Here is a 55,440-nt window from a genome sequence, read left to right on the forward strand (position 1 = left end):
CTCCAGCACGCGGTTCAGCAGGTTTTCCACCGACCACGCCAGCTCGCCCAGAATCAGCGCACGGACCATCCGGCCGCTGCCCTTGAGCGTGTGAAACGCCCGACGAATTTCGCCCAGCGCCGAGAGATTGCCAGGATCGGCAAGCCAGCGCGGCACGTACTCGCGCAGGGCTTCGAGCATCTCGTCGGTTTCTTCGAGGAAGACTTCGCGCAGCTCGTCATCGATTGCCTGCTCACCCTTCGGCGGCGGCAACAGGCTGGCCGGCATATCGCGCGCCGGCGGGTTGACCGCCGACAACGGGCTGGCCAGCACTTCGGCGAGGGTCCGGCTCGGGCTGACCAAGGCCTGGCGTTCGTGCAGGTCTTGCAGCTCTTCTTCGCTGATGATTTCTTCGAGCACCGGCACATCCAGTGCTTCCGGGACCGGTGAATAACCGAGCCGGGCGAGACTCTCCTGGGCCAGATCCAGCACGTGCTCACCTGGCGCTTCCGGGTCCTCGGCCATGCGTTCGAGGTAATACTCGACGCCGATGATCACGTCCGCCAAGTGATCGAGCTGCGAGGCCGCCGGGCTTTCGGTGTCGACCAGCAGGTGCTCGGTGATGTAATCGTTGCACGCCGCCAGCAGTCCGGATGCCCGCGCCAGCGGGATCATCGCCAATGCGCCGCGCACCTGAACCAGTTGCTCGGACAGCGGCAGCAGACGTGCCCGGTCCAGCTCGCCGTCGACGTAATCGTCGATCACATCCTTGGCCTGCTGCAGGACGATGCGCGCTTCCTTGATGACCAGTTGGTGAATCTGACTGAGGTCTGTGGTGGGCAGACGGCTCTCCTCGGGGCTGCTCTGGTTGACCGTTCCGGCCATGCCCGCGAGGGTGGATTCGACGTACAGCAACGCACCGGCGACGTCCATCAACGTGGCATCGTCGGGCGCGCGTTGTCCTTGGGCCATGCCCTGCACCACGGTCATCTGATCGATGATGACTTTGCGCGGCTGCCCAAATCCCAGCACCGCCAGGGTGTCGGCGATCTGCCGTAGCGGCGGCAGCAACGCGCTCAGCTCACTGACGTGTTGACGGTCCCCGCGCACAAAAACGTCGAGCCGCTCCTTGGTGCGCACCAGCTCATCGCACAGGGCAATGATCACCGAGCGCATGGCGTCGCGATCCGGCCCGGCCATGCGCGCACGTTCTTCAGCAACCAAGGCACTGTGGGGCAGGGCATCGGCAAGGGCGTACTGATCCTTCAAGTCCGTCATCTTCTGCGCCTCGCTGTCGGACTTGGCGATGTAAAACAACAGGCTTTTCAGAAGTTCGTCGGGCGCAGGCTGATTGATGCCTTCAATGCCCTGATCCAGCAGACGTTTGAGTTCTTTGTCAGCGTCCTTGAACAGACTGCGCAGCGCCGGGCTGTTGGTGAAGTTGCCGCTGAGCATGGTTTCGACCAGCGCGGAAGCGATGCGCCACAGCGGTTCGAGGGGCGCGTCCTCGCACAACACCTCAAGCCGCGCGAACACCTTGCCCATGTAACCGAGCTGAGTCTGAACATCCTGATCGCGAAGCAGCCCGACCAGTGCCGTTTGCAGCGTTTGCCGCAGCTTGCGCAGTTTCGCGGGCAGTTCCGGGCTGTCGCGCTCGGCCAACGCGTCGGCATCAAGGGCGGGAATGGACAGCAATTGCGGCGAGAACAGGCTGGTCTCGGACAGCAGGCTTTCGCCCCTGGCGCTGCGTAAATCGTTGAGCAGCGGCAGCACCACCAACGGCAGATCACGGCGAGCGGAGTGCACACGCTCCAGATAGACCGGCAGCTGGGTCATCGCCAGATTCAGCAGTTGAATCGCTTCGTTTTCCTGGGCGACATGGCCTTGTTTCAGTGCCAGCGCCAGCTGTTCGATTTCCTCGGCGAACAGCGCGGCGCCGTAGAACTCGATCATCTGCAGGCTGCCGTGAACCTGATGGATGAGCTCGAGGCACTCGTCCATCGCCGCTGCGTCGTGAGGCCGGGCGACGAAGGTGTCCAGCGCCTGTCGGGCGTGGGTGAGGGTTTCGGCTATTTCGCCTTTGACCCACTCCAGGGCCACGTAATCGTGACGGTCAGCCATGGTGACTCCGGTTGCCTGTGCCTTGACGCTGCTTAATGTGCAGTAACGGGTGCATTAGCGGGGCTATCAAACACGCCTTCACAACGGCCATCACTGCCGCGATGTCGGCAGCGTGAAGCCGGACACCGAGCGGCGCATCTCGCTGGCCATCTTCGCCAGATTGCCCATGCTCCGAGCGGTGGCCGCCGTGCCTGAGGTGGTCTGCGTGGTGGTCTGCTGAATCACCAGCATGGTCGAGGATATCTGCTGACCCAATGCCGCTTGCTGCTGCGCTGCATTGGTGATGCTTTCGACCAGCGCGGCGAGGATCTTCGACACGCCTTCGATCTCTTCGAGCGCGACACCGGCATCCTGCGCCAGCCGCGCACCGCGCACCACTTCCGCGGTGGTCTGCTCCATGGAGATCACCGCTTCGTTGGTGTCGTTCTGAATCGCACGCACCAGCGTCTCGATCTGCTTGGTGGCTGACGACGAGCGCTCGGCCAGCCGCTGGACTTCATCGGCCACCACCGCAAACCCGCGCCCTGCATCACCGGCCATGGAGGCCTGGATCGCGGCGTTGAGCGCGAGGATGTTGGTCTGGTCGGCGATGTCATCAATCAGGCTGACGATATCGCCGATCTCCTGGGAAGACTCGCCCAACCGCTTGATGCGCTTGGACGTGTCCTGAATCTGCTCGCGAATGTTATCCATGCCGGTGATGGTGTTGTGCACCACCTCGTTGCCCTTGTTGGCGATGGTCACGGACCGCTCGGCCACCGCGACGGACTCGGACGCATTGGCCGAGACCTGATCGATGGAAGTCGCCATGTCATGGATGGCGTTGGACGCCGCTGCGATCTGCAACGCCTGATGCTCGGACGCCGCGGCCAGTTGCGTGGCGGTGGTCTGCGTGTCTTTCACGGCGCCGAACACTTGCTCGGCGGTGAGGTTGATGGTCGACACCAGCTCGCGTAGTTGGTCGATGGAGTAGTTGATCGAATCAGCAATCGCACCGGTGAAATCCTCGGTGACCGAAGCGGCCACGGTCAGATTACCGTCCGCCAGGTCTTCGATCTCGTCGAGCAGGCGCATGATCGCGTTCTGATTGCGCTCGTTCTTCTCGGCGGTTTCGCGCAGCTGCCGATTGGTTTCGCGCACCATCACCAGGCCTATCAGGATGATCGACGCGAGGGCCAGCAGGCCCAGCATGTAGCCGGCATAGCTGTACACCGCGCGGCCACCGGCCATGTGCTCGAAGCTGTTAGCGAGCACCGAGGCTTCGTCGAGGAGCGTTTGCGACAGATTAAAGATGCTGCCTGCCGCTTCCCGGACTTCCAGCAGCTCCGGCGAGGTTTCGAGAATCTCGTCCACCGACCCCGAGACGAACTGGAACAACTCGGCGATCTCGGCCAGCCGCGCCCGCGCATCCCGGTCTTCGACCTGGGCGATCTTCAGGGTGGCATTGCCTTCGAGCATGCCGTTGAGCACGCGCCCGAACTGGCTGGCATCGCGACCGAAAGCATCCGCTGCCTGAACCGCGGTTTCGTCACCGGACAACACCGTGTTCACCGCGCCCAGTATCCGCTCGGCCAGCAGCGACTGCCGCTGGGCGAGGGCCACCTGGCTGGCGGGCGCACGGGTTTGCAGGAGAATGTCGACGACCTTTTCCGATTCGATCTGCAACTGCGGGATGGTCTCGGCCAGCGTCGCCGCGACCTGATGCAGCGAGAGCACGGTTTGCTCGCGGGCAAGAATCACGTCAGTGCTTTTGCGCAGGTTTTCCCAGTCGGTCTGCACCGCTTTCAGCTCATCGCTCACCGCGTCGGGCGCAGCAGGCAGGCCGGTGTTTTTGTCGCCTTTCTTCAGATACTGCCAGCGCGTGTCGAAGTCGTTGCGCGCGTCGGCCAGCAGCTTGAACGCCGCCGCCTTGCCCGCCGCCGCTTCCGTGGCGTTTTTGGCGATGCGCTGGGACAGCACCCGCAGCTCGCCGGCGTGGCCGATGTATTGTTTGTCGTAGTTGGACTGCGTGCTGAGGTACGCGAAGTTGACGAACAGCAGCATGATGAAAACGATGAGGCAGATGAACAGCACGACGATCTGTGATCGACTGCGCGCGCCTTCCAGTGACTTGCCGGTATTACTCATTGCTCAGGGCTCCGCCTGATGTTCGATTTAGGGGGCGTCGGCACAGTGGCGCAACGCTGCCGTTCTGTATCAAACCGCTACGTCCATGAAATCCGGCGACTGAACCAGCGCTCTCGGGCTGAACACCTGCCAGACCTGCTCGCGCACGAAACGCCCCTGTATATAAGGCGCGACGCGGGCTTCGCTGTCGTGCCCCGGTTCCGGCATCAGACTGCGCTCGCTGAAATGCTGCATGCCCAGCACCTCGTCAATGAGCAAGCCGACAAAAACCCCCTGAAAATCGATTACCAGCACGCGACGCTGTTTGCGCAAGGGCGAGAGCTCGTGGCCGAAGAATGCGCACAGATCCATGATCGGCAACAAGCGGCCGCGCAGATTGGCAATGCCGCAGACCCATGCCTTGGCGCCCGGCAACACCGCGCAGCGCGGCTCGTGGAGGATTTCGTCGACCTCGCCCATGGGCGCCACGTAATGGCGCTCGCCCATGCGAAAGCCAATGCCGCCCCAACCCTGCTGTCGGGTTTCCTGCAGCGGAAGGCCGGCAGCGAGGGAGCGGCAGCGCTGGTCGATATCGAGCAGCAGCTGGAAGGCGGTTCGTGACTGGGCCATGAGCGTCAGCCGGGGGTCAGCCCGCGAGCACCGCGTTCAGGGTTTTCATGAGGGTTTCTTCGTCCACCGGCTTGGTCAGGTAATCCCGCGCGCCCTGGCGCTTGCCCCAGACCTTGTCGGTTTCCTGATCCTTGGTGGTGATCATGATCACGGGGATCATGCTGGTGTCAGCGTCTTTGGTCAGCTGACGGGTCGCCTGAAAACCGTTCAGGCCCGGCATGACGATGTCCATCAATACGGCATCGGGCTTTTCCTGACGGGCCAGCGCCACGCCGTCGGCACCGTTTTCGGCCTTGAGGACCTGATGGCCGTGCTTCTCCAGCATGCCGGTCAGCTTGTACATTTCGGTCGGCGAGTCATCGACGATCAGAATTCGAGCCATGGTGCTTCCCCATAGAAACAGCCGTCCCGCACGAGGGGGACAGCATCAAGATAGTTGTTGTTCGACTGCAACGAACCCGGGCACATGGGCCTTGATCGCACTGAGCAGTTCTTCCTTGCTGAACGGTTTGGTCAAAAACTGATCGGAACCGACGATGCGCCCCTTGGCCTTGTCGAACAGGCCGTCCCTTGAGGACAGCATGATCACCGGCGTGGATTTGAACGCCCGATTGTTCTTGATCAACGCGCACGTCTGATACCCGTCGAGCCTGGGCATCATGATGTCGACGAAAATGATTCTGGGATGATTGTCGGCAATCTTGGCCAATGCATCGAAGCCGTCGATGGCGGTGATCACTTCACAGCCGACGTTTTTCAGCAGGGTCTCGGCGGTGCGACGAATCGTTCGGGAGTCGTCGATGACCATCACTTTCAATGGGGCTGAATGCTGTTCCATATCTGCTCTACCATCGCCGCGGCGAATCAGATGGGTTGCCTTCTGCCGGGCATCTGGTTTTGGGTCGGGGGCATCGGGAAGCGGCAAGGCAAGGCTGGCGCGACACCGGATGCCGAGCCTTTTTAGCACACTCTCCACGGTCAATCCATAAAGCCTTGCCCCTTGACCCAAAGCCGGCGCGGCGCCACCCTGACGCCTATTTTCGGCCTGTCGTGGCCTTTACCGATCAGAGGATATTACCCATGAGCATTCGCCTGGGAATCGTCATGGACCCCATCGAGCGCATCTCCTATAAAAAGGACAGCTCGCTGGCCATGCTCCTGGCAGCGCAAGCCCGCGGCTGGTCATTGTTCTATATGGAGCAGCACGACCTGTATCAGGACGCCGGCCAGGCCCGCGCCCGCATGAAACCACTGAAAGTCTTCGCCGACCCGGCCCACTGGTTCGAGCTGGAAGCTGAAGTCGACAGCGGTCTGGACGACCTCGACGTGATCCTGATGCGCAAGGATCCGCCGTTCGACATGGAGTTCGTCTACTCCACCTATCTGCTCGAACAAGCCGAGCGGGCCGGCGTGCTGGTGGTCAACAAGCCGCAAAGCCTGCGTGACTGCAACGAGAAGCTGTTCGCCACGCTGTTCCCGCAATGCACCCCGCCGACGCTGGTCAGCCGCCGTGCGGACATCATTCGTGAGTTCGCCGCGAAGCATGGCGACGTCATTCTCAAGCCGCTGGACGGGATGGGCGGCGCGTCGATCTTCCGCCACCGCGTTGGCGATCCGAACCTCTCGGTGATTCTGGAAACCCTGACCAAGCACGGCCAGGAGCAAATCATGGCCCAGGCGTATCTGCCGGCGATCAAGGACGGTGACAAGCGCATCCTGATGGTCGACGGCGAACCTGTGCCCTATTGCCTGGCGCGCATCCCCGCCGACGGCGAAACCCGTGGCAACCTGGCGGCCGGTGGCCGGGGCGAAGCACGCCCCCTGACGGACCGCGATCGCTGGATCGCCGCCGAAATCGGCCCGACGCTGCGGGAAAAAGGCCTGCTGTTCGTAGGCCTGGACGTGATTGGCGAGCACCTGACCGAAATCAACGTCACCAGCCCGACCTGCATCCGCGAGATCGACAACGCGTTCGGGACGGACATCGGCGGCATGTTGATGGATGTGATCGAGAAGAAGCTGCAGAAGGTCTAGCCGCGACGTTGTAGGAGCGTGGCTTGTCCCGCGATCTGCCGGGAACCGGCAGCAAATCTGGCGAATACGGCATATCGGGTGTACCCCATTTGCCGGTTTTGCGACGGGTGCCCCGCCGTTCGCGGGACAAGCCACGCTCCTAAAAGGGACCGCACCTCCCACTAATCGGCCCGGTGACATCAAACGCCAAGCCAGTCCTGACATTGCGTTATCATGCGCGGCCTGAATTTTTGCGCTAGGTGAGTAGTAATGCTGGCACATGTGCTGCCGGAGCGTGGATGAACGCTGCGGTCGACGATGATCTCCCCCTGTCCCTGACCCGCACCGGCGTGCGCCCTGCCGATCGCCTCGGGTTTACCCTGATGATCGCGGCACTGGTGCATCTGGCGGTGATCCTTGGCGTCGGTTTCACTTACGTCAAACCGGAAAAGATCAGCCAGACCCTGGAGATCACTCTCGCCCCTTTCAGAAGTGACACCAAGCCCAAGGACGCAGACTTCCTCGCCCAGGAAAACCAGCAGGGCAGCGGCACCCTCGACAAGAAAGCGGTGCCCAAGACCACCGAAATCGCCCCGTTCCAAGACAATCAGATCAACAAGGTCACGCCACCGCCTGCCGCCAAACCGGTGATCAAGCAGGACGCGGCGAAGACAGCTGTCGCCACGAAAGCCCAGTCCACGCAAAAGACCGTCGCCAGGCGCGATGAGGTTAAGCCGGAAGAACAGAAGAAAGTCGCGCCAACCATCGACAGCACGCAGCTGAACAGCGAAATCGCCAGCCTTGAAGCCGAACTGGCGGATGAGCAGCAGGCCTACGCCAAGCGTCCGAAGATCCACCGCCTGAGCGCGGCCTCGACCATGCGCGACAAGGGCGCCTGGTACAAAGAGGACTGGCGCAAGAAGATCGAGCGCATCGGCAACTTGAACTACCCGGATGAGGCGCGCCGCAAGCAGATCTACGGCAGCCTGCGGATGATGGTGTCGATCAATCGCGACGGCTCGTTGTACGAAGTGCTGATTCTCGAATCATCGGGCCAGCCACTGCTGGATCAGGCGGCGCAGAAGATCGTCCGGCTGGCCGCACCCTTTGCGCCGTTCAGTGGCGATCTGGCCGACATCGACCGGCTTGAAATCATCCGCACCTGGAAATTCGCGCGCGGGGACAAGCTGTCGAGTAATTGATCAGCCAATGCCGCGCACTATGAAACCTGACCTGCGTCGCGATTTATCCGCCCGCGAGTCAGTTCTGCCAGTTGTCACAACAGCCCCGCAACGCCACACTAGGGCTCATGAAAAACGTCTCTCCGTCGTACCTCAAACATCAGTTTCTGATCGCCATGCCCCACATGCACGATGAGAACTTCGCTCAGACCTTGACCTACATCGTCGAGCACAACGCCAATGGCGCCATGGGTCTGATCATCAACCGACCGCAAAGCCTGTCGCTGGCAGACGTCCTCGAACAGCTGCGCCCCGAATTGCCGCCCCCTGCGCGGTGCAAGGACATAGCCATTCACCTCGGCGGGCCGGTGCAGACCGACCGCGGCTTTGTCCTGCACCCTTCCGGCCAGGTGTTCCAGGCGACCGTGGACCTGGGCGGTATTTCGCTCTCGACCTCCCAAGACATCCTCTTCTCTATCGCAGACGGCTACGGTCCTGATCAGAATCTGATCACTCTCGGTTATGCCGGCTGGGACGCGGGCCAGCTTGACGCCGAGTTTGCCGCCAATGCGTGGCTCAACTGCGCGTTCGACCCGGCGATCCTGTTCGAGGTTGAAAGCGAAGACCGGCTCAACGCCGCCGCCGCCAAACTGGGCGTCAACCTGAGCTTGCTGACCAGCCAGGCGGGTCACGCCTGATGGCCGGACTGCGCCTGCTGCTGGGATTCGACTACGGCACCAAGCAGATCGGCGTGGCCGTCGGGCAAGTGATCACCGGACAGGCCCGCGAGCTCTGCACACTGAAAGCGCAGAACGGCGTGCCGGACTGGGACAAGGTTCAGGCGCTGATCAGCGAGTGGAAACCGGACGCCATCGTCGTAGGCCTGCCGCTGAACATGGACGGCACGCCCAGCGAGATGAGCGCACGCGCCGAGAAGTTTTCGCGCAAGCTCAATGGCCGCTTCAACCTGCCGGTCTACACCCACGACGAGCGCCTGACCACGTTCGAAGCCAAAGGCGAACGTGCCTCTCGCGGCGGCCAGAACGGCAGCTACCGGGATAATCCCGTGGATGCCATCGCCGCAGCGCTTCTGCTGCAAAGCTGGCTGGAAGCCAACGCCGCGCTGTTTGAAACCTGATCCATCTACGCTGAACCGAATTCGATTTACCCCGGACGTTCGTGCAGCGCACCCCGGGGCACCTGAAGGAGCAACCATGAGCCTGCCAAATCCCGCCGAACTGATCAGCCAGATGGCCATTGATCTCGACGCGCACCTGAACAAACGCGGCATAAAAGAGCCTCGTTTCATTGGCATTCGCACCGGTGGTGTGTGGGTCGCGCAGGCGCTCCTCGAAGCCCTCAACATTGAGTCCCCGCTGGGTACGCTGGACGTCTCCTTTTATCGGGACGACTTCAGCCAGAACGGCCTGCACCCGCAGGTGCGCCCTTCGGAGCTGCCGTTCGAAATCGAAGGCCAGCACTTGGTGCTGATCGACGACGTGCTGATGAGCGGGCGCACCATTCGTGCGGCGCTCAACGAACTGTTCGATTACGGCCGCCCGGCCAGCGTGACCCTGGTGTCGCTGCTGGATCTGGACGCCGCCGACCTGCCGATTCGACCAAACGTGACGGGCGCGACCCTGTCACTCGCGCCCAATGAGCGGGTGAAGCTGTCCGGGCCAACGCCGCTGACGCTTGAACTGCAAGACCTTTCCACCGATTCCGCCGCCCTCTAAGAGTCCTTTGCGATGACGCCTCTCGACGCCAAGCGCCCGCTGCAACTGAACCATCAGGGCCAGTTGCAGCATTTTCTCTCCCTCGACGGTTTGCCCCGCGAACTGCTCACCGAAATCCTCGACACCGCCGACTCCTTCCTCGAAGTCGGCGCCCGGGCGGTGAAGAAGGTCCCGTTGCTGCGCGGCAAGACCGTGTGCAACGTGTTCTTCGAAAACTCGACCCGCACCCGCACCACGTTCGAGCTGGCGGCGCAAAGGTTGTCGGCGGACGTCATCACGTTGAATGTCTCGACCTCCTCCACCAGCAAGGGCGAGACGCTGTTCGATACGCTGCGCAATCTGGAGGCCATGGCCGCCGACATGTTCGTCGTGCGCCACGGTGACTCCGGCGCGGCGCACTTCATCGCCGAACATGTCAGCCCGCAGGTCGCGATCATCAACGGCGGCGACGGCCGTCATGCACACCCGACCCAAGGCATGCTGGACATGCTGACCATCCGCCGCCACAAGGGCAATTTCGAGAACCTCTCGGTGGCGATCGTCGGCGATATCCTGCATTCCCGTGTCGCGCGCTCGAACATGATCGCGCTCAAAGCGCTGGGCTGCCCGGACATCCGCGTGGTCGCGCCGAAAACCCTGCTGCCGGTGGGCGTCGAGCAATACGGCGTGAAGGTCTACACTGACCTGACCGAAGGCCTGAAGGACGTCGACGTGGTGATCATGCTGCGCCTGCAGCGTGAGCGCATGTCGGGCGGTCTGCTGCCGAGCGAGGGTGAGTTCTACCGATTGTTCGGCCTGACCACTGCGCGTCTGGCCGGCGCCAAGCCCGATGCCATCGTGATGCACCCGGGCCCGATCAACCGTGGCGTGGAAATCGAATCAGCGGTGGCCGACGGAGCGCATTCGGTCATTCTCAATCAGGTGACTTACGGCATTGCGGTGCGCATGGCCGTTCTGTCCATGGCCATGAGTGGCCAAACCGCACAACGTCAGTTCGAGCAGGAGATCGCCCAGTGAAGTTCAGCATCCTCGGCGCTCGCGTCATCGACCCTGTCAGCGGTCTGGATCAAGTCACCGACATCCATCTTGAAGCGGGCAAAGTTCTCGCCCTCGGCGCGGCCCCTGCCGGCTTCAGCCCTACGGAAACCATCGACGCCGCCGGCCTGATCGCCGCCCCCGGGCTGGTTGACCTGAACGTGTCGTTGCGCGAGCCGGGTTACAGCCGCAAAGGCAACATCGCCAGCGAAACCCGCGCCGCAGCAGCAGGCGGCGTCACCAGCCTGTGCTGTCCGCCGCGTACCAAACCGGTGCTCGACACCTCCGCGGTCGCCGAACTGATTCTGGACCGCGCGCGCGAAGCCGGCCACAGCAAGGTCTTCCCCATCGGTGCGTTGAGCAAGGGCCTGGAAGGCGAGCAACTGGCCGAGCTGATCGCCCTGCGCGACGCGGGCTGCGTCGCGTTCACCAACGGCATGGTCAATTTCCGCAGCAATCGCACGCTCTGCCGTGCCCTCGAATACGCGGCGACGTTCGATCTGACGGTGATTTTCAACTCCCAGGACCACGATCTCGCTGAAGGCGGTCTGGCCCACGACGGCCCGACGGCGGCGTTTCTTGGCCTGCCGGGCATTCCGGAAACGGCTGAAACGGTGGCCTTGGCGCGGGACCTGTTGCTGGTCGAGCAAAGCGGTGTGCGTGCGCATTTCACGCAGCTGACCAGTGCGCGCGGTGTGGCGTTGATTGCCCAGGCCCAGGCGCGAGGCCTGCCGGTGACGGCGGACGTGGCGCTGTATCAGTTGATCCTGACCGATGAGGCACTGACCGGCTTCTCGAGCCTGTACCACGTGCAGCCGCCGCTGCGCACACGTGCCGACCGCGACGCATTGCGTGAAGCAGTGAAGTCGGGCGTGGTGCAGGCGATCTCCAGTCATCACCAGCCCCATGAGCGTGATGCGAAACTGGCTCCGTTCGGCGCGACCGAGCCGGGCATCAGCAGCGTGGAGTTGTTGCTCCCACTGGCGATGACGCTGGTTGAAGACGGTCTGCTGGACCTGCAGACGCTGCTGGCCCGCCTCAGCTCAGGCCCTGCCGCTGCACTGCGCCTGCCCGCCGGAACGCTGATCGCCGGCTCGCCTGCGGATCTGGTGCTGTTCGACCCCGCCGCGTCGACGGTGGCGGGCGAAAAGTGGCTGTCGAAAGGCGAGAACTGCCCGTTCCTCGGCCATTGCCTGCCGAGTGCGGTGAAGTACACGTTTGTGGATGGGCGGGTCAGCTATAACGGGTGAGATTCACCCGCTTTGTCCAGCGTCCGCGCAGTCGCGCGGCAGGCACTGTTTATGTGGGAGCAAGCTTGCTCGCTAAGGCTTACTTTCAGCCCCAGAGCAAATGGCTGAATGCACCGGCCCTTCGTGAGCAAGCTCACTCCCACAATTCCGGCGTCATCAGTCGATGACCCTGCAGGAGTGAGCCGTATTTCGCAGCGCTCCTGCTATCTACGAGCGTTCTTCACCGAGATCTGGTCATTCAGCGTCCAGAAGTCGTACAGCACGCCCAGCAGCGCCAAACCTCCCGTGAACAGGTAAATGATCCCGGTGATCCATTTGCCCTGATACATCCGGTGCACACCGAACACGCCCAGAAAGGTCAGCAAAATCCAGGCGAGGCTGTAATCGGTCGACCCCGCGTTGAATCGCAGGTCCGCTTCCCGATCCATCGCCGGAATCAGGAACAGGTCGATCAGCCAGCCAATGCCAAACAGACCGAGCGTGAAAAACCAGAGCGTACCGGTCACCGGCTTGCCGTAATAAAAACGGTGAGCGCCGGTGAATCCCACAATCCAGAGCAAATAGCCCATGACCTTACTGTGGGTATCAGGACGTTGAACGTCCGCTTGATAGGTGTTCATTGTTGACCTCGCCTTCTGCAATAGAAAAAAATATGCGTAAGTTTTGTGACTTTCGTGACGCCGTCCGACGTATGGCTTGAACCTCTTTTCAATCGTGCAAACCCTTGTTCTGCAAGGTGATCAGCACAGCAAGATGACGATTTTGCCGCCAAAACTGACTCCAAGGGCAGTAAATTGTTCGACAAGGGGGCTCAGAATTTCGCCAAAAGCTGTTATAAAGTTGCGCGCTGACCAACATGAGCCCTGCCTAATGCGTCCATTTTTCAAGACATGGCTGACTATTTGTCTATTTATGCCACTGGCCGCCCACGCCACCAATCGTGAGCAAAGCCTTCCACCGAGCTTCACCGGTTTCACCGCCAGGTCCGAGTCGCCGGAATCCGTTTCACGCAACATTGCCGCTCAACGCGCTGCAATGGCTGCATTGGAACAGACGGCTACTCCACTCGAGTCCTCCGGCAAGCGAGCCAAAGCTGTTAAGGGGAAACCATCCCGCAGCACTCGCAAGATTTCGCAGAACACTGTCGCCTTGGCCAACACGGCGCAGATGGGTACCAAACAGAGCAGCACCGTGGTCAACCGGGCCGTTAACGCCATCGGTACACCTTATCGTTGGGGCGGCACCAGCCCGACAAAAGGGTTCGACTGCAGCGGACTGGTGAAATATGCCTTCAACGACGTGAGCGAAGTCGATTTGCCGCGCACCTCCAACGCCATGGCCGAAGGCCACGGGCAGAAGGTTGACCGCAAGGACTTGAAGCCGGGCGACTTGCTGTTTTTCAACATCAAGAGCCGCAAGGTGAATCACGTGGCGATCTACCTCGGCAACGACCGGTTCGTTCACGCGCCACGCCGCGGCAAATCCGTGACGATCGATACGCTGAAGAAGCCGTATTGGGACAGCCATTACGTCGTCGCCAAGCGTGTGCTGCCAAAGCAGCCGCCGAGTCAGAAAGGCACTGTGCGCATCGCCCAGCGTTGATCGCACACGCCGCCTGACAAACAACACGGTGGGGAGCGGAGTCATTCGCTCCCCACCGTCGTTTGCCCTCCCGATCAAAAATTGTCCGGCGTCTTCGCCTTCTCCCGCGCACTCTCCCGCGTGATCAGCCCCTTGCTGATCAGATCCTTCAGGCACATATCCAGCGTCTGCATCCCCAGCGATCCCCCGGTCTGAATCGACGAATACATCTGCGCCACCTTGTCCTCGCGGATCAGGTTACGGATCGCCGACGTGCCGATCATGATCTCGTGGGCCGCGACACGGCCTCCGCCGACCTTCTTCAACAGCGCCTGAGACACGATGGCGTGGAGCGACTCGGAGAGCATCGAGCGGATCATCGACTTCTCCTGCGCCGGAAACACATCGACGATACGGTCGATGCTCTTGGCAGCGGACGTGGTGTGCAGCGTGCCGAACACAAGGTGGCCGGTTTCGGCTGCCGTCAGCGCCAGTCGAATGGTCTCCAGGTCGCGCAGCTCGCCCACCAGAATCACGTCAGGGTCTTCACGCAGGGCCGAACGCAGCGCTTCGGCGAAACCGTGGGTGTCGCGATGGACCTCGCGCTGGTTGATCAGGCTTTTCTTGGACTCGTGAACGAACTCGATCGGGTCTTCGATGGTGAGGATGTGGTGATGTTTGTTGCTGTTCAGGTAATCGACCATCGCCGCAAGGGTGGTCGACTTGCCCGAGCCGGTCGGACCGGTCACCAGCACCAGGCCGCGGGGCACGTCGGTAATCTTGCGAAACACTTCGCCCATGCCCAGCTCTTCCATGCTCAGGACCTTCGACGGAATAGTCCGGAACACCGCGCCAGCGCCGCGATTCTGGTTGAACGCGTTGACCCGGAAGCGCGCCACGCCCGGCACTTCGAAGGAAAAGTCTGTCTCCAGATCCTCCTCGAAGTCCTTGCGCTGCCTGTCGTTCATGATGTCGTAGATCAGCGCCTGGACCTCTTTCTGGTCCAATGCGGGCAGGTTGATCCGCCGCACATCGCCATCGACGCGAATCATCGGTGGCAGGCCGGCAGAGAGATGCAAGTCCGACGCGCCTTGCTTGGCACTGAAGGCCAGCAGCTCGGTAATATCCATACAGCTCCTCATCACATAGAATGCCGCAGACTTTAGCCCTGCTGGCGCAAATCAATGTCCACGATAGCAGAGAACATTTCAACGCTCGCCGAGCGAATTCGTAGCGCGGCGCAAGCGGTGCAGCGCGACCCGGCCTCTGTCGGCCTGTTGGCGGTGAGCAAGACCAAACCGGCGAGCGACCTGCGGGAAGCCTACGACGCCGGCCTCCGCGATTTCGGCGAGAACTACCTTCAGGAAGCCCTCGGCAAACAGGCCGAATTGACCGACCTGCCCTTGATCTGGCATTTCATCGGCCCCATCCAGTCCAACAAGACTCGCGCCATCGCCGAGAATTTTGCCTGGGTGCATTCCGTGGACCGTCTGAAAATCGCACAACGGCTGTCCGAGCAGCGGCCGCCAGCACTGCCGCCGCTGAACATCTGCATTCAGGTCAACGTCAGCGGCGAGGCCAGCAAGTCAGGCTGCAGCCCTGAAGACCTGCCCGCACTGGCCCAGGCCATCAGCGCGCTGCCGAATCTGAAACTGCGCGGCCTCATGGCCATTCCCGAACCTACCGACGACCGCGACGAACAGAACGCTTCGTTCGCCGCCGTCAGCACGCTGCAGGCACAACTTGGCCTGCCGCTGGACACGCTTTCCATGGGCATGAGCCACGACCTCGAAGCCGCCATCGCACAAGGTGCGACCTGGGTGCGGATCGGCACTGCCCTCTTCGGCGCCCGCGATTATGGGCAGCCTTAACCTTTGCCCCACAGGAAACCGTTCATGAGCAAAACCCGTATCGCGTTCATCGGCGCCGGCAACATGGCCGCCAGCCTGATTGGCGGCATGCGCGCCCAAGGCGTCGACGCTGAGCTGATTCGTGCCAGCGATCCTGGCGCAGAAACCCGCGAGCGCGTGGCACAAGAGCACGGCATCAAGGTGGTCGCCGACAACGCCGAAGCCATCGAAGGCGCCGATGTGGTGCTGCTGGCGGTCAAGCCGCAAATGATGAAGTCCGTGTGCGAAGCGCTGAAACCGGCGCTCAAGCCTCATCAATTGATCGTGTCGATCGCCGCCGGGATTACCTGCGCCAGCATGCGAGCCTGGCTGGGCGAGCAACCCCTCGTACGCTGCATGCCAAACACGCCCGCACTGCTGCGCCAGGGTGTCAGCGGCCTGTACGCCACCGCCGATGTCACTCCGGCACAGCGCGAGCAGGCCGAGATGTTGCTGTCGGCGGTCGGGATTGCCCTGTGGGTCGATGAAGAAGCACAGATCGACGCGGTGACTGCGGTATCAGGCAGCGGCCCGGCGTATTTCTTCCTGCTGATCGAGGCGATGACCGCAACAGGCGTCAAGCTCGGGCTGCCGGCTGACGTTGCCAGCAAGCTCACCCTGCAAACCGCGCTGGGCGCCGCACTGATGGCCACCGGCAGCGACGTCGATGCGGCAGAGCTGCGTCGCCGAGTGACATCGCCTGCGGGCACCACCGAAGCGGCCATCAAATCGTTCCAGGCCGATGGCTTCGAAGCCATTGTGGAGAAGGCGCTGGGCGCTGCCGCACATCGCTCCGCCGAACTCGCCGAACAGCTGGGTAAATAAGGAGCAACACATGAATGCACTCACCGGCGCCACGATTTTCGTCATCCAGACGCTCATCAGCCTGTACCTGACCATCGTTCTGCTGCGCTTCGTGCTGCAGCTGGTCAAAGCGAACTTCTATAACCCGCTGTGCCAGTTCGCCGTTCGTGCGACCCAGCCGCTGCTCAAGCCTATCCGGCGCATCGTGCCGAGCGTTTTCGGGCTCGACACGTCCTCGCTGCTGCTGGCGATCGTCATTCAGGCGCTGTTGATGGCCTTCGTGCTGATGATGACCTACGGCACCATCGGCGATATCCCGCACCTGTTGATGTGGTCGATCATCGGCATCACGTCGCTGCTGCTGAAGATCTTCTGGGTGGCGATGATCATCATGGTCATCGTGTCGTGGATTGCTCCGGGCAGCCACAACCCGGCGGCCGAGCTGGCCTATCAGATCAGCGAGCCGATTCTGGCGCCGTTCCGCCGAATCATCCCCAACCTGGGCGGCATGGACATCTCGCCGATCTTCGCCTTTATCGCGATTCAGGTGCTGCAGTCCTACGTCATGCCTGCGCTGGCGGCCTATGCCGGCATGCCGCAAGAGCTGTGGCGTTTGATCTGACAGCCGCCGCATGCAGCCAATGGGAATGCGGTAACTCTGACCGTAGGACCGGCTTCAACCGGGAAGCTTTTGATCTTGGGGCGACGGCACCAGCAGCCGTCGCCCTTTTCCCCGCCTAATGAATGTCGCGCGGGCAAAAATACAAAGCGTCACCCTCCGCGCATTCAGCCATTTAGTTTGTTGCCGCACCCCGGCGCGATCTTTAGACTTACGCCTCATTTCAGCGAGAGCAGGTCGATGTCCACGGTCTTTCCCAAAGATTCTGTCGGTCTAGTCACGCCGCAAACGGCGCATTTCAATGAGCCGCTGGCCTTGGCCTGCGGGCGTTCGTTGCCAGCCTACGATCTCATCTACGAAACCTACGGTCAGCTCAACGCCGCCAAGAGCAACGCGGTGCTGATTTGCCACGCGCTTTCGGGTCATCACCACGCGGCGGGCTATCACAGCGCCGAAGATCGCAAGCCGGGCTGGTGGGACAGCTGCATCGGGCCCGGCAAGCCGATCGACACCGATAAGTTCTTCGTCGTCAGCCTGAACAACCTCGGCGGCTGCAACGGCTCCACCGGCCCCAGCAGCCTCAACCCGGAAACCGGCAGACCTTTTGGTGCCGACTTCCCGGTGTTGACGGTCGAAGACTGGGTGCACAGCCAGGCGCGTCTGGCCGACCGGCTGGGCGTCGATCAATGGGCGGCCATCGTCGGCGGCAGTCTGGGCGGCATGCAGGCGCTGCAATGGACGATCACCTACCCCGAGCGCGTGCGTCATTGCCTGGCGATTGCTTCCGCGCCCAAGCTGTCGGCGCAGAACATCGCGTTCAACGAAGTCGCGCGGCAGGCGATCCTGACGGACCCGGAATTCCACGGCGGCTCGTTTCAGGAGCACGGCGTGATCCCCAAACGCGGCCTGATGCTGGCGCGCATGGTCGGGCACATCACGTACCTGTCCGATGATTCGATGGGTGAGAAATTCGGCCGGGGCCTGAAGAACGAAAACCTCAACTACGACTTCCACAGCGTGGAATTCCAGGTCGAAAGCTACCTGCGGTACCAGGGCGAGGAGTTTTCCGGGCGCTTCGACGCTAACACCTATCTGCTGATGACCAAGGCGCTGGACTACTTTGATCCGGCCGCCAACTTCAACGACAACCTCGCCGCCACCTTCGCCAATGCCAGCGCCAGGTTCTGCGTGATGTCGTTTACCACTGACTGGCGCTTCTCCCCGGCCCGCTCGAGGGAACTGGTCGACGCGCTGATGGCGGCGAAAAAGGATGTCTGTTATCTGGAGATCGATGCGCCCCAGGGACACGACGCCTTCCTGATCCCGATCCCGCGCTACTTGCAGGCCTTCTCCAGCTACATGAACCGAATTGCACTCTGAGGACACCATGAGAGCCGACCTGGAAATCATCCAAGACTGGATACCGGCAGGCAGCCGTGTGCTCGACCTCGGCTGCGGCGACGGCGAATTGCTCGCCTGGCTGCAGGAGCACAAGCAAGTGACGGGCTATGGCCTGGAAAACGACGCCGACAACATTGCGCGTTGCGTGGCGCGAGGCGTCAATGTCATCGAACAGGATCTGGACAAGGGGCTGGGCAACTTCGCCAGCAACAGTTTCGATGTGGTGGTCATGACCCAGGCGCTTCAGGCCGTGCACTACCCGGATCGCATCCTCGACGAAATGCTGCGCGTCGGCCGCCAGTGCATCATCACCTTCCCCAACTTCGGGCACTGGCGCTGCCGCTGGTACCTGGCGAGCAAAGGGCGGATGCCGGTTTCCGAATTCCTGCCGTACACGTGGTACAACACCCCGAACATCCACTTCTGCACCTTCGAAGATTTCGAAGAGCTGTGCCGGGGTCGCTCGGCGAAGGTCATTGATCGGCTCGCGGTCGATCAACAGCATCGGCACGGCTGGGCCAGCAAGCGTTGGCCTAATCTGTTGGGTGAAATCGGCATCTACCGCGTCAGCAGCCCAGGCTTGCAGGACCATCAGATTGCCGTGTGACCTGCGCCGCAGGGCGTTAATGCCCTGTCGGCCAGCGCCAGCACTCAGGTAAAAGCGGGCAACAGCCACACACTGCCCCAGCTTCAATCAGCAGATTTTCACGGACTCATCATGAATCTCACCCAGCTTGTACTGGCCAGCCATAATGCCGGCAAACTCAAAGAACTTCAGGCCATGCTCGGCGCCAGCGTTCAGCTGCGATCGATCGGCGAGTTCAGCACCGTGGAGCCCGACGAAACCGGGCTGTCGTTCGTCGAGAACGCCATCCTCAAGGCGCGCAATGCCGCACGTATTTCCGGACTGCCGGCGCTGGCCGATGATTCGGGGCTGGCGGTGGATTATCTGGGCGGTGCGCCGGGCATCTATTCCGCGCGGTACGCCGACGGCCAGGGCGATGCGGCGAACAACGCCAAATTGCTGGACACCCTCAACGACGTCCCTGCCGAACAACGCGGCGCCCAGTTCGTCTGCGTTCTGGCCCTGGTGCGCCACGCCGACGACCCGCTGCCGATCCTCTGCGAAGGCCTGTGGCACGGCCGCATCCTCACCGCCGCCAGCGGCGAGCACGGCTTTGGTTATGACCCATTGTTCTGGGTGCCGGAGCGCAACTGCTCAAGCGCCGAACTCACCCCGGCCGACAAGAACCAGATCAGCCACCGCGCCCGCGCCATGGCCATCCTGCGTCAGCGTCTGGGGCTGAGCCCTGATCAGCAATGACTCAGGATTCCACCACCCGGCCGCTGATTCTCGGCGCGGCCGGCTTCACGACAGAGCCGTCGCGGGCGCCCCTTGCCGAGCTGCCGCCGCTGTCGCTGTACATCCATATCCCATGGTGCGTACGCAAATGCCCGTACTGCGATTTCAACTCCCACACGGCGAGCCCGGTGTTGCCGGAGCAGGAATACGTCGACGCGCTGCTGGCCGATCTCGACCAGGACCTGCCCCACGTCTACGGCCGCGAGCTGAGCACGATCTTTTTCGGTGGCGGCACGCCCAGCCTGTTCAGCGCCGATGCGCTGGGCCGCCTGCTGAGCGGCGTTGAACAACGCATTCGCTTCGCCCCAGACATCGAGATCACGCTGGAAGCCAACCCCGGCACCTTCGAGCAGGTGAAATTCAGCGCCTATCGCGGTCTAGGCATCAATCGTCTGTCCATCGGCATCCAGAGTTTTCAGGAGGCCAAGCTCAAAGCGCTGGGGCGTATCCATAACGGCGATGAGGCCGTGCGGGCTGCCGACATGGCGCGTCGGGCGGGTTTTGATAATTTCAACCTGGACCTTATGCACGGTCTCCCGGACCAGTCCCAGGAAGACGCCCTCGGCGACCTGCGTCAGGCGATCGCCCTCGCCCCGACCCACCTGTCCTGGTATCAGCTGACCCTTGAGCCGAACACGGTGTTCTGGAATCAGCCGCCCACGCTGCCGGAAGATGACATCCTTTGGGATATTCAAGAGGCCGGTCAGACGCTGCTTCGGGAAAACGGCTACGGCCAATACGAAGTGTCGGCCTACGCCCAGCCGGGACGCGAAGCACGGCATAACCTGAATTACTGGAGCTTCGGGGACTTTATCGGGATCGGCGCAGGCGCCCATGGCAAGCTCAGCCATCCGGACGGGCGCATCATCCGCACCTGGAAAACCCGATTGCCCAAGGATTACCTCAACCCGGCCAAGGCTTATCAGGCTGGCGAAAAGCTGCTGCCACTGGATGAGATGCCCTTTGAATTCCTGATGAACGCCCTGCGCCTGACAAAGGGCGTGGACGCTGCATTATTTCAGCGCCGCACCGGTCTAAGCGTCGATTCGCTGGCCAGCGCCCGTCTTGAGGCCGAACAACGCGGCTTGCTGGAGACCGATCCGTCACGGCTGGTGGCGACCGCTCGCGGCCAGCTATTCCTAAACGACCTGCTGCAGCACTTTCTTCTGTAAGGCTCAACACTAAGGACACTGAATGGAATTCGTACTCGACTTGCTGGCCACCGTCTCGCGCTGGAGTCGCAGCAATCTGTCGGAAATCGCCTTGGCATTGGTCGGCTGCCTGCTGATTCTGTTCGGGACCGACATCAAGGGCTGGATCGAAGGCCGCCTCGGCAGCTTTGCCGGCGCGTTGCGCATTCCGATCATGGCGCTGCTCTGCACCGTTGGCAGCGGCGCTGCGCTGATTTATGCCACGCCGTGGGTCGTGCGAGGCCTGAGCCAGTTCAACAACTACAGCCTGGCGCCGGTGTTGGTGGTGGTGCTGGTGTTGATCGGGGTGGTGGCGGATCGGAAATAACCGACCGGAATGCAAAAGCGCCCTTGCCCGCGATGGCGGGAAGGGCGCTCAAGAAATCACACTCCGCTGTTGCCGAGTGCGATCAATCCATCAGCGAATGCTTTGGATGCTGCCTTTGTTGCCGGTCACTTTTACGTTCACTTGCTTGAAGATGAAGTAATCGTTGACGGTGACTTCGTAACGCGGCGCGACGATCAGGTCGGAACCGGACGATTTGACCGCCTTGAACGCTGCGGCTGCTTTGGTGGAGGAGATCGGGTCCGGCAGAGGAAGGCCCATGCCACCGCCGCTCGCGCCGCCGTAGGTCACGCCGTCCGCAAACTGCGTGTCGCCGCCGATGTTCAACCAGCCGAACAGAACATTGGTGGATGACTCGCCGCTGATGGCTTCACCGACTTTGACGTCAGCCTTCAGATCAGTCTTCACGTCGCCGGACAGCGAAGCGCTTGGCTGGCTGACGTTGTAGCTGACACAGCCGCTGGTGGTCGCAATCAGCGTGGCGATCGCAGCCATTTGCCAAAACTTGTTCATCTTTATTCCTCGTCATCGATATGGATATATGCAACGGCGGGGACTATGAAGATCAGAACTGAAAATGGATGTCGGACGATTCCGAAGACCCTGTAGCCTTCTTAGGAAGAAATCGAAGGGTTCGTCGTACAAGGCAATTATCGGCTGAAATGTGCTGTAAAAACTCAAAAGCGGCCGCTTTTGGGCCGCTCCTGGTCAAGAAGTGATCAGGCCAGCTTCTCGAACTTCAGATCCCAGACCCCGTGACCGAGCCGTTCGCCACGGCGCTCGAACTTGGTGATCGGACGTTCCGCAGGGCGCGCAACGCATTTGCCGTCCTCGGCCAGGTTGCGGTAACCCGGGGCCACATTCATGACTTCCAGCATGTATTCGGCATACGGTTCCCAGTCGGTCGCCATGTGCAGCACGCCGCCCGGCTTCAACTTGCTACGCACCAGTTCGGCAAATTCGGCTTGAACGATACGGCGCTTGTGATGGCGCGACTTGTGCCACGGGTCCGGGAAAAACAGCATCAGCCGGTCCAGGCTGTTGTCGGCCACACAACGGTTGAGCACTTCGATCGCATCGCAATCGTAAACGCGCAGGTTGGTGAGACCTTGGGTCAGCACGCCGTTGAGTAAAGCGCCAACCCCCGGACGGTGCACTTCCACGCCGATGAAATCCTGCTCTGGCGCGGCGGCGGCCATTTCCAGCAGCGAGTGCCCCATGCCGAAACCGATTTCGAGAGTGCGCGGGGCCGAACGACCAAACACTTCGTCGAAATCAACGGGGGCGTCCGCCAGCGGCAGCACGAACAACTCCTTACCCTGATCCAGGCCACGTTGCTGACCTTCGGTCATGCGACCGGCGCGCATCACGAAGCTCTTGATGCGGCGGTGATGGCCGTCATCGCCTGGCGCTTTGGCATTTTCGTCATTCATCACTTCATCGTCCGGAAGTGGGTCGGGCGTTTGCGAATCAATCATCAACAGGCTCTTACTTGATCAGACCATCCAGCGGCGAGGACGCGCTGGCATAGAGTTTCTTGGGCATACGACCGGCCAGGTAAGCCATGCGTCCCGCCAGAATGGCGTGCTTCATGGCTTCGGCCATCAGCACCGGGTGCTGCGCGTGAGCGATGGCCGAGTTCATCAGCACCGCTTCGCAACCCAGCTCCATGGCAATAGTAGCGTCGGAAGCAGTGCCGACACCCGCATCTACCAGCACCGGGACTTTCGATTCTTCAAGGATGATCTGCAGGTTGTACGGGTTGCAGATCCCCAGGCCAGTACCGATCAGGCCCGCGAGGGGCATCACCGCGCAGCAACCGATTTCGGCGAGCTGGCGGGCAATGATCGGGTCATCGCTGGTGTAGACCATGACGTCGAAGCCGTCCTTCACCAGCGTTTCGGCTGCCTTGAGGGTTTCGATGACATTAGGGAACAGGGTTTTCTGGTCAGCGAGGACTTCCAGCTTGACCAGATTGTGGCCATCGAGCAGCTCGCGGGCCAGGCGGCAAGTGCGCACGGCCTCAATGGCGTCGTAGCAACCGGCGGTGTTCGGCAGGATGGTGTAGCGATCCGGCGGCAGCACGTCGAGCAGGTTCGGTTCGCCCGGGTTCTGCCCCAGGTTGGTCCGGCGCACGGCAACGGTCACGATCTCGGCGCCCGAGGCTTCGATGGCGAGTCGGGTCTGTTCCATGTCCGTGTACTTGCCAGTGCCGACCAGCAGGCGCGACTGAAAAGTACGACCGGCCACGGTAAACGGCTTGTCGCTGCGAACGTTGCTCATCTGAAATCCTCTTTACGGTTGAGGTTCTTGCAGTGCTTGCGGATCAGGCCGACAGCACGTCGAAGGCTAGCCGCCACCGATGGCGTGTACCACTTCGACCTGATCGCCCTCGGACAGCGTCGTGGCGGCATGCTGGCTGCGCGGGACGATGTCCAGATTGAGCTCGACGGCGACTCGGCGCCCGGTCAGATCCAGACGTGTCAGCAATGCCGAAACGGTCTCGCCGTCGGGCAGCTCAAAGGATTCACCGTTCAACTGAATGCGCATGCGAGGGGGCAGCCATCATTTTAGGGGGCGAGCATTCTAGCCCGATCGGGCGGTATGACCAAGGCAAAGCCACGCCATTCGTCTCAGGCGTGGCCGAGGGTTGCTGCGCGCTCGACATGAGCGCACGCATTCGGGATCAGAGCGTGTCGAGGCCCAGGCGCCAGGCTGTCCAACCGAGAATCGCCCAGCCGATCAGGAAAAACAGGCCGCCGAAGGGGGTGATGATGCCCAGCTTGGTCGCGCCGGTCAGCGTCATCAGGTAGAGGCTGCCGGAAAACAGGATGATGCCCAGTGTGAAGGAGATGCCTGCGTAGGTGACGAGCCGGCCCTGGATCTGCATCGCCAGCAGCGCCACGCCAAAAATTGCCAGGGCATGAATCAGTTGGTAGAGCACGCCAGTGTGGAAAACCGCGAGGTACTCGGGTGTCAGGCGGTTTTTCAGGCCATGGGCGGCGAACGCGCCAAGGGCGACGCCGGTGAATCCGAAGAAGGAGGCCAGCATCAGAAAGGTTCGTAACATGTACAACTCCAGGCAAGTTCAATGACGCGTCGTCTGTATAATGGCCCGCTCAACCGGTTCGGCCAAGCCATCTCTATGCTGCAATTACTTCTCCGTCGTGTCGCCAAAGGCCTGCTCTGGTTCGCAGCGGCAAGTGTCGTGCTGGTGCTGATTTTCCGTTGGGTCCCTCCTCCGTTCACTGCGTTGATGGTCGAACGCAAGATCGAATCCTGGTTCGACGGTCAGCCCATTGACCTGCAGCGCGACTGGGAGTCATGGGACAACATCTCCGATGACCTGAAAATCGCCGTCATCGCTGGCGAGGACCAGAAGTTCGCCGAGCACTGGGGTTTCGATATCGACGCCATTCAGGCGGCACTGGTTCACAATGAACGCCGCGGCTCCCTGCGCGGGGCCAGTACACTGAGCCAGCAGGTGTCGAAGAACCTGTTCCTGTGGTCGGGCCGCAGCTACTTCCGCAAGGGCCTGGAGGCCTGGTTCACCGGGCTGATCGAGGTGTTCTGGTCCAAGCAGCGCATTCTGGAGGTGTACCTGAACAGCGTGGAATGGGACGACGGCGTCTTCGGCGCCCAGGCCGCTGCGCAGCATCACTTTCATGTGAATGCCAGCCAGCTTTCCACGCAACAGGCGAGTTATCTGGCCGCCGTCCTGCCCAACCCGCGGGAGTGGAGCGCCAGCCACCCCACCAGCTACGTCTCACGCCGCGCAGGCTGGATCCGCCAGCAGATGCGTCAGTTGGGTGGGGATGAGTATTTGATGGGGTTGAATCACAGTCGGAAGTTTTAATAACTAAAACTGCCCCACGTGCCCAGACCGGTGGGAGCGTGTGGTGCGACGTGAGCACTGTCATAACTGACAGTAGACGCTACCTCCTCGGCGGGCTTAGGGTTTTGCTCAAGGATCCATCAATGAGCAGGAGCTCGCCACCATGTCCACCGCATCGCAAAAAACAACCATCCATGTCGGCACCATTGGCGCAACCGGCCATGGTAAAACCACTCTGACTGCGGCCCTGACAAGCGTCTGTCATGATTTATTCGGTTCGACCGTTGTTGCTCTCGATAAAACAAGCAGTCCCTCAGACAACACGATTAATATCCACAATGCTGAATACGATTCAGCAACTCGCCACTACGCTCATGCCGATTGTCCGTCCGAGAGTGTCGTTAAAAATATGATCACCGGCGCCATTCAGATGGACGCCGCCATCCTTGTGTGTTCGGCCGCCGCTGAAGGTTTGGTGCCGCAGACTCGTGAGCACTTAATGCGGGCGAGTCAGATTGGCGTTACGCACATCGTAGTGTTCTTGAACAAAGCTGACTTGGTCGAAGACCCTGAATTAATTGAGCTGCGAGAGATAGCGTTGCGCGAACTTCTTAGCGCATACGACTACCCAGGGGACGACACCCCAATCATAACTGGGTCAGCTGTGATGGCTTTGGAAGGCAAAGACGACAACCAAATGGGTACATCTGCCGTTAAAAAGCTGGTTGAGGCGTTGGACAGCTACGTGCCGGCACCGGCTAGCGCGACCGACATGCCTTTCTTGATGGCAATCGAAGACGTATCAGCCCTCTCCGGTCGCGGCACGGTTGTTACTGGCCGTGTTGAAAGTGGTGCGATCAAGGTTCAACAAGAAATCGAGATCGTGGGTCTTCGGGAAACCGTCAAAACGGTGTGCACTGGCATTGAGATGTCCAGCAAGCAAGTGCAAGAAGCGCGTGCTGGCAACAATTGCACCATTCTGCTGGGCGGCACCAAGCCTGAAGACGTTGAGCGGGGTCAGGTGCTGGCTACCCCGGGTACAGTCACACCGCACACTCGGTTCGAAGCTGAACTCAACGTGCTGAGCAAAGAGGAAGGCGGTCGCCACCACCCCTTCTACAACAATTACCGTCCCCAGTTCTACTTCCGCACTACCGACGTAACTGGTGTTTGCGAACTGCCGGTAGACGTTGATATGGCCATGCCAGGCGATAACGTAAAACTTTCCGTTACCCTTATCTCCCCGGTCGCAATGGAGAAAGGCCTGCGTTTTGCTATGCGTGAAAGCGGTCGTACCGTCGGCGTTGGCGTCGTCACCAACATCCTCGAATGACTTCTGCACCCAGAAACAAAAACGCCCCGATCACTTCAGGGCGTTTTGCGTTTCGGCGCAGCGATCAGGCAGCGATCGACAGCTTCAGCTTGTTCATCGCGCTCTTTTCGAGCTGACGAATACGCTCGGCAGAGACGTTGTACTTCTCGGCCAAGTCGTGCAGCGTGGCCTTTTCTTCCGCCAGCCAGCGCTGGTACAGAATGTCGCGGCTGCGGTCGTCGAGCACGTTCAACGCTTCGTGCAGGTTGGCCGTCGAGCTGTCAGTCCAGTCGGAATCTTCCAGCTGACGCGCCGGATCGTAGCGATGGTCTTCCAGGTAGTTGGCCGGCGACTGGAAGGCGCTGTCGTCGTCGGCTTCTGCCGCCGGGTCGAACGCCATGTCGTGGCCGGTCAGACGACTTTCCATCTCGCGCACTTCGCGGGGCTCAACGCCGAGGCTTTCCGCCACGCGATGCACTTCTTCGTTGTTCAGCCAGGCCAGACGCTTCTTCTGACTGCGCAGATTGAAGAACAGTTTGCGCTGAGCCTTGGTGGTTGCGACTTTTACAATGCGCCAGTTGCGTAGGATGAACTCGTGAATCTCGGCCTTGATCCAGTGCACGGCAAAGGACACCAGACGCACGCCCATCTCGGGGTTGAAGCGCTTGACGGCCTTCATCAGGCCAACGTTACCTTCCTGAATCAGGTCAGCCTGAGCCAGTCCATAACCGGAATAACTGCGTGCGATATGCACGACAAATCGCAGGTGGGCGAGCACCATCTGCCGAGCCGCCCCTAAATCCTGCTCGTAATAGAGACTCTCGGCCAGTTCACGCTCCTGCTCAGGCGTCAGCAGTGGAATGCTGTTTACCGTATGCACATAGGCTTCCAGGTTTGCACCCGGAACCAAGGCATAAGCAGGTTGCAAAGAATTGGTCATACGAAAAAACCTCCGACACATAACTCGTGCAGTTCAGCACTGCGAAATTGACCGGGAACCGCTAGACAAGTTCCCTCAGCTGAAAAGTCAATAGGTGAAACAAAATTTACTCAAAACACGTGACAACACAACACTGACATCACTAACGAGGCGCCAGCTCTCTCAAATGGCGTGCCACTGCAATCCACGCACCGATATACCCCAACAACACCGCTCCAAGCAAGAGCGACACGCCGTCGGACACCGGCACGCCGGCAAGGGCAAAATCGCTGCCGTAGAGCCCAGCCAGTTTGACCACCGCATCGTTCAGCCAGTCTAGCCCAAAAGCCAGAACACCCCAGGAAAGCACCCCGGCGCCCAGCCCGTACAACGCCCCCATATAAAGGAAAGGCCGACGCACGTAGCTGTCTGTACCGCCTACTAACTTGATGACCTCGATTTCCGTACGACGGTTCTCGATGTGCAGACGAATGGTGTTGCCGATGACCAACAGCAGCGCCGCGACCAGCAAGACGGTCAGGCCGAAGACAAATCGGTCGCCCAACTTGAGAATAGCGGCCAGACGCTCAACCCAGACCAGGTCAAGCTGGGCCTGTTGAACCTTGGGCAACTCGGCCAGACGCGTACGTAATGCTTCCAGCGCGGCTTTGTCAACTTCCAGTGGCGTCACCAGCACAACGCCGGGCAGCGGGTTTTCAGGCAGTTCCTTCAACGCCTCGCCCAGACCGGACTGTTTCTGGAACTCGTTCAGTGCCTCATCGCGGCTGATGTACTCGGCATCAGCGACGCCGCCCATTTCCTTGATCTGACGGACAAGACCCTCGCCTTCACTCGGCGATGCGTCCAGTTGGAGGTACAGAGATATCTGCGCCGCACGCTGCCACGAACCGCCCAAGCGCTCGACATTGTTCAACAGCAATGACAGGCCCATCGGCAAGCTCAGCGCGATGGCCATGACCAGACAGGTAAAGAAGCTACCGATGGGCTGCTTGCCGAGACGGCGCAGGCTGTCCAGCAGGCTTGAACGGTGGGCCTCGATCCAGGCGTTGAACAACTCACCGAAACTCGGGCCGTCATCGTCATCGCGTTTCTTTTTCTTTTGCGGCGCCGGATCTGAGGCCTTGGGCGCTACACGTTCGGAAACTTTGGGACTGCGGGTGGCACTCATACGCCAGCCTCCCCGTCGCCGATCAATCGGCCGCGCTGCAACGTCAGCATGCGGTGGCGCATCCGCGCGATCAGTGCCAGGTCGTGGCTCGCAATCAGCACACTGGTGCCCAGTCGGTTGATGTCTTCGAACACGCCCATGATTTCGGCAGCGAGTCGCGGGTCGAGGTTACCGGTGGGTTCGTCCGCCAGCAGCAGCGCCGGGCGGTGAACAATGGCGCGAGCAATGCCGACGCGCTGTTGCTGACCGGTGGACAAATCGCCCGGGTACAGCTCGGCTTTATCCGACAACGCCACGCGCTCAAGGGCCGAATCGACGCGTTTGACCACTTCGGTCTTGGACAGGCCGAGGATCTGCAGCGGCAGCGCGACGTTATTGAACACCGTGCGATCAAACAGCAGCTGGTGGTTCTGGAACACGACGCCGATCTGACGACGCAAAAACGGAATCTGCGCGGTGCTGATCTGACCCAGGTCCTGACCTGCCAGCAACAGTTTGCCGGTGGTCGGACGTTCCATCGCCAGGAGCAGGCGCAGCAAGGTGCTCTTGCCCGCGCCGGAATGGCCGGTCACAAACAGAAATTCGCCACGACGTACTCGAAAGCTCAGCTCATGCAAGCCGACGTGTCCGTTCGGATAGCGTTTACCGACCTGTTCGAAACGAATCATGGGCGCTCCCGCTCGGCGAATAGGGCTTGGACGAACGGTTCGGCTTCGAAGGTTCGCAGATCGTCGATGCCTTCACCGACACCGATGTAGCGAATCGGCAGGCCGAACTGCTTGGCCAGGGCGAAAATCACGCCGCCCTTGGCCGTGCCGTCGAGCTTGGTCAGCGCAAGGCCGGTGAGCTGGACGGTCTGATTGAACTGCTTGGCCTGATTGATCGCGTTCTGGCCTGTGCCGGCGTCCAGCACCAGCAGGACCTCATGGGGCGCGTCGGCGTCGAGCTTACCGATCACGCGGCGAACCTTCTTCAACTCTTCCATCAGGTTGTCTTTGGTGTGCAGACGGCCCGCCGTGTCGGCGATCAGCACGTCGATACCGCGCGCCTTGGCGGCCTGCACAGCATCAAAAATCACCGAAGCCGAGTCAGCACCCGTGTGCTGGGCGATCACCGGAATCTTGTTGCGTTCGCCCCAGACCTGCAGTTGCTCAACGGCTGCAGCGCGGAAGGTGTCGCCCGCCGCCAGCATGACCTTCTTGCCTTCCAGCTGAAGCTTCTTGGCGAGCTTGCCGATGGTGGTGGTTTTACCCGCGCCATTGACGCCGACGACCAGGATCACGAATGGCTTGTGCTGCGAAGTGATGACCAGCGGTGCTTCCACTGGTTTGAGCATTTCGGTCAGTTCGTTTTGCAGCGACTTGTACAGCGCGTCGCTGTCGGTGAGCTGCTTGCGCGCCACTTTCTGCGTCAGGTTGCGCACGATCGCCGACGTTGCTTCCACACCGACATCTGCGGTCAACAGCCGGGTCTCCAGCTCGTCGAGCATGTCGTCGTCGATGGCTTTTTTGCCGAGGAACAGACTGGCCATGCCTTCGCCAAGGCTGGCGCTGGTTTTCGACAGGCCCTGCTTCAGACGCGCGAAAAAACCAGGCTGCTTGGGTGCGGGGGACCCTTCAAAAGGGACTGGTGGTACGTTGGTTTCAAGAACGGGCACGGCGGCCGCGGCTGGAACCAGCGGCGCAGTGGTCAACGGCGGCGTCAGCGCAGGAAGATCATTGCCGGAAACCGGATCAGGCAGCGCGACGGGGGTCGGCTCGATGGACGGAGCCACTTCAAACGAGCGGGTGTCGATGCCCGCCGGCTGAGCGGGGGCTTGCGCCAATGGAGTCGCTGCGGATTCCACGTTGGACTCGGTGTGAACCGGAATCGACGGCGTAACGTGAGGCTCGCGCTCATCGGTGAAAGCCACTGGCTCTTCGGCAACAGGCAGGTGCAGCCAAGGATCTTCGACCGGGGCCGAAAGCGCTTCAGTCGTAGCTGTTTGTGGCAAGGGCTGCGGCGCGGTTTGCGGCGCGCGCTCGGCCGGGATCACCGGGGCGTTGTGCTGCTCAGCAACAGCCGGGGCCTGATCGGGCACGGACTCTGGCGCTGGTGCGGGGGTGTTCTGAGGCGGCTCGGGAGTGACTTCCTGCGGCTTTTTGCGCAGCCATCCGAACAGGCCTTTTTTCTCGCCAGCCGGGGCTGGGGTCTTCTTGTCGTCGTTGGAACCAAACATGGAGGACGGCTATCTCACGGTAACGACGCGCCAGAGCGGCGCCTCTGAAAAATTCTGTATGGGAAACAGACTGTTTTTAGGTCCGCTTGTTCAGCGTTCGCCCTGCCACAGGGGCGGCGCAGTCCCATTGAGCGCACTGCTCGGCCATTTCTTACGAAGCAGGCTTACGACGCTGACATCTTAGTCATGGTCGTCAGGCAAACTCGCCGCTATCCTAACACCCCCGCGCCCGCTGACGCTAAGCAGGCCGTCTCCAAGGTTCAAATCACGAATGAATGCTCTAGCCCGCTGTGCCGCAGGCCTGCTGCTCAGCACAATCTGTTTGCCCTTCGCCGCATTGGCTGCCGACCCACAACCCACCACCGAATTCAGGCTGGACAACGGCCTGAAGGTCGTCGTGCGTGAAGATCACCGCGCACCGGTCGTGGTTTCGCAGGTCTGGTACAAGGTTGGCTCCAGCTACGAGACGCCTGGACAGACGGGCCTTTCCCATGCGCTGGAACACATGATGTTCAAGGGCAGCTCCAAGGCGGGTCCCGGCGAAGCATCGCTGATCCTGCGCGACTTGGGCGCCGAAGAGAACGCCTTCACCGGAGACGACTACACCGCTTATTACCAGGTCCTGGCTCGTGATCGACTGGCGGTTGCCTTCGAACTGGAAGCCGACCGCATGGCCACCCTGCGCCTGCCGCCTGAAGAGTTCGCCCGGGAAATCGAAGTCATCAAGGAAGAGCGCCGCCTGCGCACCGATGACAAGCCGAACGCCAAGGCCTACGAGCGCTTCAAGGCCATCGCCTACCCCGCCAGCGGCTACCACACGCCGACCATCGGCTGGATGGCGGACCTTGAGCGCATGAAGGTCGAGGAGCTGCGCCACTGGTATGAATCCTGGTACGTACCCAACAATGCCACGCTGGTGGTGGTGGGCGACGTGAAGCCCGATGAGGTTAAGGCCCTGGCTGAGCGCTTCTTCGGCCCGGTTCCGCGCCGCGATGTACCGCCCTCGAAAAAGCCGCTGGAGCTGGCCGAACCTGGTCTGCGCCAGATCACTGTGCATGTCGCCACGCAGATGCCGAGCCTGATGTATGGCTTCAACGTGCCGAGCCTGGCCACCGCCACCGATCCACAGTCGGTCAACGCACTCCGCCTGATTTCGGCCTTGCTCGACGGTGGCTACAGCGCGCGCATTCCGACCCGCCTGGAGCGCGGCGAAGAACTGGTGACCGGCGCTTCGTCCGACTACGACGCCTACACCCGCGGCGACAGCCTGTTCACCCTCAGCGCCACACCCAATCAACAGAAGAAGAAAACCCTCGCCGACGCTGAAGCCGGTATCTGGCGCCTGCTCGACGAGCTGAAAACCAAGCCGCCCGCCAAGGAAGAGCTGGAACGGGTCCGGGCCCAGGTGATCGCCGGGTTGGTCTATGAGCGCGATTCCATTACCAGTCAGGCCAGCACCATTGGCGAACTGGAAACAGTGGGCCTGTCCTGGAAGCTCATCGATCAGGAACTGGCAGCGCTGCAAAGCGTGACGCCGGAAGACATCCAGAAAGCCGCCCGTACTTACTTCACCCGCGAGCGCCTTGCCGTTGCGCATGTTTTGCCTGAGGAGAAAGCCCAATGAGCCAGCGCTACGAATCCCGCTTTGCGCGAACGCGGGCCTGCTCATTCGCACTCGCCGTAACGCTTGGTCTGTTAGGTGCCCCATGGGCGATGGCAGAGACCGCCGCCGAAGCCCCGAAAGCCATCGACAAGGCGGCCAGTATGCTGGAGTCCCTGAAGGAACTGGACGGTAAAGCGCCGGCGCGCCGTTCGCTGAACATCCAATCGTGGAATACCGCCGAAGGCGCTCGCGTGCTCTTTGTTGAAGCCCATGAGCTGCCAATGTTCGACATGCGCCTGCTGTTCGCGGCCGGTAGCAGTCAGGATGGCGCCACCCCCGGCATCGCGCTGGTCACCAACGCGATGCTCAACGAAGGCATCAAAGGCAAGAACGTCAGCGCCATCGCCGAAGGTTTCGAAGGGCTGGGCGCTGATTTCGGCAACGGCTCCTATCGCGACATGGCAATCGCTTCGCTGCGCAGCCTGAGCGCCGCCGACAAACGCGAGCCCGCGTTGAAACTGTTTGCCGACGTGGTGGGCAAACCGACATTCCCGGCGGACTCGCTGGCGCGAATCAAAAACCAGTTGCTGGCGGGCTTTGAATATCAGAAGCAGAACCCGGGCAAGCTGGCAGGCGACGAGCTGTTCAAGCGGTTGTACGGCGATCACCCCTACGCGCACCCGAGCATGGGCACGGCTAAAAGCATCGCGCCTCTGACGTTGGCTCAACTGAAGGCCTTTCATGCCAAGGCCTACGCCGCTGGCAACGCAGTGATCGCGCTGGTTGGCGACCTGACGCGCGCAGAAGCCGAAGCGGTAGCAACCCAAGTGTCCGCCGCGCTGCCGAAAGGCCCGGCGCTGGCACAAACCGTTGCCCCGACCGAGCCCAAGCCGAGTGAAACCCACATCGAGTTCCCGTCCAAGCAGACGCACCTGATGCTGGCTGAACTGGGCATTACCCGAGGCGACCCTGACTACGCGGCCCTGTCACTGGGCAACTCGATCCTCGGTGGCGGCGGCTTCGGCAGCCGCCTGATGACCGAAGTCCGGGAAAAACGCGGCCTGACCTACGGTGTGTCTTCAGGCTTCACGCCGATGCAGGCGCAGGGTCCGTTCATGATCAGCCTGCAGACCCGAGCCGAACTGAGCGAGAACACCCTGAAGCTGGTCAAGGACATCACCCGTGACTTCCTTGCCAACGGCCCGACCCAGAAAGAGCTCGACGATGCCAAGCGCGAACTGGCCGGCAGCTTTCCACTGGCGACTGCCAGTAACGCGGCCATCGTTGGCCAACTGGGCGCGGTCGGCTTCTATAATCTGCCGCTGACCTACCTTGAAGATTTCATGACGCAGTCCCAGAGCGTCACGGTCGAACAGATCAAGACCGTGATGAACAAACATCTGGACGCTGACAAGCTGGTGATCGTGACCGCAGGTCCGACCGTCCCGCAGAAGCCGCTGCCACCCCCTACCGACAAACCCGCTGAGCAACCGCTCGGCGTTCCGGAGCACTGATGACCTCGACTTCCAAGCCGCCGCGTATCCACAAAGGGCACAAAATCCACACGGGCCTCGGCCAACTGCGGATCATCGGCGGCGAATGGCGCAGTCGGCGTCTGAGTTTCCCTGACGCCCCCGGTCTGCGCCCGACGCCGGATCGTGTGCGGGAAACCCTGTTCAACTGGCTGGCGCCGTACATCGAGGGCGCGCGCGTGCTCGATCCGTTCGCTGGCAGCGGCGCGCTGTACCTTGAAGCCCTGTCGCGCGGCGCCAGCATGGGCTTGGCGCTGGACACCAACTCGATGGCGATCTCCAGCCTGCGCGAACACCTCGGCACGCTGCGTTGCACCGTCGGCAAAACCGCGACGGGCGACGCACTCCGACATCTGGAAACCCAGCCGGCTGAACAGTTCGACGTGGTCTTCCTCGACCCGCCGTTCCACCAGGATTTGCTGATGCCTGCGTGCACGTTGCTGGAAGAGCGCAACTGGCTGGCGGACAGCGCGTGGATCTACACCGAAAGCGAGACCGCGCCGTCGACGCTGGGCATGCCCGCCAACTGGCGTCTGCACCGTGAGAAGAAAGCCGGTCAGGTTCATTACGCGGTGTGGGAACGCAGTGCCGTCGCAAGCTGACCTTCCCGGGTTCGTCCCGGCCTTCGGCCTGGGCAACCCGCACTTGCAGACGCTGTGGGGACCGCTCTGGCGTCCGACCACTCACCTCGAGCGTCGGCGCGAGCGCATCTGGCTGGAAGACGGCGATTTCCTCGACATGGACTGGCATCGCCCGCACGACGCCACTGTGCCGGTCGTGCTCGTGCTGCACGGTCTGACCGGCTCGTCCAACTCCCCCTATGTCGCCGGGCTGCAGCACGCCATGGAAAAACGCGGCTGGGCGAGTGTCGCCCTCAACTGGCGAGGCTGTTCAGGGGAACCAAACCTGTTGCCCCGCAGTTATCACTCCGGCGCCAGCGAAGACCTTGCCGCCGTGATCGATCATCTGCGCAGGGCTCGGCCGTTGGCGCCGCTTTACGCGGTCGGGTACTCCCTCGGCGGCAATATTTTGCTCAAGCACCTCGGCGAAACCGGGCTCGACAGCCACCTGCAAGGCGCTGCGGCGGTGTCGGTACCGTTTCGTTTGGACGAATGCGCCGACCGCATCGGGCTGGGCTTCTCCAAGGTCTATCAACGCCACTTCATGCGCGAGATGGTTGGGTACATCAAGGACAAGCAGAGACGCTTCCAGCACGAAGGCCTCAGCGATGGGCTGGCAGAACTGGCGAAGCTGGGTTCGCTGAAAGACATGCGCACGTTCTGGGATTTCGACGGGCGCGTGACAGCGCCGCTCAATGGATTCGTCGACGCCCATGATTACTACCGCCGCGCCTCCAGTCGGTACTTCCTCGGCGCCATCCGCACGCCCACCCTGCTGATTCAATCCCTTGATGACCCGTTCGTGTTCAAGCACAGCCTGCCTGAAGCCTCTGAGCTGTCGTCCAGCACCGCGTTCGACCTGCAGAAAAAAGGCGGGCATGTGGGTTTTGTCGGCGGCACGATCAGAAAGCCGACGTATTACCTGGAGCAGCGGATTCCGGCGTGGCTGGCGGACGTCCATGGCGCGCAGATAAACCGCTAACGTCTGCACGATCGTTCAAGACACTTATGCGCCGCCCGCTTACCATCCGGGGCATAAGGAGAAAAACCATGTCCCGTCACCCATTCTTCGTCCGCGGCCTCCGCGACAGCGTGCCCATGCTGGTCGGCATTGCACCGTTCGGCATTATCTTCGGCACCCTCGCCGGTGTGGGCGGGCTGACGTTATGGCAGGCCGTCGGCATGTCGATGTTCGTTTACGCAGGGTCGGCGCAATTCATCGTCATCAGCCTGATGGGCGCCGGGGCCAGCGCGGTGGTGATTCTGTTGACGACCTTCATCGTCAATCTGCGCCACGTGCTGTACAGCGCCACCCTGCAGCCACAGGTTCAGGGATTGCCACAGCGCTGGCGACTGCTGCTGGCGTTCTGGCTGACAGACGAAACCTTCGCGATCGTCCAACGCCACTACCTGGTCCACGGCCGGACGCCACTCGCACATTGGTACTGGCTGGGTGTCGCGAGTTCGCTGTATGCCTGCTGGGTCAGCAGCTCGCTGGTGGGCGTGCTGTTTGGTCAGGCTTTTCCCGATATGGCCAGCTGGGGCCTGGAGTTCGCGATGCTGGCGACCTTCATAGGCATCGTCGTGCCCCTGCTGCGCAACCAGCCGCAGATTGCCGCCGCGTTGGTCGCCGGCGCAGTTGCCCTGCTGACGTGGTCGTGGCCCTACAAGCTGGGGCTCATGGCCGCAGCCTTCAGTGGCATCACGGCGGGGGTGCTTCTGGAAAGACGGCAGCCAGAAAGGCAGGACGACATGCACCCGGACGAGGTGCGCCCGGACGAGGCGCGCCCATGACGTACTGGTGGCTGATTATGGGCATGGCTGCGATCACTTTTCTGATGCGCTACAGCCTGTTCGCCTGGCCGAACCTGCGTTTCTCGCCGCTGGTGCGCCAAGGCCTGCATTACGTACCCACCGCCGTGCTGACGGCCATCGTCGTGCCTGGCATGTTGCTGCCCGACGGCGCGCATTGGCAGCTGTCCCTGGACAACGCCTATTTGCTGGCCGGGATCGTGTCGATTGGCATTGCGGCCATGAGCCGCAATCTCCTGGCGACCATCGGCGGCGGGTTGCTGGTGTTCTTCTTGCTGCGCTGGGCGATGGGGCAGATGTGAGGCACACACGCCGCCACCTCAGTCCCCGGTCGCGACGCCCCGCTGCGGATCATTGATCCACTCGCTCCAGGAGCCCGCGTACAGCGCCCCCAGTGGATACCCGGCGAGGGCCAGGGCAAACAGGTTGTGACAGGCCGTCACGCCGGAACCGCAATAAGCGACCAGCGCTTCTGCGGGGCGACCTTGCAGCGCCTCGGCGAACCGCTGCTTCAGCTGCTCCGGTGGGAGAAACCGGCCATCCGGCCCGAGGTTGTCGGTGAATGCCGCGCACTGCGCGCCCGGAATGTGCCCCGCAATAGGATCGATGGGCTCGACCTCACCCCGGAACCGCGCGGGTGCACGCGCATCGATCAGCGTCATGGCGGGATCGCCGATGCGGGCCTTTAGCTGCCCGGCCGTCAGCACCATCGCGTCATCCGGCACGCCGTCGAACGAACCCTCGGGCTGATGCGGCGGATCAAGACTCAGCGGTAGACCCGCCCCATGCCAGGCCTTTAGCCCGCCATCGAGCACAAACACGCCGTCGCGCTTGCCCAGCCACGCCAGCAACCACCAGGCTCGGGCGGCATAGGCCCCCGGCCCATCGTCGTACAGCACGATGTCGCTCTGATTGTTCACACCCCAGAACCGCAAGCGCTCGATAAGCCGCTGGGGATCCGGCAGCGGGTGGCGACCGGTGACACCTTTGGTGATGGACCCACTGAGGTCATTGAGCAAATCAGCGTAAGAAGCCCCTTCGATATGGCCCTCTGCGTAGCTGCGCTGGCCGTAGTCCAGATCGTCCAGCGACGAACGACAATCCAGTATCACTAGCCCGGGCCGGGTCAGGCGTTCTGACAATTGTTGCGGGCTGATCAGTTGCGCGATGGACATGACAGGCTCCTGCAGGCAGTAAAAAATGGCGATATGACAATCAGTTCAGACAGCCGGGCTGATTCAGCCGGCGTCTTCCAGTGCCTTGGCCAATGGCACATAAAACTCTGCGCACAGCGCATTCACCGCTTCCTGCGCCTGGGGCGTCACGTAGGCCAGTTCCAGCATCAGCACCTGATAGACCCCGCGACGAATCGCGTCCTCATTCAGGTGCGCGGCGTTTTCCCGCGTGGTGCACAGAAAACGTACCCATGACGTGAGGATGATCCAAGCATTGAGCGTCAGCGATTCGATCTGCACCTTGTCCATGCTCAGAATCTGCGCGTCGACAAAGCCGCCGTAAATGGACATCGCCTTGATCAGGCAGTGTTGGGAAAAGCGTCGGTAGCGCACCGCCAGCTCTGGATCGGTTTCAAGCAGATGCTCGAGGTCGCGGTGCAGAAAACGATAGCGCCACATGCCGTCGAGAATCGCCATCAAGTAATGGCGCTTGTCTTCAACACCCGGCAGGCGACCCTTGGGCGGGTGCAGAAAGCTATCGACCAGCGTTTCGTATTCAGTGAACAACTCGGCGATGATCGCCTGCTTGTTGGGGAAGTGGTAGTACAGATTGCCGGGCGACATTTCCATGTGCGCAGCGATGTGATTGGTGCTGACGCTGCGCTCGCCCTGCTGATTGAACAGCTCCAGGCTGCTGTGCACGATGCGTTCACGGGTGTTGATGCGTACGGTTTTGATGCGCGGCGCCATGTTCAACTCGAACGTCGAAACGTAACAGGGATGTGCCGGATCTTAACGCAAGCGTTGGGCCCGTTGCAGACTTCATCGCTCCAGGGCAGTCGCCAGCCTGATCCGAACCACCGCTGCGACGCCGATACCCAGCCCGGCTGCCGCCAGCATGTTGATCAAGATGACGCCGCGCAGCCCGATCGGCGCTGTCAGTATCCCGACGAGCAGACCGGCCAGCGGTTGCGACAGGTTGTTCAGCAGTGTGATGACGCCCACGGTCTTGCCGAAGTCGCGCGCGGGGATGACCCGCTGACGGATGCTGCGCATGTACACGTTGAACATCTTGTCGAAGCCGACGATCAGCAGAAAGCCGACAAGGTAGACCTCGGATGACGCGCTCGTGGCGGTAATGAATGCCCCCAGCAGCAAGGCAATGTATGACATCGCACCGAGCAGTTTCAGCGGCAGGCTGACCCGTGCCAGGACAAACAGAATCCCTATGGTCAGCAAGGCGCCCGCCGCCTGCAGCCCAGCGTAGTAATCTTTACTCTCACTGAATGAGCCGATGACCATCGCCGCCGAGCTGGCCAGCGTGACACCGACGATCAGGTTGACGCCGACCGCCAGCAAAATGATCTTCTTGAGCTCGGCCAATCGGAGGATGTGTCCGAAGGCGATTTTCAACGGCTGTGTCCAGCGGCCTGCGTCCTGATCGAACCGCTCCAGCGTGATATTGCTGTTGCGCTGCCAGACTCGCATGGCGAGATCGGCCGCGACGAAAACCAGCGCCACGCCGATGACAACGCCCCACCACGGGCAGATTTCCAGCGCCAGCGCCGCCAGCAAAGGCCCGAGCACCAGGCCGGTCTGGTCGGCAATCTGTGAGTAGGACAGCGTCTTGCCGTAGCGGTAATCCGGGAAAATATGCGGCATCACCACTTCCCGGGCCATGATCCCCTGGGTGGTCAGGACGCCACAGACCGCCGACAGGATGATCAGCCAGTAGATCCCGCCAAACAGGCCATATAGCCCCATTGCGGCCAGGCAGATAACAGCCCGGTAAACCTGACTGATGTGCAGCAGCCGGATGGGCGAGTATTTATCGCAAAGCGCGCCGCAAACCGGGAATGCAAGGAAGCGCGGCAATGTCTCGACGAAGAACGCCAGCCCCGCCAGGGAAGCGCTGTTGGTGGTCTGGAAAACAATCAGCGGCACCAGAAACAGGAGCACCTGATCGGCGAGACGGGACAGGAAAAGGGAAAGAAAAAACGCCAGATAGTCCGTGCGCATTGAGACTCCGTGTCAGGTGGTGCGGGGCGGCAGTTCAGTTTTTGCCCGGACAGTCTGGCGTGCGCCTGCGAGCGAATGCAAGGGCCGTTGACTTCATAGAGCAATGACTCTAAAAGCACTGCATAACTTCAACAAGGACCGCCGCGATGCCCGTCGACTCTAATCTTCTGCCATATGCAGACGATGCTCCTTGCCCGCGCCGCCATCTGGAGCAGGTATTCGACGAACAACGACGCGCATTCGCCGCCAATCCGATGCCGGTCCTGCAAGAGCGCAAACAATGGCTCGATCGCTTGCACACGCTGCTCAGCAGCGAGCGCCAGGCGATCATTGAGGCAATCAACGCTGATTTCAGCCACCGCAGCGCCGATGAAACCCTCCTCGCCGAACTGATGCCCTGCCTGCACAACATCCGCCACGCCCAGCGTCATCTGAAGAAATGGATGCGGCCTTCGCGCCGAAGCGTTGGCATGGCGTTCCAGCCCGCCAGCGCCAAAGTCGTTTACCAGCCATTGGGCGTGATCGGCGTGGTGGTGCCGTGGAATTACCCGCTGTACCTAGCCATCGGGCCGCTGGTGGGCGCACTGGCGGCGGGTAACCGCGTGATGCTCAAGCTCAGCGAATCCACGCCCGCCACCGGCGCGCTGCTGAAAAGCCTGCTGGCGCGGGTGTTTGCGGAAGATCACGTCGGCGTTGTGCTGGGCGAGGCGGAGGTTGGAGTGGCTTTTTCGAGGTTGCCGTTTGATCACTTATTGTTCACGGGCGCCACCAGCGTCGGGCGGCATGTCATGCGCGCGGCGGCGGACAAACTCACGCCGGTGACGCTGGAGCTGGGCGGAAAATCCCCCGCCATCGTGTCCCGCGACGTACCGCTCAAGGACGCCGCCGAGCGCATCGCTTTCGGCAAAACCCTCAACGCCGGACAAACCTGCGTGGCTCCCGACTACGTGCTGGTGCCCAAGGATCGCGTTGACGAATTCGTCGAATCCTACAAGGAGGCGGTCACACGGTTTTATCCGACATTGACGGATAACCCGGACTACACCGCGATCATCAATCAGCGGCATGTCGCACGCCTGAATTCGTATCTCGCCGACGCGCAAGCCAAAGGTGCTCGCGTGATTCAGCTATTCCCCGAGGGGCAGGACAGGAGGATGCCGTTCAGCCTGATTCTGGATGTGAGCGACGACATGCTGATCATGCAGGACGAAATCTTCGGCCCGCTGCTGCCGATCGTGCCCTACGACCAGATCGAGCAGGCGTTCGCCTACATCAATCAGCGGCCCAGGCCACTGGCGCTGTACTACTTCGGCTACGAACGGCATGAACAGAGCCGCGTGCTGGAGCAGACGCATTCGGGCGGCGTCTGCTTGAATGACACCCTGCTCCATGTCGCCCAGGACGACTTGCCTTTCGGCGGCATCGGCGCGTCAGGCATGGGCCATTACCACGGACACGAGGGGTTTTTGACGTTTAGTCATGCCAAAGGCGTGTTGATCAAACAGGGGTTCAACGCGGCGCGGCTGCTCTACCCGCCCTATGGAAAGGCGATCCAGACGCTGATTCAGCGACTGTTCGTGCGCTGATGCGCTTGCGAATTCTGACTGACCTAACGCCCCGTGCATTGGGCTGGCTGTGGAACATTGTTGGACTGGCTTTAGCCGGGAATGCGTCTCGCGCTGCACCGCAAAGCTTCCCACTACACTCCTCGGCAGCTTGGCCCGCTCAGCCTGCTGCGCTACCATCCAGTCCCCAACGAACTCCGACCAGGACGACGCGATGAACCGAGTGTTGTACCCCGGCACCTTCGACCCTATTACCAAGGGTCATGGCGATCTGGTCGAGCGCGCCTCGCGCCTGTTCGATCAAGTGGTCATCGCCGTCGCCGCCAGCCCTAAGAAAAACCCCCTGTTCCCGCTGGAGCAACGTGTTGCGCTCGCCCGCGAAGCGACCAAGCACCTGCACAACGTGGAAGTCGTAGGATTCTCGACACTGCTGGCGCACTTCGCCCAGGAACAGAACGCCAACATCCTGCTGCGCGGCCTGCGTGCGGTGTCGGATTTCGAGTATGAATTTCAGCTCGCCAACATGAACAAGCAACTGGCCCCGGACATCGAGAGTCTTTTTCTTACGCCGTCGGAACGCTATTCGTTCATTTCATCTACGCTGGTCAGGGAAATCGCAGCGCTGGGCGGTGATATCACCAAATTCGTCCACCCCGCCGTGGCCCAGGCGCTGAGCGAACGTTTCAAAGCCTGAGGCCTTGCGTCGAGGTAAGGTGCATACCGAGCGCTAATGCGGCACAATTCGCCGCATTCGTTTTGATATGCCCCGGTGTCGACCGTGGCAGGAGTATCCATGTCCCTGATCATCACCGACGATTGCATCAACTGCGACGTCTGCGAACCCGAGTGCCCGAACGAAGCGATTTCCCAGGGTGAAGAGATCTACGTGATCAATCCCAACCTGTGCACCGAATGCGTCGGCCACTATGACGAGCCGCAGTGCCAGCAAGTCTGCCCCGTGGACTGCATTCCGCTGGATGAAAACCACGTGGAGAGCAAGGACGAGCTCATGGCCAAGTACAACCTGATCACCAGCAAGGCATAACCGAACGCATATCCTGTCGGCATACGTGCTTTCGCCGAAGACACTGGCTTATAACGCCCGTTGAATTGAGCGAGATACGCATGATCTCTATGCTGGAACGGATACCTGTTTTGTCAGGCGCAGTGTTTCTGCTGTGCGTTTTTTTGGCCCAGGCCAGCCCCGATCACCCTGATCAGGCTGCCATCGCCAGCCCGCATCCCATCGCCACCGCCGCCGGCCGGGAAATCCTGGTGGATGGTGGCAACGCATTCGATGCCGCCATTGCCATCAGTGCCACGCTCGCCGTCGTTGAACCTTACGGGTCGGGCCTCGGCGGCGGCGGGTTTTTCCTGCTGCGCCAATCCGGCGACCCCGTTCAGTATCAGTTTCTCGACGCGCGCGAAAAGGCGCCGCTCAAATCAAAACCCAAAATGTTCCACCGCAACGGGATCCTCCAGCCGGACCTGTCCCTTAACGGACCACTGGCGGCCGCGATTCCCGGGCTTCCCGCGGCATTGGTCGAGCTCGCCGAGCGCTATGGCCGATTGCCGCTTTCGATCTCGCTGGCGCCCGCCATCCGGGTCGCCTACCGCGGCTTCAAGGTGGACAGCGTTTATCGCGAGCGCGCCAGTTGGCGGCTGTTCGCGTTGCGCAACAACAAAGAGAGCGCGCGCCTGTTCCTGCGCAACAACGACGTGCCGAATCTGGGTGACGTCATCACCCAGCCTGAGCTGGCGCAAACCCTGGGGCGCCTTGCCGATAATGGCCGCGCCGGGTTCTACAGTGGCTTGGTGGCGCAGGCGATGGTCAGTGGGGTGCGTCGCGCCGGCGGTATCTGGAATTACCATGATTTCGAAGAATATGAAGTCATCACGCGAACGCCTCTGCGCTTTCAGATGGCCGATCAACGGGAACTGATCAGCGCACCGCCGCCCTCGGCAGGTGGCATTGCACTGGCGCAAAGCCTGTCGATGCTGCAACAGCTGCCGTGGCGGGGGTCGGAGAACATTCAGCGGGCGCATTTTGTGATTGAGGCGCTTCGCCGTGCGTATCGTGATCGCGTGCTGCTGGGCGACCCGGACTTCGTGCCCAACCCGGTGGCTCAACTCCTGTCCACCGACTACTTGCTGCAGCTGACCACCAGCATCGATCCCCACCGCGCCACGCCCAATAACACCCTGCCCCCCGCGCCGCGCTGGCGTGAGGGCGACAACACCAGCCATTTCGCCGTACTGGACAACGAAGGCAACGCCGTGACGGCGACACTGTCGCTAAACCTGCCCTTCGGCTCAGCGTTTACCGTGCCCGGCACCGGGATCATCCTCAACGATGAGATGGACGACTTTGCCATAGACCCCAAAGGTCAGGGCAACTCGGCCTCAGCCGGCGGACACGCCAATGCCATCGAGCCGGGCAAGCGACCGATCTCAAGCATGAGCCCGAGCTTCATCGAAGGCCCGCAATCACTCGCTGCCTTCGGTACCCCGGGCGGCAGCCGCATCCCCAGCATGGTGCTGCTGTCGATGCTGCAGTATCTGGACGAGCAGCCGATTGCCAACTGGGCATCAACGCCGCGCTACCACCACCAGTACACGCCGGATGTGGTGGAGTACGAGCCGGAGACATTCACGGAGCAGGAACTGGCGGACCTGCGCGAGCGCGGTTACGCGCTGAAGGAGACGGCGAAGGATTTCGGCAATCAGCAGGTGCTGTTATGGCACAAGAACAGTGCCCGGGTCGAAGCGGCCAGTGACCCGCGTGGCATTGGCGTATCGACGACTTTCAAACCCGGTGACGCGCTGAAGCTGATGCGCGCCTGCGCCGATCAGTCCTGCTTGCCATAACCGTCGCCGGTGCAACCCAGGCAGCGGACGAATGCCGCCTTGCCCGGATCCACCACCAGCGCCTTGCCGGTTCGGCCAATGCCGCCGCCGGCGGCGGTAAACGGCAGTGCAACCACGAACAACCCGGCGCCGATGATGGTGGCAGCAATGAGAATCGGCCGCGCGATCAGCAGGTCGCCGATCATCGCGTAGGCGGGAGGGCTTTCGATTTCGTAGACGGGGTCACCACTGCCGGTCGCGTCCTGAGCCAGCGCAGGCGTGAATTGCAAGCCGAAGAACACGGCCAGGGTGGCAGCAAGCATGCGAAACGGGCTCATGGCATGGTCCTTCAAGCTAAGGCAGATATGAAGCTGTTCACTATAAACAGGGCGCGGGCTTACGCAAGGGGCGGCGTGTCTCACTGACAAGACACGCCCTGTAGGAGGGATCGGATAAACCCTCGCGATCCCGCGGCAGTCAGCGATCCAGGCCGACGGCTCTGCTGCTGTCTGGAACTACTTCTGGCACTTGGGGCAATAAACACTCGCCCGCTGACCCAGCTTCACTTCTCGCAACGTGGTCCCGCACACCTTGCACGGTTCCTCGCCGCGTCCGTAGGCGAACAGTTCCTGCTGGAAGTAACCGGGCTGGCCGTCCCCGCCGATGAAATCACGCAGCGTGGTACCGCCCCGTTCGATGGCGGCGGCCAGGATGCGTTTGATTTCAATCGCCAGCTTTATATAGCGTGCCTTGGACACGCTCCCGGCGGCACGGCGCGGATCAATGCCGGCGGCAAACAGGGCCTCGGTTGCATAGATGTTGCCGACGCCCACGACGATCGCGTTGTCCATGATGAACGGCTTGACCGCCATTGCCCGGCCACGGGACAGCTCGAACAGACGCAGCCCGTCGAACACCTCGGTCAGCGGTTCCGGCCCAAGGCGCGCGAGCAATTCATGGTTAAGCGGGTCGAGGCTCCAGAGCATGGCGCCGAAACGCCGAGGGTCGGTGTAGCGCAAGGCCAGGCCGGACTCGAGTTCGATGTCGACGTGCTCGTGCTTGAGCGGCGGCAGACCGGCGTCCACCAGGCGCAGATTACCCGACATGCCGAGGTGGCTGATCAACGTGCCGACCTCCGCCTGGATCAGCAAATACTTGGCACGACGCTCGACAGCCACGATTTTCTGGCCTGACAGGCGCACGTCAAGGTCTTCGGGGATCGGCCAGCGCAGGCGACGATCACGCACAATCACGCGGCTCACGCGCTGGCCCACCAGATGCGGCGCAATGCCCCGGCGGGTGGTTTCGACTTCAGGTAATTCAGGCATGCGGCAGCTCGATGAAGGGCAAGGTCAGGCGCAGGGTCAGTGCGCGCTCAGCTCGCGAATACTTTCCTTGAGGTTTTCGAAGTCGTAGTCGGACAAGCCAACGTAATCGAGAACCAGGGGACCAATGCTGTTCCACTCGTGGTCGACGGGCTCGTTGCCCAATACACGGTGGGATTCGCAGACATGCTCGGCCATCTTCAGCACGGCCAGCATGTTTTTCAGTGGCGCGTTGCGACCCGAGTCGTCCTTGAAAATCGCCAGCGCATTATGGTGATTGGCGATCGCATTGCTGACATGTTCAGGCAAACGCCAGGACTTGGCGGTGAAATAACCGACAACGGCGTGGTTGGTGTTCAGCAGCCGGTTCTCGGTGTCGACCACCCGGCACTCGGCGGTGGTGTTGGAATACGCCTCTTCGAGCACGCTCATGTAGTCGGGGAAACGCTTGATCATCAGCGGCACACCGCAGTCATGAAACAGGCCCAGTGCGTAGGATTCGTCGACCGTTTGCGAGCCGATGCGCTTGGCGATCGTCAGACTGGTCATTGCGACGTCCTGGGCGGTGTCCCAGAAACGGTTGAGCACGACGATGGTTTCATCGCTCATCTCGCCCTTGATTGACTGTGCGTTGATCAGGTTGATGACCGAGCGGCTGCCGAGCAGGTTCACCGCCCGTTGGATCGAGGCGATTTTGTTGGTCAGTCCGTAATGGCTGGAATTGACGATTTTCAGCAGCGCGCCGGAGAGCCCCGGATCCTGGGCGATCAACCGGGCGATGGCACCCAAGTCAGGGTCAGGCATGTACTGCTCCATCTGCAAATCCACCATGATTTGCGGCTGGGGCGGAACGCTGATGCCTTGTAACGCCTGCTGGATCTGCTCGGACGTAAGCTCTTGGGACATAACTTCACACTCGGGGTCAGGCCACGATTCTAACCCCTCGCGGCCACGGGTCGACAACTGGATGACGATCCAACGGATCCGACGGACAGCCAGACGGTAATCGACCACGGCGCGCCCGTCAGCGGGTTCACGCGCTATACTCCCGCTCTTTTTTCCGGAGCGACGTCATGTCCCTGCCTAGCTTGCGCCTCAAGCCCAACGCCGATCGCCGTTTGCGCAACGGTCATTTGTGGGTCTACAGCAACGAAATCGACGTCGCTGCCACCCCGCTCAACGGCTTTGCTCCGGGCGCTCAAGCCATTCTGGAAGCTGCGGGCGGCAAGCCGCTGGGCATCGTCGCGATGAGCCCGCAAAACCTGATTTGCGCACGTTTGCTGTCCCGCGACATCAAGCTGCCACTGGACAAGTCGCTGCTGGTTCATCGCCTGAATGTCTGCCTGTCGCTGCGCGAGCGTCTGTTCGACAAGCCGTTTTATCGTCTGGTCTACGGCGACTCCGACCTGTTGCCAGGTTTGGTGGTGGATCGCTTCGGCGACATTCTGGTGGTGCAGCTGGCGTCAGCGGCCATGGAGCAGCTCAAGGACGACGTGCTCGCCGCGCTGATTCAAGTGATCAAGCCGAGCGGCATTCTGCTCAAGAACGACTCCGCCGCACGCGACGCCGAAGGGCTGAACCGCTACGTTGAAACCGCGTTCGGCCTGGTGCCGGAGTGGGTCGCGCTGGAAGAGAACGGCGTGAAGTTCGAAGCGCCGGTGATGGAAGGCCAGAAGACGGGCTGGTTCTACGACCACCGCATGAACCGCGCGCGCCTGGCACCGTACGCCAAGGGCAAGCGTGTACTGGACCTGTTCAGTTACATCGGCGGCTGGGGCATCCAGGCCGGTGCTTTCGGCGCCAGCGAAGTCTTCTGCGTCGACGCGTCAGCCTTCGCGCTGGACGGTGTGGAGCGTAACGCCGCACTGAACGGCTTCGCGGAAAAGGTCACCTGCATCGAAGGCGACGTGTTTGAGGCGCTGAAGGAACTGAAAGCGGCTGAAGAGCGTTTCGACGTGATCATTGCCGACCCGCCCGCGTTCATCAAACGCAAGAAAGACATGAAGAACGGCGAAGGCGCCTACCGCCGCCTGAACGAGCAAGCCATGCGCCTGCTCAGCAAGGACGGCATTCTGGTCAGCGCTTCCTGCTCAATGCACCTGCCGGAGGACGACCTGCAAAACATCCTCCTGACCAGTGCCCGCCATCTGGACCGCAACATCCAGCTGCTCGAGCGCGGCGGCCAGGGCCCGGACCACCCGGTCCACCCTGCAATCCCCGAAACGCGCTACATCAAAAGCATCACCTGCCGGTTGTTGCCGAACAGCTGATGGCTGATAGCGTGACGTAACGAGCCGCCCACTCCTACAGGCCATCTGCAGAACCTGTAGGAGCGTGGCTTGTCCCGAGATCTGCCGGGAACTGGCAGCAAATCAGACGACAGGGACATGTCTGAGTGAATGCGATTGCAGGATTACTGTCGCTTCGCAACAGATCGCGAGCAAGCTCACTCCTACAGGCGATGCACAGTACCTGTAGGAGTGAGCTTGCTCGCGATTCTGCTTCAAAACCAACTCGCGTCCCACAGCGGATAATCTCCGACCCGTTTGACCAATCCAGCCCTCAACGGATTGGCGACAATGTATCTGGCCATCATCAAAAGATCGTCCTCCCGTCGTAATGCTCTGTCGTGAAAACCCCTCTGCCAGACTTGCCGGTGCGTTCCTCGCGACTGATTGATTGCGCGAGCGCTTCGCGATTTCACTCCCTGTAAAATCCGAGTGAGTTCACCTCCCGTCAGTTCAAGCAGCCAGTGGATGTGGTCGGGCATGATGACCCACGCTAACGAATCTGCCGCCCCCGAGGACTGAGCGGCGCGGAACTCGTTCACAACCAATCGTCCAAGCTTCCAGTCGCTGAAAACCTGCTCCCGGTTATGGGTGACCGACGTGACGAGGTAAATCCGTCCCGACTCCGAAAATCTCCCGCTCCTTAGATATCTTCCACGCGGTAATTCCGGCATTAGTCGCTCCCGTTGGTGATTACCAGGAAGGCTAGAACAGTGCCTGAGGGGTAGACGCCAAACAGAGATTCCGGATGTGTCTGCAAGATCCTTATCGCGAGCAAGCTCACTCCTACAGTGGTTCCGCGCCGAACTTTGCATTCGTGCCGGGACCATTGATCGCTCGAATCAGCGGGCATCTTTGTAGGAGTGAGCTTGCTCGCGATTGAGGTCGGATCCCCCACCGACCCGTTTGGCAATCAGACCGATGAGTCCGCAGCCCCACTTCCCACCATTCCCTCCCGCCCCCACAGGTGTAGAATCAGCGCTATTCATCGCCAGTCATCCCCGGCGGGTTTATGAGCTCAGGCTGGGCGTACGGTGATCCCGTATCGTTCGGTTTCTTCGCTGCATCCGGTCACTGCCTTTTGCACACGACGTCACTAGAAGCTCACTCCCTTCCTCATTCAGCCGATTAGCCGGAGTGCTCCAATGCCTGATTACCGTTCGAAAACGTCCACCCACGGCCGCAATATGGCCGGCGCGCGCGCCTTGTGGCGTGCCACGGGCATGAAGGACGACGATTTCAAGAAGCCGATCATCGCCATCGCCAACTCGTTCACCCAGTTCGTTCCGGGCCACGTCCATTTGAAAGACATGGGTCAGCTGGTGGCGCGCGAGATCGAAAGAGCAGGCGGCGTCGCCAAGGAATTCAACACCATCGCGGTGGATGACGGCATCGCCATGGGCCATGACGGCATGCTGTATTCGTTGCCCAGCCGCGAGATCATCGCCGACTCCGTCGAATACATGGTCAACGCCCACTGCGCCGATGCAATCGTCTGCATCTCCAACTGCGACAAGATCACCCCCGGCATGCTGATGGCTTCTTTGCGCCTGAACATCCCGGTGATCTTCGTCTCCGGCGGTCCGATGGAAGCCGGCAAGACCAAGCTCGCCAGCCACGGCCTGGACCTGGTCGACGCCATGGTCATCGCTGCCGACTCCACCGCGTCCGACGAAAAAGTCGCTGAATACGAGCGCAGCGCCTGCCCGACGTGCGGTTCGTGCTCCGGGATGTTCACCGCCAACTCGATGAACTGCCTGACTGAAGCACTGGGCCTTGCGCTGCCGGGCAACGGCTCCACGCTGGCGACCCACTCGGACCGCGAACAGCTGTTCCTGCAGGCCGGGCGCACCATCGTCGACCTGTGCAAAACCTACTACAAAGACAACGACGAGTCGGTGCTGCCGCGTAACATCGCCAACTTCAAGGCGTTCGAGAACGCGATGACCCTCGACATCGCCATGGGCGGTTCGACCAACACCATCCTGCATTTGCTGGCCGCTGCCCAGGAAGCCGAGATTCCGTTCGACTTGCGCGACATTGATCGCCTGTCGCGCCGCGTGCCGCAGCTGTGCAAAGTCGCGCCGAACATCCAGAAGTACCACATGGAAGACGTCCACCGCGCCGGCGGCATCTTCAGCATCCTCGGCTCGCTGGCCCGTGGCGGCCTGCTGCACACCGACTTGCCGACCGTGCACAGCAAATCCATGGAAGAAGCCATCGCCAAGTGGGACATCACCCAGACTGACGACGAAGCGGTGCATCACTTCTTCAAAGCGGGCCCTGCCGGTATTCCGACCCAGACGGCCTTCAGCCAGTCGACCCGTTGGGAAACCCTGGACGACGACCGCGAGAACGGCTGCATCCGCAGTGTCGAGCACGCCTACTCCCAGGAAGGTGGCCTGGCCGTGCTGTACGGCAACATCGCGCTGGACGGCTGCGTGGTGAAAACCGCTGGCGTGGACGAGTCGATTCACGTGTTCGAAGGCAACGCCAAGATCTTCGAAAGTCAGGACAGCGCTGTTCGCGGCATTCTGGCGGACGAAGTGAAGGCCGGCGACATCGTGATCATCCGTTACGAAGGTCCCAAAGGCGGCCCGGGTATGCAGGAAATGCTGTACCCGACGTCGTATCTGAAATCCAAAGGTCTGGGCAAAGACTGTGCGCTGCTGACCGACGGGCGTTTCTCGGGCGGGACCTCTGGCCTGTCCATCGGCCACGCGTCTCCTGAAGCCGCAGCCGGCGGCGCGATCGGTCTGGTCCGTGACGGCGACAAAGTACTGATCGATATTCCGAATCGCTCGATCAATCTGTTGATCGACGACGCAGAAATGGCCGAACGTCGCGCCGAGCAGGAAAAGAAAGGCTGGAAACCCGTTGAGTCACGCCCTCGCAAGGTGACCACCGCCCTCAAGGCCTACGCCCTGCTGGCGACCAGTGCCGACAAGGGTGCTGTGCGTGACAAGGCGATGCTCGACAAGCTGATGCCATAAGCATCAACCCGCACTGGAAAACACCCCGCATGTCGGGGTGTTTTTTTGCCTGCCAACCGCTTGGAGGAGGTAAGGCTCGGACACGGGTCGAACACCCGGCCGAACCTTCAATTAGCCTCCAACAGATCCGGACACCGGCGGTTTCAGGAGCCAACGGCTACAGTGATCGCGCCCAGCAGCAGGCAAAGACTGGCGACCAACGTTAAACGCAGGCGCATCGGCAAATACCAGTCGGGCAGTGTTGTGGTTTTCACAAGACGCCGGTCCTGCCAGTAGTGCGTGACGAAACCGAAAATCAGCAGCAACAGCCCCAACGGTGCCGGCAATAACAATGCGGGCCAGGCGATCAGCGCCGGGATGACACTCCAGATGAACCGCTCGCGACACTGGTCGGCATTCAGGCCTTGCAGGGTCATGGCGAATCCCCAATGCAGCGCGCCCACAAAACTCAGGATCACCGCTCCGTAAGCGAGCAGCGCGTGCGTCACGAAAGCTCGGTAGTCGACTGCAAACAGGATCAGCAACAGCAGCCCAACGAACGGCAGCAAACCGCCATAACCCAGCAGCGCCACGTACCTTGGCGACGAAGACAGCGACAACGCTTTCATTTGAGCCCCTTTCAGTCATTTACTTGAAAGACTATGGCTCAAAAGTGCAATGCTGTTTAGCTTCTCTTGCTCGACCGGAAAAAGGACCACGTCCTGTCACCCACTGATCAAGGCCTCGATCCCTGGGCGCTGAGACCTTCACATGAATACGTTGATCTATTGGTTCCGTCAGGACCTTCGGCTTGCCGACAACCCCGCATTCACTCACGCATGCGAACTTGCCCACACGCTGCTGCCGGTTTACTGCACACCCGTGGCGGCGTCCACGCCATGGGGATTCGAGCGCATCGGCGCCCACCGCCAGTATTTCGAACAGACCGCGGTCAGCGCACTGGCCGGGCAACTGAGCGCACGAGGCAACGCGCTGATGCAGATTGAGGGTGAGTCCGTTGAACGCCTCGTCGCCCTGGCCCACGAGCTGGGCATCGATACGATCATCTGCGAACGCATCGCGGCGCCGGAAGAGGAAGCACAGGTGCAAGCCCTCCGCGCGGCGGGACTGACCGTGGAGGATCACTGGCAATCGACGCTGTTTACGCTGGATGAATTGCCAATGGCGGTCGAGCAGCTGCCCGACGTATTCAGCAGCTTTCGGCGTCTTGTGGAAAAGGCCCACGCTTCTGCCCGCCCCGCCATACCATCGCCAGCGACAATTCCAGCGCTGCCGCAAGGTGTGAGGATTGAACCGGTCACGCTGCAAACGTCTGCGGTTCCGGACTCCCGCTCGGCGTTTCCTTACCAACAGCAAGCATTTCACGGCGGCGAGCACGCGGCCATCGAGCATCTGCAGCAGTATTTTCGCCGGGGCCTGGCGAACAGCTATAAGGCCACCCGCAACAACTTGAGCGCTGTGGACGACTCCACCAAGTTTTCGCCCTGGCTTGCACGCGGTTCGCTTTCAGCGCCGCAGGTCGATCAGGCGCTGAAGGCTTTTGAGTCCGAACATGGCGCCAATGACAGTACGTACTGGATCTACTTCGAGTTGCTGTGGCGCGATTACTTTCGCTTGCTGCATCTGAAATACGGCCGGCTTCTCTATCGCGCCAGCGGCCTGAAAGGGACCAGCGAACCGGGCCACAATCCACAGGGGTTTGCGTGCTGGTGTCGGGGTGAAACCGGAGAGGCGTTGATTGACGCGGGTATGCGGGAATTGGCAGCGACGGGCTATCTGTCCAACCGCATGCGCCAGATCGTCGCCAGTTACCTGATCTTCGATCTAAAGGGTGATTGGCGCGCCGGGGCCGCGTGGTTCGAGGCGCAGCTGGTGGATTACGACGTTTACAGCAATCAGGGCAATTGGCTGTACATCGCCGGCTACGGAACGGACCCGCGGGGCGGTCGGCGCTTCAACACCACGAAGCAGGCCGACGAACATGATGCCGACGGCGCATACCGCAGGCTATGGGCCTGACAGTGCGCGGCACGGCAAATCGCCGCGCCGCGCAATGAGACGGCTTACTGAATCTCGTCCGGCTTGACGATCACCCAGTTCTTGTCCGCCGTGACCGGCAATCCCTCTTTGGCCTGAGCCTCGGCATTGGTCTTCATCATGCCGTTGAGCTGGGTCATGTACTTGTCCTTTCGGTTGATCCACAGATGAACGCCGCCTTTGCTGACGTCGACGCTGTGGAACAGCATGTAGCCATCGCTGGTGGGGGTGTCGCCGCCCACCAGCACCGGTTTTTTCCACTGATCGATGTAGGTCAGAATCGCTGCCTGCTTGCCGGCCATCCAGGTCGCCGGGGTCCACAGGTAAGGCGTCAGCTCAAGACCGAGGTTAGCCTTTTCGTCGTATTTGCCGGCGGTGATCTGCTTGCGGGCGGTGGTCAGCTCGCCTGTCTCGCGGTTCTTCAGCAGTGTGGTCACGCCGATGACGTTCTGCGGCTTCACGTTGTAGCCGTATTTGGGATCGGCGGCGACCATGCGCACCAGCTCTTCTGACGCCGCGGTCATGACATAGACCTCAATACCGTTTTCCATCAGCTTGTTGTACAGCTCGGCCTGACCGGTGAAGACCTTGGGCGGCTGCACTTCGATGGTCTTGACCACATCGCCTTCGTAATACGTACTCGGCACCGGCTTGCCCGAGGCCATCAGCTCGTCAACGTAGCCTTTGAGCTCTTTGAGGGTGAAGCCGGAAAACACTTGCGCGACCCACGGATAGCAGACCATGTCGTCGATTTCGCAAAGCCGGTAGTAGTAGCTGAACAGGCTTTCCTTGTGGTCAGCGGTGTCCTTGAACGGGATGAGCTTGAGGGAAGGATCGAGTGTGTCGCGGGTGATCAGCCCCTTGTTTTCCATGAACGGCAGCAGCGACTCTTCCAGGTCGTAGCGGTAGCTGGTGTTGTCCATGTCGAAAACGGCGAAATTACCTTTGTTGGCGTTTGCCGCAATCATGGCGTTGAGCTGCTTGGCGGCAGGCGCAGGCCAGTGGGTCAGTTCGGTGGCGAGTGCCTGTCCGGCCAGACCCAGACACAGCGCGGTGGCCAATAATGTTGGTACGAATTTCATGGTGATCCCCTCCCCTTTTTTGGTTCGAGGAGGACCCTAACAAAAAGCCATGACTGTTTGGATGCGTCAGCGACAACGTCTGTTCTGATGGCGTCACCCCGATCGCCATTCACGACAGATGACATGAAAACGACGTTTTGGTGACAGCGCTTGGGCTGCTCACTCCCACAGTTGACCGCATTCCCCTGTAGGAGGGAGCTTGCTCGCGATAGCGATATCAGGCCCGCTCCCAAACCTCGAAACTGTACGCAGGCTTGTCATCCAGTGCCGGGTTTGGCGTGTCGGAAACCAGTTTCCACTGCGCCAGATCGAATTCCGGAAACCACGCATCGCCTTCGGGACTCAGCGCCACGCGGGTGAGGTACAGGCGGTCAGCGTGCTCAAGGGCCTGGCCGTAAAGCTGGGCGCCGCCGATCAGCATCACTTCACTGACGCCCTGCTCGGCCGCCCACTCTTCCGCGCGGTGCACCGCCGCTTCCAGAGAGGTGAAGACCTCGGCGCCCTCAAGCTGCAAATCCTGTTGGCGCGTGACCACCAGATTCAACCGCCCCGGCAGCGGACGACCGAGCGAATCCCAAGTCTTGCGACCCATGATGATCGGCTTGCCCAGCGTAGTCGCCTTGAAATATTTGAAATCACCCGGCAAGTGCCAGGGCATGGAATTGTCGACGCCGATCACCCGGTTTTCAGCGAGTGCGGCGATCAAGCTCAGGGGGAGATGTTTTTTCATGGCGCGAGGATATCAGAGCGCCCTGCCCCAGCACATTCGCTCGCCACGCGGTCCAAGCACCGATACCCGTTCGCTGCGCGATCGCAGCCACACCGGTTATGCTCAACCACGACTTTACCGACGAGACGCCGCGTGACTGCACTGACTCCCCTTGATGAACTCTGGCTGACCGAAGCCGTGCGCCTGCGTGAAGAACACGCCGGCGCGCTCCAAGATGAAGAGGCCAATCGCCGCGCGCGCGCCGCTGCGGGCGACCTGCAAACCCGGATCAAACACCGCGCCCTGTGGCTCGCCGAACGCGACGGCATGCTCAAGGCGCTGCATCACTGGAAACAAGGCGCGCGCCTGGCGTTGATCGTGCTGGCGGTGTTCGCGGTGGTCAGCGGCGCCGGACTGGCGTTCGCTGCCTTGGGCGACGGCCAGACGCCCGTCAATGTGTTCTGGGCGCTCGGCAGCCTGCTCGGGCTTAACCTGATTCTGCTGTTGAGTTGGGCCATCGGCGTGCTCTTCGTCGGGGAAAGTACCGCCGGCCTCGGTCGCCTCTGGCTGTGGCTAAGCGAGAAACTGGCGCGCGATGCCCAGGCGGCGCAGCTCGCGCCGGCGTTGATATTGCTGCTGCAACGCAAGCGCCTGAACCGCTGGGTGCTGGGTATCTGCGTCAACGGCTTGTGGCTGCTCGCCTTGGTCAGCGCCCTGACGCTGCTGCTGTTACTGATGGCGACGCGGCGCTACGGCTTCGTCTGGGAAACCACCATTCTGGGCAGCGACACCTTTGTCAGCCTGACCCGAGGCCTGGGAGCAATCCCCTCGCTTCTCGGTTTCAGCGTCCCCACCGAGTCGATGATCCGCGCCAGCGGTGATAACGCGCTCGCCATCGAAAACGCCCGTCAGGCCTGGGCTGGATGGCTGGTCGGCGTGCTGGTGGTGTTCGGTATTGTGCCGCGCTTGCTGCTGACGATGCTGTGTTACCTGCGTTGGCGCGTGGGTCGACGAGGGTTGTCACTGGATCTGAGCCATCCCGGTTTCGTCGAGCTGCGCGAGCGCTTGATGCCCAGCAGCGAACGGCTGGGCATCAACGATGCCGCGCCTCCCGAG

General features: G+C 61.3%; 58 protein-coding genes (2 of these 58 cut by a window edge). 32 read left to right on the plus strand and 26 right to left on the minus strand.

The annotated features are described in order from the left end of the window. The 5 genes from SLW75_RS20255 to pilG all read right to left on the minus strand — a co-directional run. Positions 1 to 2,100, minus strand: partial view of an Hpt domain-containing protein gene (locus tag SLW75_RS20255; RefSeq protein WP_410935288.1) — the beginning only. It extends 3,882 nt beyond the left edge of the window; the window shows 2,100 of its 5,982 coding nt (coding positions 1-2,100); it begins with the start codon at positions 2,098 to 2,100; its stop codon lies beyond the left edge, outside the window. A 90-nt stretch (positions 2,101 to 2,190) separates the two neighbouring features. After that, entirely contained in the window at positions 2,191 to 4,227 is a 2,037-nt protein-coding gene (locus tag SLW75_RS20260) for a methyl-accepting chemotaxis protein (protein WP_065991174.1), read from the minus strand. 69 nt (positions 4,228 to 4,296) lie between these two features. Then, positions 4,297 to 4,836 (minus strand): chemotaxis protein CheW, encoded by a 540-nt coding sequence (locus SLW75_RS20265; RefSeq protein WP_065991172.1) that lies wholly within the window; start codon positions 4,834 to 4,836, stop codon positions 4,297 to 4,299. Positions 4,837 to 4,852: 16 nt separating this feature from the next. Continuing rightward, a complete protein-coding gene (gene pilH / locus SLW75_RS20270) occupies positions 4,853 to 5,218 on the minus strand; it encodes a twitching motility response regulator PilH (RefSeq protein WP_065991171.1) in 366 nt (121 codons plus the stop codon). A gap of 45 nt (positions 5,219 to 5,263) precedes the next feature. Further along, the gene (pilG, locus tag SLW75_RS20275; protein ID WP_065991170.1) at positions 5,264 to 5,674 is read right to left on the minus strand and encodes a twitching motility response regulator PilG; all 411 of its coding nucleotides are present in this window, start codon (positions 5,672 to 5,674) and stop codon (positions 5,264 to 5,266) included. A gap of 242 nt (positions 5,675 to 5,916) precedes the next feature. Here pilG and gshB point away from each other — a divergent pair, with 242 nt between their 5' ends. The 7 genes from gshB to SLW75_RS20310 all read left to right on the plus strand — a co-directional run bounded on the left by gshB (position 5,917) and on the right by SLW75_RS20310 (position 12,051). Beyond that, on the plus strand, positions 5,917 to 6,870 hold the full coding sequence (gene gshB, locus SLW75_RS20280; protein WP_410935289.1) for a glutathione synthase: 954 nt from the start codon (positions 5,917 to 5,919) through the stop codon (positions 6,868 to 6,870). Positions 6,871 to 7,148: 278 nt separating this feature from the next. Next, positions 7,149 to 8,051, plus strand: a complete 903-nt coding sequence (locus SLW75_RS20285) for an energy transducer TonB (protein WP_410935290.1) — start codon at positions 7,149 to 7,151, stop codon at positions 8,049 to 8,051. A 107-nt stretch (positions 8,052 to 8,158) separates the two neighbouring features. Then, complete coding sequence (locus SLW75_RS20290; RefSeq protein WP_192135526.1) at positions 8,159 to 8,728, plus strand: YqgE/AlgH family protein; 570 nt, start codon at positions 8,159 to 8,161, stop codon at positions 8,726 to 8,728. Further along, positions 8,728 to 9,168, plus strand: a complete 441-nt coding sequence (ruvX, locus tag SLW75_RS20295) for a Holliday junction resolvase RuvX (protein ID WP_410935291.1) — start codon at positions 8,728 to 8,730, stop codon at positions 9,166 to 9,168. The genes SLW75_RS20290 and ruvX overlap by 1 nt, the downstream gene beginning before the upstream one ends. A 76-nt stretch (positions 9,169 to 9,244) precedes the next feature. Continuing rightward, a complete protein-coding gene (gene pyrR, locus SLW75_RS20300; protein WP_065991161.1) occupies positions 9,245 to 9,766 on the plus strand; it encodes a bifunctional pyr operon transcriptional regulator/uracil phosphoribosyltransferase PyrR in 522 nt (173 codons plus the stop codon). Positions 9,767 to 9,778: 12 nt separating this feature from the next. Continuing rightward, positions 9,779 to 10,783 carry an aspartate carbamoyltransferase catalytic subunit gene (locus tag SLW75_RS20305; protein WP_192135527.1) on the plus strand — a complete coding sequence of 335 codons (1,005 nt, stop codon included), beginning with the start codon at positions 9,779 to 9,781 and terminating at the stop codon, positions 10,781 to 10,783. Beyond that, positions 10,780 to 12,051, plus strand: coding sequence for a dihydroorotase (locus tag SLW75_RS20310; RefSeq protein WP_369319946.1), 1,272 nt, complete (start codon positions 10,780 to 10,782; stop codon positions 12,049 to 12,051). Before SLW75_RS20305 ends, SLW75_RS20310 begins: the two co-directional genes overlap by 4 nt. Positions 12,052 to 12,254: 203 nt before the next feature. Here SLW75_RS20310 and SLW75_RS20315 read toward each other — a convergent pair whose 3' ends face one another. After that, positions 12,255 to 12,671, minus strand: coding sequence for an NINE protein (locus SLW75_RS20315; protein ID WP_065991157.1), 417 nt, complete (start codon positions 12,669 to 12,671; stop codon positions 12,255 to 12,257). Between the two features lie 250 nt (positions 12,672 to 12,921). On the opposite strand from SLW75_RS20315, the gene SLW75_RS20320 reads away from it, so the two are divergent. Then, on the plus strand, positions 12,922 to 13,653 hold the full coding sequence (locus SLW75_RS20320) for a C40 family peptidase (protein ID WP_410935359.1): 732 nt from the start codon (positions 12,922 to 12,924) through the stop codon (positions 13,651 to 13,653). A 74-nt stretch (positions 13,654 to 13,727) separates the two neighbouring features. Here SLW75_RS20320 and SLW75_RS20325 read toward each other — a convergent pair whose 3' ends face one another. Continuing rightward, complete coding sequence (locus SLW75_RS20325; protein WP_065991152.1) at positions 13,728 to 14,762, minus strand: type IV pilus twitching motility protein PilT; 1,035 nt, start codon at positions 14,760 to 14,762, stop codon at positions 13,728 to 13,730. Positions 14,763 to 14,816: 54 nt separating this feature from the next. On the opposite strand from SLW75_RS20325, the gene SLW75_RS20330 reads away from it, so the two are divergent. From SLW75_RS20330 to SLW75_RS20365, 8 genes are all read left to right on the plus strand, one after another. After that, complete coding sequence (locus tag SLW75_RS20330; RefSeq protein WP_065991150.1) at positions 14,817 to 15,503, plus strand: YggS family pyridoxal phosphate-dependent enzyme; 687 nt, start codon at positions 14,817 to 14,819, stop codon at positions 15,501 to 15,503. Positions 15,504 to 15,527: 24 nt separating this feature from the next. After that, a complete protein-coding gene (proC, locus tag SLW75_RS20335; protein ID WP_410935292.1) occupies positions 15,528 to 16,346 on the plus strand; it encodes a pyrroline-5-carboxylate reductase in 819 nt (272 codons plus the stop codon). A gap of 10 nt (positions 16,347 to 16,356) precedes the next feature. Next, positions 16,357 to 16,947, plus strand: coding sequence for a YggT family protein (locus SLW75_RS20340; RefSeq protein WP_065991147.1), 591 nt, complete (start codon positions 16,357 to 16,359; stop codon positions 16,945 to 16,947). A 237-nt stretch (positions 16,948 to 17,184) separates the two neighbouring features. Further along, positions 17,185 to 18,324, plus strand: coding sequence for a homoserine O-succinyltransferase MetX (locus tag SLW75_RS20345; RefSeq protein WP_122624410.1), 1,140 nt, complete (start codon positions 17,185 to 17,187; stop codon positions 18,322 to 18,324). Positions 18,325 to 18,331: 7 nt separating this feature from the next. Continuing rightward, positions 18,332 to 18,952: a methionine biosynthesis protein MetW gene (metW, locus tag SLW75_RS20350; protein ID WP_065991140.1), complete on the plus strand. Its 621-nt coding sequence runs from the start codon at positions 18,332 to 18,334 to the stop codon at positions 18,950 to 18,952. 108 nt (positions 18,953 to 19,060) lie between these two features. Further along, positions 19,061 to 19,669 (plus strand): RdgB/HAM1 family non-canonical purine NTP pyrophosphatase, encoded by a 609-nt coding sequence (gene rdgB, locus SLW75_RS20355; RefSeq protein WP_410935360.1) that lies wholly within the window; start codon positions 19,061 to 19,063, stop codon positions 19,667 to 19,669. Continuing rightward, a complete protein-coding gene (gene hemW / locus SLW75_RS20360) occupies positions 19,666 to 20,880 on the plus strand; it encodes a radical SAM family heme chaperone HemW (protein ID WP_410935293.1) in 1,215 nt (404 codons plus the stop codon). The genes rdgB and hemW overlap by 4 nt, the downstream gene beginning before the upstream one ends. Positions 20,881 to 20,902: 22 nt before the next feature. Beyond that, positions 20,903 to 21,226, plus strand: a complete 324-nt coding sequence (locus SLW75_RS20365) for a DUF3392 domain-containing protein (RefSeq protein ID WP_065991135.1) — start codon at positions 20,903 to 20,905, stop codon at positions 21,224 to 21,226. A 90-nt stretch (positions 21,227 to 21,316) separates the two neighbouring features. On the opposite strand, the gene SLW75_RS20370 is transcribed toward SLW75_RS20365, so the two are convergent. From SLW75_RS20370 to SLW75_RS20390, 5 genes are all read right to left on the minus strand, one after another. Beyond that, the gene (locus SLW75_RS20370) at positions 21,317 to 21,757 is read right to left on the minus strand and encodes a hypothetical protein (protein WP_065991133.1); all 441 of its coding nucleotides are present in this window, start codon (positions 21,755 to 21,757) and stop codon (positions 21,317 to 21,319) included. A gap of 206 nt (positions 21,758 to 21,963) precedes the next feature. Continuing rightward, positions 21,964 to 22,677: a tRNA (guanosine(46)-N7)-methyltransferase TrmB gene (gene trmB / locus SLW75_RS20375; RefSeq protein WP_192135608.1), complete on the minus strand. Its 714-nt coding sequence runs from the start codon at positions 22,675 to 22,677 to the stop codon at positions 21,964 to 21,966. A gap of 55 nt (positions 22,678 to 22,732) precedes the next feature. Next, the gene (locus SLW75_RS20380) at positions 22,733 to 23,527 is read right to left on the minus strand and encodes a thiazole synthase (RefSeq protein ID WP_065991132.1); all 795 of its coding nucleotides are present in this window, start codon (positions 23,525 to 23,527) and stop codon (positions 22,733 to 22,735) included. 66 nt (positions 23,528 to 23,593) lie between these two features. After that, positions 23,594 to 23,794: a sulfur carrier protein ThiS gene (gene thiS, locus SLW75_RS20385; RefSeq protein ID WP_065991131.1), complete on the minus strand. Its 201-nt coding sequence runs from the start codon at positions 23,792 to 23,794 to the stop codon at positions 23,594 to 23,596. Between the two features lie 136 nt (positions 23,795 to 23,930). Beyond that, the gene (locus SLW75_RS20390; protein ID WP_065991125.1) at positions 23,931 to 24,314 is read right to left on the minus strand and encodes a DUF423 domain-containing protein; all 384 of its coding nucleotides are present in this window, start codon (positions 24,312 to 24,314) and stop codon (positions 23,931 to 23,933) included. Between the two features lie 75 nt (positions 24,315 to 24,389). On the opposite strand from SLW75_RS20390, the gene mtgA reads away from it, so the two are divergent. Together mtgA and SLW75_RS20400 are read left to right on the plus strand one after the other, a co-directional pair. Next, entirely contained in the window at positions 24,390 to 25,100 is a 711-nt protein-coding gene (gene mtgA, locus SLW75_RS20395; RefSeq protein ID WP_410935294.1) for a monofunctional biosynthetic peptidoglycan transglycosylase, read from the plus strand. 142 nt (positions 25,101 to 25,242) lie between these two features. After that, on the plus strand, positions 25,243 to 26,412 hold the full coding sequence (locus SLW75_RS20400) for an elongation factor Tu (protein WP_410935295.1): 1,170 nt from the start codon (positions 25,243 to 25,245) through the stop codon (positions 26,410 to 26,412). A gap of 64 nt (positions 26,413 to 26,476) precedes the next feature. Here SLW75_RS20400 and rpoH read toward each other — a convergent pair whose 3' ends face one another. From rpoH to ftsY, 4 genes are all read right to left on the minus strand, one after another. Next, the gene (rpoH, locus tag SLW75_RS20405; protein ID WP_065991120.1) at positions 26,477 to 27,331 is read right to left on the minus strand and encodes an RNA polymerase sigma factor RpoH; all 855 of its coding nucleotides are present in this window, start codon (positions 27,329 to 27,331) and stop codon (positions 26,477 to 26,479) included. Positions 27,332 to 27,473: 142 nt separating this feature from the next. Then, the gene (gene ftsX / locus SLW75_RS20410) at positions 27,474 to 28,499 is read right to left on the minus strand and encodes a permease-like cell division protein FtsX (protein WP_065991118.1); all 1,026 of its coding nucleotides are present in this window, start codon (positions 28,497 to 28,499) and stop codon (positions 27,474 to 27,476) included. Continuing rightward, positions 28,496 to 29,167 carry a cell division ATP-binding protein FtsE gene (gene ftsE, locus SLW75_RS20415; RefSeq protein ID WP_037018829.1) on the minus strand — a complete coding sequence of 224 codons (672 nt, stop codon included), beginning with the start codon at positions 29,165 to 29,167 and terminating at the stop codon, positions 28,496 to 28,498. Before ftsE ends, ftsX begins: the two co-directional genes overlap by 4 nt. Beyond that, a complete protein-coding gene (gene ftsY, locus SLW75_RS20420) occupies positions 29,164 to 30,717 on the minus strand; it encodes a signal recognition particle-docking protein FtsY (RefSeq protein ID WP_410935296.1) in 1,554 nt (517 codons plus the stop codon). The genes ftsE and ftsY overlap by 4 nt, the downstream gene beginning before the upstream one ends. Positions 30,718 to 30,988: 271 nt before the next feature. On the opposite strand from ftsY, the gene SLW75_RS20425 reads away from it, so the two are divergent. The 6 genes from SLW75_RS20425 to SLW75_RS20450 all read left to right on the plus strand — a co-directional run bounded on the left by SLW75_RS20425 (position 30,989) and on the right by SLW75_RS20450 (position 36,586). Beyond that, positions 30,989 to 32,341, plus strand: coding sequence for a M16 family metallopeptidase (locus tag SLW75_RS20425; RefSeq protein ID WP_410935297.1), 1,353 nt, complete (start codon positions 30,989 to 30,991; stop codon positions 32,339 to 32,341). Continuing rightward, entirely contained in the window at positions 32,338 to 33,834 is a 1,497-nt protein-coding gene (locus tag SLW75_RS20430) for a M16 family metallopeptidase (RefSeq protein WP_410935298.1), read from the plus strand. Before SLW75_RS20425 ends, SLW75_RS20430 begins: the two co-directional genes overlap by 4 nt. Continuing rightward, positions 33,834 to 34,454 carry a 16S rRNA (guanine(966)-N(2))-methyltransferase RsmD gene (gene rsmD / locus SLW75_RS20435; protein ID WP_065991110.1) on the plus strand — a complete coding sequence of 207 codons (621 nt, stop codon included), beginning with the start codon at positions 33,834 to 33,836 and terminating at the stop codon, positions 34,452 to 34,454. The genes SLW75_RS20430 and rsmD overlap by 1 nt, the downstream gene beginning before the upstream one ends. Beyond that, complete coding sequence (locus SLW75_RS20440) at positions 34,438 to 35,454, plus strand: hydrolase (protein ID WP_410935299.1); 1,017 nt, start codon at positions 34,438 to 34,440, stop codon at positions 35,452 to 35,454. The genes rsmD and SLW75_RS20440 overlap by 17 nt, the downstream gene beginning before the upstream one ends. Before the next feature lie 68 nt (positions 35,455 to 35,522). Continuing rightward, positions 35,523 to 36,266 carry an AzlC family ABC transporter permease gene (locus tag SLW75_RS20445; RefSeq protein ID WP_410935300.1) on the plus strand — a complete coding sequence of 248 codons (744 nt, stop codon included), beginning with the start codon at positions 35,523 to 35,525 and terminating at the stop codon, positions 36,264 to 36,266. After that, positions 36,263 to 36,586, plus strand: coding sequence for an AzlD domain-containing protein (locus SLW75_RS20450; protein ID WP_369319935.1), 324 nt, complete (start codon positions 36,263 to 36,265; stop codon positions 36,584 to 36,586). Before SLW75_RS20445 ends, SLW75_RS20450 begins: the two co-directional genes overlap by 4 nt. Positions 36,587 to 36,604: 18 nt before the next feature. Here SLW75_RS20450 and SLW75_RS20455 read toward each other — a convergent pair whose 3' ends face one another. The 3 genes from SLW75_RS20455 to SLW75_RS20465 all read right to left on the minus strand — a co-directional run bounded on the left by SLW75_RS20455 (position 36,605) and on the right by SLW75_RS20465 (position 39,478). After that, positions 36,605 to 37,459: a sulfurtransferase gene (locus tag SLW75_RS20455; RefSeq protein WP_410935301.1), complete on the minus strand. Its 855-nt coding sequence runs from the start codon at positions 37,457 to 37,459 to the stop codon at positions 36,605 to 36,607. Between the two features lie 63 nt (positions 37,460 to 37,522). Next, positions 37,523 to 38,209, minus strand: coding sequence for a TetR/AcrR family transcriptional regulator (locus SLW75_RS20460; RefSeq protein WP_410935302.1), 687 nt, complete (start codon positions 38,207 to 38,209; stop codon positions 37,523 to 37,525). Positions 38,210 to 38,281: 72 nt separating this feature from the next. Next, positions 38,282 to 39,478: an MFS transporter gene (locus SLW75_RS20465; protein ID WP_410935303.1), complete on the minus strand. Its 1,197-nt coding sequence runs from the start codon at positions 39,476 to 39,478 to the stop codon at positions 38,282 to 38,284. Positions 39,479 to 39,624: 146 nt separating this feature from the next. Between SLW75_RS20465 and SLW75_RS20470 the strand changes: the two genes are divergently transcribed. From SLW75_RS20470 to ggt, 4 genes are all read left to right on the plus strand, one after another. Further along, on the plus strand, positions 39,625 to 41,064 hold the full coding sequence (locus SLW75_RS20470) for a coniferyl aldehyde dehydrogenase (RefSeq protein WP_410935304.1): 1,440 nt from the start codon (positions 39,625 to 39,627) through the stop codon (positions 41,062 to 41,064). Between the two features lie 193 nt (positions 41,065 to 41,257). Further along, on the plus strand, positions 41,258 to 41,737 hold the full coding sequence (coaD, locus tag SLW75_RS20475) for a pantetheine-phosphate adenylyltransferase (RefSeq protein WP_065991094.1): 480 nt from the start codon (positions 41,258 to 41,260) through the stop codon (positions 41,735 to 41,737). 99 nt (positions 41,738 to 41,836) lie between these two features. Further along, positions 41,837 to 42,088: a YfhL family 4Fe-4S dicluster ferredoxin gene (locus tag SLW75_RS20480; protein WP_065991092.1), complete on the plus strand. Its 252-nt coding sequence runs from the start codon at positions 41,837 to 41,839 to the stop codon at positions 42,086 to 42,088. 80 nt (positions 42,089 to 42,168) lie between these two features. Beyond that, complete coding sequence (gene ggt / locus SLW75_RS20485; RefSeq protein ID WP_410935305.1) at positions 42,169 to 43,911, plus strand: gamma-glutamyltransferase; 1,743 nt, start codon at positions 42,169 to 42,171, stop codon at positions 43,909 to 43,911. Here the strand turns inward: ggt and SLW75_RS20490 are convergent. The 3 genes from SLW75_RS20490 to SLW75_RS20500 form a co-directional block, all read right to left on the minus strand. Beyond that, positions 43,893 to 44,228: a multidrug transporter gene (locus SLW75_RS20490; protein WP_065991088.1), complete on the minus strand. Its 336-nt coding sequence runs from the start codon at positions 44,226 to 44,228 to the stop codon at positions 43,893 to 43,895. The genes ggt and SLW75_RS20490 overlap by 19 nt on opposite strands. A gap of 177 nt (positions 44,229 to 44,405) precedes the next feature. After that, a complete protein-coding gene (gene mutM / locus SLW75_RS20495) occupies positions 44,406 to 45,218 on the minus strand; it encodes a bifunctional DNA-formamidopyrimidine glycosylase/DNA-(apurinic or apyrimidinic site) lyase (RefSeq protein ID WP_296310354.1) in 813 nt (270 codons plus the stop codon). A gap of 36 nt (positions 45,219 to 45,254) precedes the next feature. Next, positions 45,255 to 46,121, minus strand: coding sequence for an HDOD domain-containing protein (locus tag SLW75_RS20500; protein WP_074890184.1), 867 nt, complete (start codon positions 46,119 to 46,121; stop codon positions 45,255 to 45,257). Between the two features lie 167 nt (positions 46,122 to 46,288). Here SLW75_RS20500 and SLW75_RS20505 point away from each other — a divergent pair, with 167 nt between their 5' ends. Continuing rightward, positions 46,289 to 47,485, plus strand: coding sequence for a class I SAM-dependent rRNA methyltransferase (locus SLW75_RS20505; RefSeq protein ID WP_410935306.1), 1,197 nt, complete (start codon positions 46,289 to 46,291; stop codon positions 47,483 to 47,485). Positions 47,486 to 47,718: 233 nt separating this feature from the next. Here the strand turns inward: SLW75_RS20505 and SLW75_RS20510 are convergent, their stop codons facing one another. Further along, positions 47,719 to 48,177, minus strand: a complete 459-nt coding sequence (locus tag SLW75_RS20510; protein ID WP_065991076.1) for an REP-associated tyrosine transposase — start codon at positions 48,175 to 48,177, stop codon at positions 47,719 to 47,721. A gap of 471 nt (positions 48,178 to 48,648) precedes the next feature. Between SLW75_RS20510 and ilvD the strand changes: the two genes are divergently transcribed. Beyond that, positions 48,649 to 50,496: a dihydroxy-acid dehydratase gene (gene ilvD, locus SLW75_RS20515; protein WP_410930345.1), complete on the plus strand. Its 1,848-nt coding sequence runs from the start codon at positions 48,649 to 48,651 to the stop codon at positions 50,494 to 50,496. 143 nt (positions 50,497 to 50,639) lie between these two features. On the opposite strand, the gene SLW75_RS20520 is transcribed toward ilvD, so the two are convergent. Next, entirely contained in the window at positions 50,640 to 51,104 is a 465-nt protein-coding gene (locus tag SLW75_RS20520) for a DUF3429 domain-containing protein (RefSeq protein WP_410935307.1), read from the minus strand. Positions 51,105 to 51,246: 142 nt separating this feature from the next. On the opposite strand from SLW75_RS20520, the gene SLW75_RS20525 reads away from it, so the two are divergent. Continuing rightward, entirely contained in the window at positions 51,247 to 52,515 is a 1,269-nt protein-coding gene (locus tag SLW75_RS20525; RefSeq protein WP_410935308.1) for a DASH family cryptochrome, read from the plus strand. A 44-nt stretch (positions 52,516 to 52,559) separates the two neighbouring features. On the opposite strand, the gene SLW75_RS20530 is transcribed toward SLW75_RS20525, so the two are convergent. Continuing rightward, on the minus strand, positions 52,560 to 53,615 hold the full coding sequence (locus SLW75_RS20530; protein WP_410930342.1) for a haloacid dehalogenase-like hydrolase: 1,056 nt from the start codon (positions 53,613 to 53,615) through the stop codon (positions 52,560 to 52,562). Positions 53,616 to 53,832: 217 nt separating this feature from the next. Next, positions 53,833 to 54,345 (minus strand): dihydrofolate reductase, encoded by a 513-nt coding sequence (locus SLW75_RS20535; protein WP_065991065.1) that lies wholly within the window; start codon positions 54,343 to 54,345, stop codon positions 53,833 to 53,835. A 132-nt stretch (positions 54,346 to 54,477) separates the two neighbouring features. Here SLW75_RS20535 and SLW75_RS20540 point away from each other — a divergent pair, with 132 nt between their 5' ends. Next, on the plus strand, positions 54,478 to 55,440 hold the 5' portion of the coding sequence (locus tag SLW75_RS20540; protein ID WP_410935309.1) for a DUF2868 domain-containing protein. The gene runs 417 nt beyond the window's last position; the window shows 963 of its 1,380 coding nt (coding positions 1-963); it begins with the start codon at positions 54,478 to 54,480; its stop codon lies off the right edge, out of view.

This window comes from Pseudomonas sp. W5-01 (assembly GCF_046540435.1).
Taxonomy (GTDB): Bacteria; Pseudomonadota; Gammaproteobacteria; order Pseudomonadales; family Pseudomonadaceae; genus Aquipseudomonas; species Aquipseudomonas graminis_B.

Bases quoted from the DNA above. Each gene is read 5' to 3' on its own strand.
- SLW75_RS20260 (WP_065991174.1), bottom strand. From the start codon at position 4,227: ATGAGTAATACCGGCAAGTCACTGGAAGGCGCGCGCAGTCGATCACAG.
- SLW75_RS20265 (WP_065991172.1), bottom strand. From the start codon at position 4,836: ATGGCCCAGTCACGAACCGCCTTCCAGCTGCTGCTCGATATCGACCAG.
- pilH (WP_065991171.1), bottom strand. From the start codon at position 5,218: ATGGCTCGAATTCTGATCGTCGATGACTCGCCGACCGAAATGTACAAG.
- pilG (WP_065991170.1), bottom strand. From the start codon at position 5,674: ATGGAACAGCATTCAGCCCCATTGAAAGTGATGGTCATCGACGACTCC.
- gshB (WP_410935289.1), top strand. From the start codon at position 5,917: ATGAGCATTCGCCTGGGAATCGTCATGGACCCCATCGAGCGCATCTCC.
- SLW75_RS20285 (WP_410935290.1), top strand. From the start codon at position 7,149: ATGAACGCTGCGGTCGACGATGATCTCCCCCTGTCCCTGACCCGCACC.
- SLW75_RS20290 (WP_192135526.1), top strand. From the start codon at position 8,159: ATGAAAAACGTCTCTCCGTCGTACCTCAAACATCAGTTTCTGATCGCC.
- ruvX (WP_410935291.1), top strand. From the start codon at position 8,728: ATGGCCGGACTGCGCCTGCTGCTGGGATTCGACTACGGCACCAAGCAG.
- pyrR (WP_065991161.1), top strand. From the start codon at position 9,245: ATGAGCCTGCCAAATCCCGCCGAACTGATCAGCCAGATGGCCATTGAT.
- SLW75_RS20305 (WP_192135527.1), top strand. From the start codon at position 9,779: ATGACGCCTCTCGACGCCAAGCGCCCGCTGCAACTGAACCATCAGGGC.
- SLW75_RS20315 (WP_065991157.1), bottom strand. From the start codon at position 12,671: ATGAACACCTATCAAGCGGACGTTCAACGTCCTGATACCCACAGTAAG.
- SLW75_RS20320 (WP_410935359.1), top strand. From the start codon at position 12,922: ATGCGTCCATTTTTCAAGACATGGCTGACTATTTGTCTATTTATGCCA.
- SLW75_RS20325 (WP_065991152.1), bottom strand. From the start codon at position 14,762: ATGGATATTACCGAGCTGCTGGCCTTCAGTGCCAAGCAAGGCGCGTCG.
- SLW75_RS20330 (WP_065991150.1), top strand. From the start codon at position 14,817: ATGTCCACGATAGCAGAGAACATTTCAACGCTCGCCGAGCGAATTCGT.
- proC (WP_410935292.1), top strand. From the start codon at position 15,528: ATGAGCAAAACCCGTATCGCGTTCATCGGCGCCGGCAACATGGCCGCC.
- SLW75_RS20340 (WP_065991147.1), top strand. From the start codon at position 16,357: ATGAATGCACTCACCGGCGCCACGATTTTCGTCATCCAGACGCTCATC.
- SLW75_RS20345 (WP_122624410.1), top strand. From the start codon at position 17,185: ATGTCCACGGTCTTTCCCAAAGATTCTGTCGGTCTAGTCACGCCGCAA.
- metW (WP_065991140.1), top strand. From the start codon at position 18,332: ATGAGAGCCGACCTGGAAATCATCCAAGACTGGATACCGGCAGGCAGC.
- hemW (WP_410935293.1), top strand. From the start codon at position 19,666: ATGACTCAGGATTCCACCACCCGGCCGCTGATTCTCGGCGCGGCCGGC.
- SLW75_RS20365 (WP_065991135.1), top strand. From the start codon at position 20,903: ATGGAATTCGTACTCGACTTGCTGGCCACCGTCTCGCGCTGGAGTCGC.
- SLW75_RS20370 (WP_065991133.1), bottom strand. From the start codon at position 21,757: ATGAACAAGTTTTGGCAAATGGCTGCGATCGCCACGCTGATTGCGACC.
- trmB (WP_192135608.1), bottom strand. From the start codon at position 22,677: ATGAATGACGAAAATGCCAAAGCGCCAGGCGATGACGGCCATCACCGC.
- SLW75_RS20380 (WP_065991132.1), bottom strand. From the start codon at position 23,527: ATGAGCAACGTTCGCAGCGACAAGCCGTTTACCGTGGCCGGTCGTACT.
- thiS (WP_065991131.1), bottom strand. From the start codon at position 23,794: ATGCGCATTCAGTTGAACGGTGAATCCTTTGAGCTGCCCGACGGCGAG.
- SLW75_RS20390 (WP_065991125.1), bottom strand. From the start codon at position 24,314: ATGTTACGAACCTTTCTGATGCTGGCCTCCTTCTTCGGATTCACCGGC.
- mtgA (WP_410935294.1), top strand. From the start codon at position 24,390: ATGCTGCAATTACTTCTCCGTCGTGTCGCCAAAGGCCTGCTCTGGTTC.
- SLW75_RS20400 (WP_410935295.1), top strand. From the start codon at position 25,243: ATGTCCACCGCATCGCAAAAAACAACCATCCATGTCGGCACCATTGGC.
- rpoH (WP_065991120.1), bottom strand. From the start codon at position 27,331: ATGACCAATTCTTTGCAACCTGCTTATGCCTTGGTTCCGGGTGCAAAC.
- ftsX (WP_065991118.1), bottom strand. From the start codon at position 28,499: ATGAGTGCCACCCGCAGTCCCAAAGTTTCCGAACGTGTAGCGCCCAAG.
- ftsE (WP_037018829.1), bottom strand. From the start codon at position 29,167: ATGATTCGTTTCGAACAGGTCGGTAAACGCTATCCGAACGGACACGTC.
- ftsY (WP_410935296.1), bottom strand. From the start codon at position 30,717: ATGTTTGGTTCCAACGACGACAAGAAGACCCCAGCCCCGGCTGGCGAG.
- SLW75_RS20425 (WP_410935297.1), top strand. From the start codon at position 30,989: ATGAATGCTCTAGCCCGCTGTGCCGCAGGCCTGCTGCTCAGCACAATC.
- SLW75_RS20430 (WP_410935298.1), top strand. From the start codon at position 32,338: ATGAGCCAGCGCTACGAATCCCGCTTTGCGCGAACGCGGGCCTGCTCA.
- rsmD (WP_065991110.1), top strand. From the start codon at position 33,834: ATGACCTCGACTTCCAAGCCGCCGCGTATCCACAAAGGGCACAAAATC.
- SLW75_RS20445 (WP_410935300.1), top strand. From the start codon at position 35,523: ATGTCCCGTCACCCATTCTTCGTCCGCGGCCTCCGCGACAGCGTGCCC.
- SLW75_RS20450 (WP_369319935.1), top strand. From the start codon at position 36,263: ATGACGTACTGGTGGCTGATTATGGGCATGGCTGCGATCACTTTTCTG.
- SLW75_RS20455 (WP_410935301.1), bottom strand. From the start codon at position 37,459: ATGTCCATCGCGCAACTGATCAGCCCGCAACAATTGTCAGAACGCCTG.
- SLW75_RS20460 (WP_410935302.1), bottom strand. From the start codon at position 38,209: ATGGCGCCGCGCATCAAAACCGTACGCATCAACACCCGTGAACGCATC.
- SLW75_RS20465 (WP_410935303.1), bottom strand. From the start codon at position 39,478: ATGCGCACGGACTATCTGGCGTTTTTTCTTTCCCTTTTCCTGTCCCGT.
- SLW75_RS20470 (WP_410935304.1), top strand. From the start codon at position 39,625: ATGCCCGTCGACTCTAATCTTCTGCCATATGCAGACGATGCTCCTTGC.
- coaD (WP_065991094.1), top strand. From the start codon at position 41,258: ATGAACCGAGTGTTGTACCCCGGCACCTTCGACCCTATTACCAAGGGT.
- SLW75_RS20480 (WP_065991092.1), top strand. From the start codon at position 41,837: ATGTCCCTGATCATCACCGACGATTGCATCAACTGCGACGTCTGCGAA.
- ggt (WP_410935305.1), top strand. From the start codon at position 42,169: ATGATCTCTATGCTGGAACGGATACCTGTTTTGTCAGGCGCAGTGTTT.
- SLW75_RS20490 (WP_065991088.1), bottom strand. From the start codon at position 44,228: ATGAGCCCGTTTCGCATGCTTGCTGCCACCCTGGCCGTGTTCTTCGGC.
- mutM (WP_296310354.1), bottom strand. From the start codon at position 45,218: ATGCCTGAATTACCTGAAGTCGAAACCACCCGCCGGGGCATTGCGCCG.
- SLW75_RS20500 (WP_074890184.1), bottom strand. From the start codon at position 46,121: ATGTCCCAAGAGCTTACGTCCGAGCAGATCCAGCAGGCGTTACAAGGC.
- SLW75_RS20505 (WP_410935306.1), top strand. From the start codon at position 46,289: ATGTCCCTGCCTAGCTTGCGCCTCAAGCCCAACGCCGATCGCCGTTTG.
- SLW75_RS20510 (WP_065991076.1), bottom strand. From the start codon at position 48,177: ATGCCGGAATTACCGCGTGGAAGATATCTAAGGAGCGGGAGATTTTCG.
- ilvD (WP_410930345.1), top strand. From the start codon at position 48,649: ATGCCTGATTACCGTTCGAAAACGTCCACCCACGGCCGCAATATGGCC.
- SLW75_RS20520 (WP_410935307.1), bottom strand. From the start codon at position 51,104: ATGAAAGCGTTGTCGCTGTCTTCGTCGCCAAGGTACGTGGCGCTGCTG.
- SLW75_RS20525 (WP_410935308.1), top strand. From the start codon at position 51,247: ATGAATACGTTGATCTATTGGTTCCGTCAGGACCTTCGGCTTGCCGAC.
- SLW75_RS20530 (WP_410930342.1), bottom strand. From the start codon at position 53,615: ATGAAATTCGTACCAACATTATTGGCCACCGCGCTGTGTCTGGGTCTG.
- SLW75_RS20535 (WP_065991065.1), bottom strand. From the start codon at position 54,345: ATGAAAAAACATCTCCCCCTGAGCTTGATCGCCGCACTCGCTGAAAAC.